The sequence below is a fragment of the Actinomadura sediminis genome, assembly GCF_042675525.1.
Classification (GTDB): domain Bacteria; phylum Actinomycetota; class Actinomycetes; order Streptosporangiales; family Streptosporangiaceae; genus Spirillospora; species Spirillospora sediminis.
Window position 1 is genome coordinate 1 of sequence record NZ_JBHTJA010000034.1, and the last position, 50,379, is coordinate 50,379.

Below are 50,379 nucleotides of genomic sequence, written 5' to 3' on the forward strand. Positions count from 1 at the left end.
GCCGCGCACCGCCCCGCCGCGCACGGCACCCCCGAAACGTCCGGGAACCGCCGGCACCGGTGCCGTCCGGTGCCCGAAACCGGTCCCGGACCCCGGGGCGGTCCCGCCGCGGGACCGGTCGCCGCCCGGTCCCCGGCCGGACGAGCCGGCCGCGGCGGGCTCAGGCCACGGCGAGCGACAATCCGGGCGCGGCGAGGAGCACGAGCCCCAAGACGATCATCCCGGCGCCCAGCAGGCGCCCGAACACGACACCGCCCCGCGCCGTCTTCTCCACCAGCACCACCGCCGACAGCACCCCCATCCACACCAGGCTCATCATCCCCGCGGCCAGCAGGACCGCCATCAGCGCCCAGCAGCAGCCCAGGCAGTAGGCCCCGTGGCGGGCCCCGGCCCGCACCGCGCCCGCCCGGCTCGCCGCGATCCGCGGCCCGAACCGCACGACCACGGCCAGCGGCGACCGGCACTGCCGCAGGCACGCCCCCTTCAACGGCGTGAGCTGGTAGACACCGGCCACCAGCAGAACCGCCGCCCCGGCCCGCGCGACGACGGGGAAGCCCGCCGCCGACGCCGTCGCCTGGAACACCTGGAACAGCCCGTACGCGGCGACCCCGGCCGCCCCCCACACCAGCAGGTACCCGGCGACCAGCGCGTACGAGCGCGACCCGCCGAGGCCGCGCGCCCGCATCATCCGGCCGACGCGCACGATCACCGGCGCCACCGCGGGCAGCATCATCGCCGCCATCATCACCAGCCACATGCCCAGGAACAGCCCGGCGCTCATCGGCATCGGGGCCATGCCGCCGGAGCGGCCGGCGCCGGTCAGCAGCCCCATGCGCATGTCGGGCGCCGCCATGCGATGGACCGCCGCCCACGCCGCCGCGGACAGGGCCAGCAGCACCACGACGAACACCGACTCCGCCACCGCGGGCCGGGCGCCCCGGGCCCGCCCGGCGCGCGGCGCGTGCGGCGCGGCCCTCAATCCGGACCGCTCCAGTCGAACGTGATGTGCTTGCTCGAGGTGTTCCGCCGGTCCAGGTCGAACCCGAAGGCCTCCGCCCGGTAGGACAGGGCCCGTCCCCACGTCACGACCTGGCCCGGCCCGGTCTCGGAACCGGGGAGGCCGGTGCTCTGCGCGCGTTCCCCCGCGCGCGTGGTCGGGCCGCCGAGGGCCTCGACCCTCGCCTCGACCCGGCCGGGGACCTCCGTGCTCCAGCCGGCGAGATCGTCGTCGACCGTGACGGTGACGGGCGCGTACTCCAGGCCCCGCATCTCGGGGTCGAGCATCCGCACGAACTCGGCGGGCCATCCGCCGGCCCGTCCGCCGAAGACCCGCTCCAGCGCTTCACGCTGCGCCTCGTCGGCGCGCTCGTCCATGAAGACGGCGGCGCGAGGCTCGGAGTGGCCGCCTTCCCACACGTTCCCGACGAAAGAGCCGATCATCAGGACGTTGAGGCCGTCCAACGGCACGTCCCCGTAGCGGCCTTCGCGGATATGCCAGGCGAGCACGCCGTCGCAGTCGCCGTAGGTGGGCGCCTGAGCGAAGGTGCACGGGCACGGGATGTCGCACTTGCACGCGTCGAACCAGTCGCCGGTGACATGCCAGCGCGGTATCGCGGCGTTTTCGGTCATGGTTCCCCCCTCGTTCCGTTGCGGGAACCGCTCCGGTTCGTCCGGTTGAGCGATCCTCCGCCACGGGACGGGGCCCCGATCCCTCCCTCAAGTCTCGCAAAGCGCCTGGTCATCCACCAGGGCACGGAAGTAAAACAGCCGGGCGCCCGCGGCGGCGTCAGGCGTCGCGGCGCGCCAGCACCGCCCCGCCCAGCAGCAGCGCCAGTGCCGCCCACCCCGCCAGCACGCCCAGCCCGGCCCACGGCCCGATCGGCAGCCGCTCCAGCGCCCGTGTCGCCTGCACCGACAGGCCCGCCGGCATCGGCGCGAACCGCTCCAGCCGCTCCTGCCAGCGGTCGTCGCCCAGCAGCGGGACGACCACCGGCGCCGCCCACAGCAGCCCCAGCACGCCGGTCACGCCCCCGGCGGTGCCGCGGGCGGCCGCGGCGGCGCCCAGCCCCAGCAGCGCCACCAGCACCAGGTACAGCACCGAGCCCGCCGCCGCCCGCGCCGTCGCGCCGTCCAGCACCGACAGCGGCGGATGCCCGGCGGCCGCCGTGAACCCGTTGCGCGGCAGGACGAACCGGCCCGCCGCCAGCGACCCCGCCACCCCGGCCGCGCCCGCCGCCGCGACGAGGACGGCGACCACCGCCGCCTTCGCCGCCAGCACCAGCCCCCGCCGGGGCACCGCCGACAGCGTCGGCACGATCGTGCGGGTCCCGAACTCCGCGCCGATCGCCGCCGCCCCCAGCACCACGGCCGCGACCTGCCCCACCCGCACGCCCGACAGGCTCAGCCGCGGGACGTCCTCGAAGCACCGCGCCGGGGACGGGCACCGCGCGGCGTCCACCGGCCACATCACCGCCGCGCCCGCCGCGGCCGTCGACGCCGCCAGCGCGAACAGCAGCCACCCGGTGCCGCGCAGCGTCACCAGCTTGGTCCACTCCGCGTGCAGCGCCCGCACCGCCGCCGCGCCCCGCCCGCTCACGCGTCCCGCCGCCGCAGCAGCCACGCCGCGGCGGCGACCTCGGCCGCCGTGTACGCGCACAGCACCCCCAGGCCCGCCCACGGGCCGAGCGCGGTGTCGTAGCGCGGGACGGTCTGCTGCACGGCGAACCCCGCCGCCGGGGTGAGCCGCTCCACCCACCGTGCCGCCGCCACCGGCAGCCCCGGCGCCACGATCTGCGGCACCAGCAGCGCCAGCAGCACCAGCGTGATCGCCGGGGCGCCGCGCCGCACGATCACCGCGACCGCCAGCGACAGCACCGCGACGGCCGCCAGCAGCAGCCCCGTGCCCAGGACCGCCCGCAGCACCGTCCCGTCCAGCGGATCGGGGACCGGCCGCCCGGCGAGGCCGGTGACCAGCAGCGCCCCGGCCGCGGCCGCCAGCCCCGCGGCGAACCCGGCCGCCGCGACCACCACGGCCTTGGCCGCCAGCACCCGGCCCCGCCGCGGGGACGCCGCCAGCGTCACCGCGATCATGCGGCGCCGGTACTCGGCGGTGACGAACAGCACCGCCGCCGCCACGATCGCCGCCTGCCCGACCAGCACCCCGGTCAGCGCCATGCGGACCGTGTCGTCGGCGAACAGGTCGGGGCCGATGTCGCCCGACCCCGTCAGCGTGAACACCCCGCCGTCCCGGGTGGACCCGGCCCCCGCGGGCGCGGCCGGGCCGCCGGGCCCGGCACGGTCCCGCCACGCGCCGTCCGCGGCCCGCCACGCGCCGTCCAGGGCGACGCCGTCGAACGTCGCCGTCGTGTCCGTCGGCTCCCCGGAGACGTCCTCGCCGCCGAACTGCCGCACCACCCGCACCTGGTCGGGGGACGCGACGAACAGGCCCGCCGTCACCGCCTCCGGCAGCCCGTCCAGCCGCACCGCGCCGACCCGCAGCCAGGCGCGCCCGTCCGCCGACGCGTACCCGGTCACGGTCGGCCCCGACCGGGTGAGCTTCAGCCAGCGGGGCGTCGCGCCCGCCGCGCCGCCCGCCCCGCCGCTCTCGTAGCCGGTCTGCAGCCGCACCCCGTGCCCGGGCGTCACCATGATCGCCGCGTAAGGGGTGCGGGGGGCGGTGCTCGCCCGCACCATCAGCCCGGCCTTGGCCCACGCCTGCCCGGCCCGCTGGGAGGTGACGCGGGCGGTGATGCTCCCGTCCCCGGTGAGCGTCCGGTAGGTGTAGTGCCCCTGGTCGGTGACGCCCGCGGGCAGATCCCCGGCCGCCCCGCCGCCCGTGGACCGGGTCCCCGCCGCGGCCAGCAGCGCCACCAGGACGGTCAGCACGACCGAGCCCGCGAGCGCGAACAGCCACCGGGGGACCGACCGCAGCTTCGTCCACTCCGACAGCAGCAGCCGCCCGAACCCGTCCCCGGCCGGGCGGACCGTGCTGCGATACGGCCGGGCGGTCACGACGCCGCCCCCGGTCTCGGCCCGCCCACCGCGCCGCCGGACTCCGTGTCGCCGGCCGGATCGTCACCGGAGCGGGCGCGGAACTGCACGGCGTCCCGGGTCAGCTCCATGTACGCCTCCTCCAGCGACGCCCGGTGCCCGGCCACCCCCGAGAACGGCACCCCGGCGCCCGCCAGCAGCTCCACGACCCACTCGGCGGGCAGGCCCGCCGCCGTCACCGCGTCCCGGTCCCCGGCGGCCACCGTCGCGCCCGCGTTCGCCAGCACCGTCATCGCGTCCCGCCGCGCGGACGTGCGCACCTCGACCCGCCCGCCCGACGCCGCCGCCAGCAGCGCCGCGACGCTCGTGTCGGCGATCAGCCGGCCCCGCCCGATCACCACCAGGTGATCGGCGCCGCCCTCCAGCTCGCTCATCAGATGGCTCGACACCAGCACCGCGCGGCCCTCGGCGGCCAGCCCCCGCAGCAGCCCCCGGATCCACGCCACGCCCTCGGGGTCCAGCCCGTTGACCGGCTCGTCGAACATCAGCGCGGGCGGATCACCGAGCAGCGCCGCCGCGATGCCCAGCCGCTGCCGCATCCCCAGCGAGAACCCCCCGGCGGGGCGCCGCGCGACCTCCGCCAGCCCCGCCAGCTCCAGCACCTCGCCGACCCGCCGCGCCGGTATCCCGTTCGCGCGCGCCAGCCACAGCAGGTGATCCCGCGCCCGGCGCGCCGGATGCACCGCCCCGGCGTCCAGCATGCTGCCCAGCCGGCACAGCGGCGTCCGCAGCGACCGGTAGGGGCGCCCCCCGACCAGCGCCGTCCCGCCGTCCGGCCGGTCCAGGCCGAGGATCATCCGCATCGTGGTGGTCTTGCCCGACCCGTTCGGCCCGACGAAACCGGTGACCCGGCCGGGCTCGACGGTGAACGACAGGCCGTCGACGGCGACGGCCGCCCCGTACCGTTTGCTCAGCCCGCGCACTTCGATGGTCGCATCCATGGCCCGGACGTTACGGGCCGCGCCGGGGCGGTGTCGTCCCGCCGGGGAGCCGTCCCGCGCGTCCCCGGCGGCGGGGAACGCCCGTCCCCCCGCAGGGGGACGCGCCGCTCCGGGGCGCGCGACACAATGGCGTGCGTGACGCGGATCCGGGAGCCGGGATGGCGCGCGGCCGGCGGCTGCCTCGCCGCCGCCGCGGCCACCGAGGCGGTGCTGCGCGCCGGCGGGTCCGGCGAGACCCTGCCGCTGGCGCTCGTGCTCGACGTGTCGGCGACGCTCCCGCTCGTCCTCCTGCGCGGCCCGGACGCGGACGTCCCGGCGGCGCGGGCCGGGCCGGGCGGGGACGCCGGGGACCACGGCCCCGCCGCGGCCGACACGATCCCCGTCGCCGCCGTCGCGGCGCTGCTGCTGCACCGCGGCCCGGCGCTGGCCGCGACCGCCGCGCTGCTGACCGTCTGGGCCGTGCTGGCCCGCCGCCGGATCGGGCGGCGCCGCGCCGAGGCCGCCGCGCGGGACGCGTCCCGCCGCGCCGCCGAGCACACGCTGCTGCAGCACACCGCCCGCGGCGAGCGGGCCCGCATCGCCCGTGAACTGCACGACGTCGTCGCCCACCACATCTCGCTGATCTCGGTCCAGGCGGAGACCGCGCGGCTGGCCGTCGCGGGGATGCCCGCCGAGGGCGCCGAGCGGCTGCTGGCCATCGGCGACACCGCCCGCACGGCGCTGACGGAGATGCGGCGGCTGCTGGGCGTGCTGCGCGAGGACGCGGGCGAGGCCGGCGGGCCGCCCGACCGGCGGCCCCAGCCCGGCCTGCAGCAGCTCCTGGACCTGATCGACCAGACCCGCGACGGGTCGGGCGCCGCCGCCCGCCTGATCGTCAGCGGGCCCGTCGCCGCCCTGGGCCCGGGGGTGGAGCTGACCGCCTACCGGATCGTGCAGGAGGCCCTCACCAACGCGCGGCGGCACGCCCCCGGCGCCGCCGTCGACGTCGAGCTCGCCTACGCGGGGGAGGCGCTGCGGCTGACGGTGCGCGACAACGGACCCGGCCCCGCCCCCCGCCCCGGACCCGCCGGCGGGGGCGCCGCGGGGGCGGGCGGGCACGGGCTGACGGGGATGCGCGAGCGCGTCGCGGCGGTCGGCGGGGAACTGCGCACCGGCCCCGGGCCCCTCGGCGGGTTCGTCGTCCGGGCCGTCCTGCCCGCCGCGTCCCCCGCCGTGGGCGGGGGACGCGGCGGCCCGGCGGGGGCGGCGCCGTGACGATCCGCATCATCGTGGCCGACGACCAGGAGGTCGTCCGCGCGGGCTTCGGGGCGCTGCTGGGCACGCAGCCCGACTTCGCCGTCGTCGCCACCGCCGACGACGGCGCCGCGGCGGTGCGCGCCTGCGGCGAGCACCGGCCGGACGTGGTGCTGATGGACGTGCGGATGCCGGTGATGGACGGGATCGAGGCCGCCCGCCGCGTCGCCGCCGCGCCCGCCGCGCCCCGCGTCCTGATGCTGACGACGTTCGACCTCGACGAGCACGTCTACGACGCGCTGGTGGCGGGCGCCAGCGGGTTCCTGCTCAAGGACGTGACGGCCGAGCGGCTGTTCGACGCGGTCCGCGTCGTGGCGTCCGGGGAGGCGCTGCTGGCCCCGACCGTCACCCGGCGCCTCATCGGCGAGTTCGCGCGGCTGCGGCCCCGCCCGCCGTCCGCCGCGCTGGACGCCCTGACGCCCCGGGAGACCGAGGTGCTGCGGCTGGTCGCCGAAGGGCTGACCAACGCCGAGATCGCCGCGCGGCTCGTGGTGGGGGAGGAGACGGTCAAGACGCACGTCGGCCGCATCCTGCGCAAGCTCGCGCTGCGCGACCGCGTCCAGGCCGTCGTCACCGCCTACGAGACCGGCCTGGTCCTGCCCCGCGCCCGCTGACCCCCGGCGCCGCCCGCGTTCTGCGCCGCCCGCGTTCTGCGCCGCCCGCGTTCTGCGCCGCCCGCGTTCTGCGCCGCGCGGACGGACACGGGAAACGGCGACGGGCCCGCATCGTGCGCGCACGATGCGGGCCCGTCCCGCGAGATCACCCGGTCGCGGCGGTCAGGCGGTCTTCCTCCGCCCGGCCCGCAGGATCTCCAGCCGCTCCGCCAGGACCTCTTCGAGATCCTCGACCGTACGGCGTTCCATGAGCATGTCCCAGTGCGTCCGCGGCGGCTTCCCCTTCTTGGCTTGGGGAAGTTCGCCGTCGACCCGCAGGGCCGTGGCGCCGCAGTTGCGGCATTCCCAGGTCATCGGCACCTCGGCCTCGGCTGCGAGCGTCACGGTGAACCGGTGGCCCTTGGTGCAGGTGTAGTCCACCTCTTGCCGAGGGGCCAGATCGGTGTTGCGATCGTTCTCGTAGCTCGTGGCTCCGAGTCGGGTGCCGCGAAGTGCGCGCTCGGCCATCGTCACGTGCCTCCCAGACGGCTTGCGGTCTTGCCCTCACCAACGCTGAATCTCGTGACAAGATTCCCCGAACCTGCGCCGTTCTAACCATGGCGTTATCCCTGCTGGTCAGGGGTGGCCGTTTTACAGGACTTGCGACAGTATCCGGCGTTCACGTGCAGCCTCCCGAGAAGCCCAGCAGGGGAGAGCGTGAAGCGGTTCGTCGAGACGAACGGATCCATCCAGTACAGCGTGATCAAGAGCAAGCCTCAACACTGGCGGCTCGCCTACTGGGTGGACGCCACCTGTGAAGTCAAGGACTGTGACGCGGCGGGCCTGTATGGCGGCCTCGTGTTCGACCACTGCCATGCCCATGGCTGGATCCGTGCGGTCGTCTGCCCCCGCCACAACATGCGGCTCGGCGTCATCGACGCCCTCGTCCGCGAAGACGGCATGGACTTCTCTCAGACCCGCTACGGCCCCATCCTCACCAACTGTCCCGACTGCAGCACGACTGTGGCCGCATCGCGCCACACGTGAACCTGATCATCAACTCGGGTGTCGAATGAGCATCGCCTCCCGCGCCACCCCCAACGACAGGATCAACATGCGCATCCTCCTCGCCCTGATCGCCACCTGCCTCGGCATCGGCCTCGCCACCGCCTGCGCCGCCCCCCAGGAGGTCTCCACCGAGCCCGGCGCCCCCGCCGCCGCGGACGCCGGCGGCGACAGCCCCGAAGCCCCCGCCCCCGAGTCGCAGGTGACCAAGGTCGGCACCTGGGCCACCGCCGACGACGGCATCGCGTTCCGCGTGTCCAAGCTGAAGAAGAGCACCGTCGGCGCCCTCGCCTCCGGCGGCCGCCCCGGCGACCCCGCCGTCGTCGCCACCATCCAGTTCCGCAACGGCTCCAAGCGGCAGTTCGACGCCACCATGGTCACCGTCACCGCGCGGCTCGGCGCCGACGGCGTCGAGGCCGAGCAGGTGTTCCAGGAGGGCACCGACGGCATGTTCGACGGGACGATCTCGCCCGGCCGGACCGCGACGACCACGTTCATGTTCGCCGCGGAGAAGACCGCCGACCTGAAGGCCGTGAGCATCGAGGTCAACCCCGGCTTCGAGTACGAGAGCTTCCAGTTCGAGGGTGGCCTGTGACGGCGAAGCCCTGCGGCACTCACCTGCGCATCGAGGGCGGCGACGACGCGGTGATGCGGCTCGTGGAGCGCCTGGTGTTGCTGCCCGACCGGGCTCTCGACCGTGTCCAGCTCGTAGCGGTGTCGGACCCGCGCCCGACCGGGGCGGGCGCCCGCCGGACCGTCGACCTGTTCATCGGGGACGCGACGATGCGGGCGTAGACCTGCACATGCGTGGGCCCTGCGCCTAGCCTGAGAGGTGTCGAGTCTCATCAGGAAGGTGCAGGGCCTATGAATGACCGTAGCATCGATCCCACTGACCCGGACCTGACCATTGGCGACCGGATCCGGTACCACCGAGAGCGGCGCGGCATGTCCCGCCAGGCCCTCGGCGAGCTGATCGGCCGCAACGGCCGATGGGTAAAGGCAGTCGAACGCGGCGAGATCCAGGACGTGAAGCTGCCGCGGCTCCTCGACCTCGCCGAGGTGCTACGCCTCCAGGACGTCGCCGACCTCGCTGGCACTCGGCCAGTGCCCATGAGTATGTTCCGCGGGCCCGGCCACCCCGCTCTCGTCCGCGTCCGGGACGCGATCAACTCCGTCGCCATTGGCCGCACGGACTCGCCACCGTCGCTGGACTACTTGGAGTTGCGACTCCGCGCCGCATGGCAGGCACGGCACGCGGCCCCCGACCATCGGACCGTCCTCGGCCGTCGCCTGCCCGACCTGATCCAGGACGCGAAGGCCGCCGTCCGCGGGCACCAGGGAGCCGACCGGCGCCGCGCCCTCGCCCTCCTCGCCGGGACGTACAACCTCACCCAGTTCTACGTGGCCTACCAGCCGTCGGCGGACCTGCTGTGGCGCGTCGTCGAGCGCAGCCTCATGGCCGCCGAGGAGTCCGAGGATCCGCGCGCGATCGGCGGCGCCGTCTGGCTCGCCGCGCAGGCGCACCGCGACGCCGGGGACCTCGACGCCGCGGAAGCCGTGAACCGTGAGGGTCTGGAGCTCATCGCACCGCACGTCGAGGGCGCCGACGACGACCTGCTCGCAATGTGGGGCGCGCTCCACCATGAGGTCGCATACACCGCAGCACGTGCCAAGCAGCCCGGAGTGGCGTGGGGGTGGTGGGACCGCGCGGACGAGATCGCGCAGCGGCTCCCTGCTGACCACTATGACCTCATGACGAGCTTCTCCCGCGCCATCATGCCCGCGCACGCCGTCACCGTCGCCGTCGAACTCCGGCACGGCGGGGAGGCCCGCAGGCAGGCCCGGCGCGCGGCGAAGTCACCGATCCCGTCGCAGCCTCGCCGCGGCCGCCATGAGATCGAGGTGGCGCGCGCGTACCGGCTCGCCGGGGATCAGGAGCAGGCGCTTGCCATGCTGAAAAGGGCGCAAGGCACGGCGCCCGAGACGATTCGGTACAACGGGCACGCCCGCCGCATGTTGGCCGAGCTGGTGACCGAGGGCCCGGCGGGGATGCGCCCGGCGGCCCGGGATCTCGCCGACCGGGTGGGGGTCCTGGTCAGGTAGGGGACAGGAATACTGTCCCTTCCGACGTTCGCGGCTGGTCACGCTATGCGACATGACAGCCGATCAGAGTTGCGACGCGGGCCTGACCGACCGGCTCGGTTTGCTCAAGGCCGCCCTGCACGGCAAGGGCTACGAGGCCGAGATTGACGACGGCGTCCTCACCGTCTACGGGGCTGAGCGCGGCGGATCCATCCCCGCGATCACGATCACCTGCAAGCGCCGCCCCGCCGACGGCGACCGGTGGTGGTACTGGGCCGGGGGTGCACCGGTTGACGAGGCGACGCACGTCACCGACGCCGTCGTGTGGATCATGGGCAGGCTTGCCGGGGCGCCGGCATGAGCGGCCCCGACGAGCACCGGGTGCCCGAGTTCGACGAGGAGCGGGGGCGCAACCTTGGCCAGGCCCTCGCCGCCTACGAGTTGCTGATGCAGGCCGTCGGCACAGAGACGCACCCCACTGAGGACGCCGCCCGCGTCGAGCATCTCAGCGGTGAGCTGATGGCCGCGGTCGTGCGGTGGGAGGAGCGTAGCCGCGCGCGGCAGGCTGCCGCCGCCGAGGTGGAGGTGGCGGCCGATGCTTGAGATCTTCGGTCCCGCGGAGAAGTTGCATGCCGCCGTGCGACGCCGCGTCCCGCAGGTCGCTTGCGCGCTCATCAGGGACCCGGAGACCGGCCTGTCGCGGGTGCGCGTCACCTACCGGGAAGTCGGGCCGCGGGAAGTCGAGTGGGACCGCGCCGCATACCGATGGGTGGCCAGCGGGGTGGCACTTCGGGCCGACCCCGAAGAAGCTGCCGACGAGATCGCCGACGAGCTCGGCGTGACCCGGCCACCAACCCCCTAGACCGGGGGCGGCGGCGCGGTATCCGGTAGCTCCGTCCTGCTGCCTCCTTCCAACCCGCGGCCCCGGGCACGATGCGCGGTAAGTCCCGGGGCCGCGGCCCCAAACCCCCTACCTGATCGTGAGAGGAGGGATACGGTCAGCGACATGCACCGGTTCACCGACGAAGGCCGCCGCGCGCAGCAGATCCCGTGCCTCGCATCTGGAGGGAAGCACGCCCTGGATCCCGTCATGGCGGAGCAGGACACGTTCTACTGCCTCCGCTGCGGCGCCGTCGCCAAGGACAGCGTCTGGTACGACATGGAGGAGGCCCCTGATGGGAAAGACGATCGAGGTGAAGTGCCCGGGCTGTGACGGCACCGGGTACAGCCAGAAGACGAAGGCGAACTGCCGGATGTGCGGCGGGACCGGCAAGATCAAGGGCCCTGCGTAGATCCCCGGGCACGACGAAGAAGCCCCGTCCCCTGCCGAAGCAGAGGACGGGGCTTCCGTGTGCCGGTCGGGCTTCCCCACCCGCCGACGTTGACCAGGCTACCGGCCTACCGGCGCAGGTCGTCCGAGACGCGGGCGTTCGGGACGGCCGCGACGATGCCGAGCGCACCCAGCACCGCCAGCGCCACACCCACCCACTCGCCGGTCGTGACGACGTCGTCGGCCATCGCGGTGCCGAGCGTGCCGCTCCCGGCGACGACCGCCGCCACGAGGGACTTCGCGTAGCTTCCGATCTTCATGGTGGCCTCCTCAGACCTTCTTCAGGTCGTACTTGCCCTGGTTGCGGGCGACCGCCGAGTGGAGCTGCTGGAACGCCCACGCGTCCACCCGCTCCCCACGCGCCGTCGCGTCACGCCGCTCCCGCGCGGCCTTGCTGCCGACCGACACGCGCACGAGACGCAGCGCCTCGGCGGTCGCGTCGCCGTAGTCCCCGTCCGTGCCCCACGGCTCCAGAGCGTCGCCCTGACCGGCCGCGCGGATCATCTCCTGGAGCGCCTGGACGCGCTCGCCCTTGTCGCCCTTCTTGAGCCCGAGCAATGGATCCTCCTCACTCGCCGACCCGTCGGACGACGAGCCGCTGTAGTCCGGGCGCCCGTATCCGGCGATCACCGACGCCGAGCGGATGCGGCGCAGGCACCGGTCGCCGGTGTTGCCCTCGATCGTGGCCAGCCGCCCATCCGGCAGCGCCTTCTCGACGACGCCGACGTGGTCGATCGCGCCGATCGAATCTGAGAAGCCCCAGTCGAAGAACACGATGTCGCCGGGCTTCGCGCGGCGCACGTTGCCGGGGGTTCCCGGGTACCAGCGGCCGATCTTCTGGAAGTCGGCGGCGTGCCAGGGGGTGTATGCGCGGTCCCCGGCCGGGAGGACGGTGTCGGCGTTACCGCTTCGCCGTGCCCAGTAGGTGACCGCCATGTCGCACCACGGCGCCGTCAGGAACGCCGCCCCGTGCCGGGACGCGTAGTCCCTCGTGATGTAGTTCGGGCGGCCCGACAGGCCCAGCGACTTGCGGGCCTCAGCGAGCATGCCCGCAGCGGTGCCCATCAGAGCCTTCCCATTCGCGCCGCCCGTGCCGCCCACTCAGCGAGCATCGGGGGCTCTATGCCCACCTCGTTACCGGCTCGGGGCGGACCGAAGATGATGTTCACCTGCGGTCGAGGGGTCTCGCGCTCCAACTTCTTGCCGGTCCGCTCGACGGTGATCCGGACGCCCATCAGCCCGCCACCCCCTTGTACACGCCGTCCTGCTCGGGCTTGCCGTACAGCTCGCGCAGGACGTCCTCTTCGTCGGGCTCCGTCGGCTGGTGTGCACCCGGGTAGACGTCCACCCGCGCCATCAGCTCTTCCTCGTTCTCGGGTTCGCTCATCGATCTCCACATCCCAGGTCGGCTCGAAGCTGCCGGACCTCCCGCTGAATCTGCGCACCCCGCACCGTCCCCGGCGGCGCCGCCGGCTCATCCAGAGCGGCCATCAGCTCACACCACCGCTGATCCGACTCCCGCTGCGCATGCGCCGTGTACCAGACGTTCACACCCGCCACCAGCACCGCGGCCACCAGCACCATCGCCAGCGACCACCACGCCCGCACCGCGCCCGTCTGCGTCAGCACCCGCGTCCTCATGGCGTCAGGGTGCAGTGGTAGACGATGAAGACGAGGGCGAAGACGGCGGCAGAGGCGGAGGCGGCGACGACGGCGGCCCGGTACCAGGCCCATGCCTCGCCAGAGCCACCGCCCCCGCCAGCCCCGGCATCGACACCAGCGCCATGTAGATGACGAGGAGCTCGACGCTGGGCTTGTCCTTCAGCGCCTCGATGATGAACGCCGTTCCAGGCAGCACCAGGCACGCCAGGTCCCGCACGACCGTCACCCACGCTGGACCACGCCACACCCGATCACTCCCTCTCTCGCCGTGCACGTCATCGCCGCTCCAAGTTCTTCAGCCTCTTGTCCACCCAGGACGGCCACCGCGCGAACGACGGCCGCGGCCCCCCGAGCGCGAGCGTCACCTGCTCGCCGCCGTCACCGTCCAGGTCGATCTCGACCTCGTGCACCCGCAGGGTCGTGTCGACCGCGAGCCGCCCCGACGGGACGATCAGCCGCACCGTGTCACCCACCCAGATGTGATCCGGCCCGGCCCATCCACCGCGCGCGAGCGTCACCGTGTACACCGGCCGGATCACCTGGCTTTCGGCGAGCTGCCACGCCGCGCGCTGATCCAGCGTCGCCTGCAGCGTCAACCCGTCGTCGCCGAACACGGCGTCCCACCGGCCGGCCGGGAAGTTGCCCGGCTCGCCCAGGAACGCGGCCTCCCGCTCAACGGCGGTCGTGCCCTCCGCGCCCGTGTACCTCAAGGCGTTCGCGTACGCACTGGGGTTGACTTCGCGGGAGATGCCCGCGGCGAGGCCGCCCAGGATCAGCACCACACCCCGGTCGGTGCCGCGCTCGGGATGCCACACCTCCAACTGCAGCCCGGACGCCGACGTCGGGGTGATGTCCCAGTCGAACCCGCTGAGCGTCTCCGACAGCTCCTGGATCCGCTCGCCGATCGAGTCCCCGGCCTCGTAGGTGCGGTCCCGGTTGACCCCCGTCGGCGTCGTCCCCGACCACGCCTTGGAGATGCCGAGCGCGCCCGCCTCCTGCTGCTGCGTGGTGTCGATCAGCCCCCAGGCGATCTCCGCCTGATCCGTCGCCGAGTACGTGAGCGTGTCGGTGGAGTACAGGGTCCTGCGCGCGAGGACGGCCCGGTAGTCCAGGCATGTCACCTCGACGCGGTGCTCGTTCTCGTTGATGGAGTCGCGGGTCTGCCCGACGCGCATCCGGTCCAGCTCTTCCGTGACGCCGTCCGCCCGCGTGAACAGCAGGTGCACGTCCGTGCTCAACTCCTCGATCGCGTCGGCCTGCGCATGCCGCCCATCGATGCTGAAACTGAGGTCGGAGTTGTCGTTGAGCCGCGCCGTGTAGCGGCGGCTCGAAGCCTCCGTCAGCGCCAGCTCGTGCCCACCCTCCGCAGGGCCGAGGACGAGCTGCCAGCGGGTCCGCGGCCGCGGCGGCAACCCGATCCCCGTGTCCGCCGTCCCGCGCGCCGACAGCGTCAACAGCCCAGAGAACGCGGCGGCGCCGCCCGACACCGCGGGGGAGCCTGCCCCCGTCAGCGTCGCCGCCCCGGCGAACTCCGCGGATCCGGCCACGCCCGGGGAGCCCGACGCGCCGAGCGCCAGCGCCCCCGACAGGGTTGCCGACCCCGCGTGCGCCTCCGAGAGCGGCCGCAGCGTGATCGTCCACGTGATGACGTTGTCGGTGGAGATGCCGTTCGACCATGCCGGCGGCGCGAACGTCGTGCCCGCCGCGCGCGCCACGGCGAGGCCGTCGTCAGCGATCGCCGCCGACGTCGACCCGCCGCCACCGACCGGCGTCGGGTTCGCCCGCTCGGTGTACCCGCTCGGTGGCGTGTAGTTCGGACTGGAGTCGGTCGCCCGCTCCTGGATGATGGCGAGCGCGGCCGTGTTCGCGTTGACCGTCGTCACGCTCGGGTTCGCGTGCGTCGTCCCGGTGACCGTCTCCGCCCGCGAATCCCACGCGTCGATCGGGAGCGACTGGTGCACCCCGCGGTAGACGACGATGATCGCGGTCTGCTTGTTGATCGTGGACTGCGTCAGCGACAGCGAGCCGGTCTCATTGATCCCGTCGCACACCCGGTAGTAGACGCGGGACTCCTGCGTCCCGCCCGACACCTCCGACCCCAGCAGCGCGAGCGGCGCCGGGTTCGTCCACGTCGCCGAATCGTCGCCGTTCCACGCCAGCACCGCCAGGTCGCCGGACTGGATCCCGGCAGGCCAGCTGATGTTGAGCGTGCCGGTCGACGCCGTCGCCGACGACGCGCCGACGAACGTGATCGCCACGGTCAGATGGTGGCGTCGAGGTCGCCGGCGCCGATCGTGTACGTCCCCGCGGTCGCGAACGCCTGCGACGCGGTGAGTGCACCGCCGCCCCGGAACGTGGACCCGTCCCAGCCGCCGACGTGCGTGACCGTCGTCCCGGCCGGGACGTTGAACACCAGGTCGGCCGAGTTCGACTTCACGCCGGACGCGGCCGCGCCCCACGTGACGGACTGTCGGGCGTAACTCCCGCCGACCACCTCGGACGTGCCGGCGCTGCCCGGGTCGGCGGTGTGCAGGCTGATCGTGGAGATCGGGACCGTGCCGCCGGATTCGTCGATCAGGTCGAGCATCGCGTTCTTGACCGCGCTCGTGAAAGCCATCAGCTCGCCGCCTCGTAGGTGATGGTGAACCCGAGCTCGTCGCTCGCGCCGAACGCCATCGGGCTGGTAGGTGTGACGACCGTCCCGTTCATCGACAGTCGCACCCGATCCTGGACGTTGACGTCGATGAAGCAGCCGCCGTCCTGGTAGTCGTTCGAGCTGTCGTACAGGTAGCCCGACCCGGTGCGGCGCCCCACCGTCTGCGTCCGCGCCAGCACCGGCAAGCTGATCTCGTAGAAGCCGCTGCCGACGCTCACGCCCGACGTCCCGAACCGAATCCACGCGGTGCACGTCACCATGCGCCCGTACCGGATGTACCGGCCCTGCGCCGTCGAGCCTGTCCCGAGCGTCGGGTTGCTCGACGTCGCCGTCAGCGTCGGCGTGTACGTCGACCACTCGCTGCCGCCGCCATCCCGGCGCGGGATCTCGAACCACGACGACCCGTCGGTGATCTCCATGCACCCCAGGTCGGTGCGGTACACCCGCTCACCCGACAGCGGAATCGCGGGCCGGTCATCCGCCCCCGTCGACTGCCGCAGCCACGACGGCGCCGTCAACCCCGAGATCCGCGTGTCGGTGATGTCGGCATCCGTCACCGAGATCTGCCCGGCCGCGACCGTCACCAGCGCCAGGCTGATCGCCGACGGCGGCAGCGTCGGAGTTCCCGAGCCCGTGTCCTCCTGCAACTCCACCGCGAACTCGTAGGTGTCCGCCGCGAGCGTCCCGTCGTACAGCTTGTCCTTGACGTACAGCATGATCCGGTGCGTTCGGGACCCGGACGCGGGCGCCGCCGGCACGGTCACGTTCACCGTCGCGTCGCTGACGCACATGTACGTGCCCTGCAAGCTGACGTCGTTGCCGGTGACGACCGCGGTCCCGCCGGACACGTCCACGGACATGTTCGCGCCCGCGCCGCGCTGCGACACGATGAACGAGTTGTTGACCGGGCCTTCGCTCGACCACAGGCCGGTGAGCATCAACCGCAGCGCCCGGCCGTCGTACTCGAACTCGGTGTCGCCCATCGCGGCCTGCATGAACAGCGGCCGGTACAGCGTCATGCGCTTCTCCTCATAGCCATGCGGGCCGGTAGGTGATGATGGCCGCGGCGCCCGGCTCGGACGGAGCGGGCGCGTATCTGATCTGGTTCAGGCCGGGCTGCAACTGCCACCACGACGTAGAGGTGAAGTCGATCAAGTGCAGGCGGGTTGTCGCTGCGTTCGACAGCAGGTTCGCCGTCCGCTCCCGCGTGTCGATCTCCACGTACTCGCCGGACGCCAACGTCAGGCCGGACGTGAACGTGATCTCCTCGCCGGTGGTCTCGTTGACCAGGCTCGGCGCGGTGCACGGCCCGTACAGCTTCGCCGTGAAATGACTGGGCACCGCACCCAGATTCGTGAGCAGCGACGCGCCGGTCTCCTGCGTCGCCGTCAGCGTCAACGGCAGCGTCACCGGCAGCGAGAACCCGTCGCCGGACGTGTCGACATCTGCGACGACGGTCTCCTCGGCGGCGACATCGGCCTCCCAGATCCCGTCCGGCGCGACCCACCCCACCGAGATCTTCCGGGCGTCGATCCGCGCCAGGTCGAGTTCCAGCGGCTTGTCGAACTGGCTGACACGCAGCCGGATGCGGCGTGCCTGCGACCAGCCGTCGTCCTCCACCACCAGGAACGGCCGCACCCGCGGATGCAGGTAGCGAGCCAGTTCGTCCTCGACACCACGCGGGTCCTGGGTGACGAGCAGCTCGATGCTGACGGCGCGGGACCCGAACAGCATCGTTTCGTCGCGGACGCCGTCGTCTTCGGTGCGGTTCTCGGAGACCTCCCGCACCTCGGGCATCGGTGCGCTGAGTCCCTGCAGGAAAATCCCGTCCGACTGGCGGGGGAGCAGGACCATCTCCCGGGCGCCGTCCTGAAGCGACACTCTCGTCAGCATCAGAGGCTCGCCGCTCTGACGGTGAACCCGAGCCGGTCGGCCAGCAGATCCACGTCAGCGCGCTCCCTCACGACGACCTCCTCAATGTTCACCAGCGGGCCGCTGCGGCCGCCGTACGCCGCGGCGGCCTCCAGGCTGGGGAAGACCGGTTCGGGGCGGCCCAGGTTGTTGATCGCGAGGGTCGCGCCGGGCTGCAGCATGCCGCCGCTGTCGTAGGTGGCGACCCGGGCGCCGCGCAGCGCACGCAGCAGCGGATCCCGGTCGTCAGCCGGGTCGAGGTTGCGCTGCCGGTAGACGCCCAGGACGCCGCCGCGCGCCATCGGCCGCAGGATCGCCGACTGCCCGCCCCTGCGGGAGCGCTTCACGCGGGGGCCTTCGTTGCCGCCGATCGTCTCGTAGACGCCGCCGCCAAGGTTCTTGGCGATCACGTTGATGTGGCCGGTGCCGCGGTAGGCGCCCAGGTCTCCGGGGCGGCCCTCGGAGCGGCCCACATGCCGCATGCCCGCTACATAGGACGCGACCGCAGCCGACGGATACCCCTTGTACCGCTTGGTCGCCCGCGCCTGCTTGATCGCCTCCGACACGAAGATCGCGCACCACGGCGCCCCGGGCATGCCCCACATTCTCGTGAGCCAGTTGTTGTTCTCGCCGCGGTCGTCGCCCCGCCCGATCATGGAAGCGGCGGCCTTGACCACGCCGTGCGCGTCGCCGCCGAACGCCTTCTTGAACGTGTTGATGATCTGCGACGCCGCACCCCACGCGCGGGACAGCATCTGGGGAACCACCTTCGACATGGCGGTGCCCCACTTGTCCTTCGCCAGATGCCCCGACCCGGGGACCATGCGGGCGGCGAGCCGGTCCCACACGCCCTTCGGGTCGGCGAGCAGGTCGACGCCGCTCTTGGCGATGCCCGACACCTTCCCGGCGACCTTCTTCACCGCACCCAGCACCGAGCCCAGCACCCCGCCGCGCTCGAGCATCTGCAGGTGCCCGCCGGCGGCCGCCCACAGGGCTTGAGCCCTGCCGCGGTACTTCGGGTCCGTCGGGATCACGAACTCCGGGTAGGCTTGCCGTCCCTCGCCGACGATCGCCATCGGGCCGTTCGTCATCATCGGTTTGGCGGGCATCGGGTCGGCGAGGGTGCCGCCCCGCGCCAGCCCCCGCACGCGGCCGAGCTGCAGCCCGCCGGGCAGCTTCAACCACCCCATCACCGCGTTCCACAGGCGGCGGATGCCGCCGTTGTAGCCCTCGTTGATGATCCAGTTGATGGGCGCCTTCACCGCGCCCGGCAGCCGCCGCCAAACTGCGCGGACCGCGGCGACCCCGCGGTCGAACGCGCCGGCGATGGCGCGCATCCCGCGCCGTGTCACGTCGCCGAGCAGGTCCATCACGTTGCCCGTGAACGTCTTCGCCCAGTCCCAGTGTGACCGCCAGGACAGGCGCAGGGGCGGCAGGCCGTCGGTCAGGCGGCGGTGCAGGCGCCGCATCCCGCCGGCCAGGGCGCCGCCCGCGTCGGTCAGCCCGCGGGTGAGGGCGCCGGGCAGCCACGCGACGAAGCCGCGCACGTCGCCGCCGATGTTCTTGAACCCGTCCTTGAAGGCGCCCTTCACCTTCGGCCAGAAGTGGACGGTCACCGCGCCGAGCGCAGCGCCGGTGAACCCGCCGAAGATCTGCCCGATCATCCCGCCGAAGAACGTCGACCACGACAGGAACGAGTTGCCGTCCTCCTTGGTGGACTCGAACCCCTGCCCGACCCCGGAGATCTTCGTCGAGGCTTCGGTGGCCTTTTCACCCAGCCCGCCGAACGCGCCCGCCACGGTGTCGACGGCGCCCTTCAGGGTGTCGGTGAAGAACGCCGCCACCTCCGTCAGCAGCTGCTCCATGGCGGGCCACAGCTTCTGCCAGGTCTGGTAGGCGTCGCGGAACAGGTCGGCGAGCCCGCTCAGCGCAGGCTTGATCCACTCGCGCCACGCGGTCGACACCGCCCGGCTCACGGCCGACCAGGCGCCGTCGACGATCCGGCGGAACGTCTCCGACCGCTTGTAGGCCAGGACGAGCCCGGCGACGAGCAGGCCGAGAGCGGTGACGATCAGCCCGATCGGGTTCATCCTCATGACCAGGTTCAGGACCCGCATCACCGGGGTGAGGATCCGGATCGCGGTCGTCAACGCGACGAACCCGCCGACGAGCAGGGTGAGCACCTCGGGTGGCAGCGCGGCCAGGATCCCGGTGAAGCCCTTGACGATCTCCAGGGAGATGCCCGATAGCGGCGCGAACGCCGTCGCCAGGTTCACCACGATCTGCACGAGGTTGCCGAACGTCGTGGACAGGGCGGGCAGGTTCTGTCGGACGTAGTCGATGAAGGTCTTGAACCCCTCGCTGCTCTTCAGCGACTGGCCCCATGCGGCGAACCGTTCCGTGAGGCCCTCGATGCCGCGGGCCATCCCGGGGGCGTGCGGCAGGAACGCCTCGAAGATCCCCCCGATGCCCTTGGCGACGTTGCCCGCCGACCGCAGCAGCGCCGGCAGCGACTTCTTGGCGATCTCGTTGACGCGTTTCGCCCAGTCCTTGAACCCGCCATGCTTCACGCCGCGCTCGATCGGGACCAGGAAGTCCCAGAGCGCGTCCGCGCCGGTCTTCACTAGGGGGGTCAACGCGGGCAGTGCCCGCCGGAGAATGTGGATGCCCTTGGAGAAGACGGGCATCGTGTCGTCGCTCAGGCTGTCGGACCACGCCTTGAAGTCCTTACGCAGCCCGATGAACGCCTTCGCCGTCTCCCGCGTCGCTGGCGGCAGCGCCGCGAGCTGCTTGTTGTAGGCGGCGGTGGCCTCGGCCGCCTCCTTGGACCCCGCCCCGTACTGGACGGCGGCCTCCCGCGCCTTCGTCCACGCGTCGGACACGTTCCCGACACCGGCCAACTGCGACTTGGCGGCGAGCCCGAACGCGCCCAGTGCCACCGTCGCGGCACCGAACGCCGCCGTCATCGCGCCCGCACCCGCGACCACCGCCGCGCCCGCCGCGCCCGCGGCCGGCGCGACCGTCAGCAGCGCCGACGCCAGCGTCGCGGTCCGGCCGGTCAGCGCCGCGAACGTCTTGGAGGTCCGGGCACTGGACACCTCGGCGCGGCCGAGGCGGTCGGACAGCCGGTCGGCATCGTCGGCCGCGGCACGGAACGCCTGCGACGTCTGGTTGTTGCCGATCAAGTTCAGCATCACCGAGCGCGCCACGACACCACCCCCGCATCCACTGATGAAGTTGTCAGGTCGAGGGACGTGGGCGCTTCAGCGGCTTGGGTTTGGAGCCCTTGCCGCCGCCGCGCTGCCAGTTCGCGCCCGAGGTCAGGTCGACCAGGTGCGCCAGCAGATGCGTGTCGTCGGTCCATTCGGCGGCCGGCCCGAGGATGGCCCGCGCCGTCGCCGAGTCCCGCGGCAGGTGCCGCACGAACTCGATCAGCTCGCGGTGCGTGAGCCGCGCCGAGTCGCTATCCCACAGGTCCCGTAGCCGGTAGCCCGGCCACTGGCTGCGGAGGTCGAAGTCGACGGCCCCACCGTGCTCCCTCAGGAGCCGGTAGAGCCCCCGGATTCCCCCGGCTCCGTGCCGCAGAACTTGTCGTACTCCTGCGACAGGCGGGTCAGTTGGGAGCTCTTCAGCCCCAGCTTGCGGAACCGATCCCACTGCTCGTCGCCCATCGCGGCGCGCAGGCTCGCAAGGGTCGCCGCGGCCTCACCGCCGGACTCCATCGCCTCCAGCAGGACGATCTGGTCGAGCGTCTCGCGGTGGGCCATCTCCCACCGCTTGCCGCCGAAGTGGAACCGGAACGGCCGCAGCTCGCCCTCGACCTTCACGGCGTCGAGGTTGAAGTCGAACGGCTGGTCGTCGGACGGCCGTGCCTTGCTCGTGGTCATCCCTGCTCGATCCTGTCTGCTATGTAGTCCATGACCCGCTCCGCCGCCCGCTCCGCGGCCCTCCCGGCGCCACGGGTCGCACGGTCGAAGTACGGGTGGGGTCGCTGCTGCACCCACGTGGTGCGCTTGTCCGGCCTGTCGAATACCGGGTGCCGCCACCGGTGGAACGGCGGCTGCCCGTCCATGTAGCCGGGCAGGTTGTTCTCTCCGGGCGGCATCCGCCGCGGGTTCACCCACACGATCACGCCCGGTCGGCGCGTCGTGCGCACCTTGTACTCGGTTGCTGCGGCCATCTTCGACCGCAGCGACCGGCGGCCCATCCGCGCCGACTGACCCCTCGACGGGATGGAGCGGATCGACGCACGCACCGCCAGCACCAGCGGCCGGGCTACGTCAGCGAGTTCACTGCGCAACTCGTCGTTGATGCCGCGGCCATCCTCCAGGGCGCGGATGTCGCGGGCGAGTCGGGCCAGCTCCCGCCGACCCGACACGGTCACGAAGTTCCGGCCGGGCATCAGGCCGGGATCGCGACGTTCTCGCTGGGCTCGCTGGTGATGTTGTAGTTGATCGTCAGCGACGCGGGGTCGTCGTCCACCGACCTGTTCTTGCCGACCGAGCCGACGCGGACGGGGAACACGTCCATCGTCCGGCCGGCGACGTCGCCGCCGTCCATCCACACGACGAACCCGTTGGTGCCGCGCGGCATGAGGTCGCGGGCGTCGGTGCCGCCGATGTCGGCGTACATGGTGATGGACGAGTCGTCGGCCGACGTGGACCCCGGGATCGAGGCGGTGAACGTTCGGCCGAGGTCGGGCGTCTCCACCGACTCGGACGCGACCAGCCAGCCCTCGATCTCCTGGACCTCGTTGGACAGGTCGGTGCCCGCGTCCAGCTCCACGCGCGTCGGCGCGTCGATGTCGGCGATGGTCGGCACCCAGTAGCACTTGGTGACGCCCTTGTTGATGTACCGCGTGGACGCGTTGATGCTCGACGCCGTCACGACTCCTCCTCAGGGTTCTTGCGCCGACGCGGCGACTTCTTGGGCTCGGTGGTGGGTTGCTCTTCGACGCTGGCGGACTCGGCCTTCAGCGCGGTCATGACTGCGTCGCTTTCGGGGGCGGCGCTCTGCTCGGCCGGCGGCGGGACGACCTCCCACCCGGCGACGGCGTGATGACCGACCGCGGACGCCGGGACGTCGACCTCGCGGCCGATGCCGGGGTGCCGCATCCGGACCGTGTCGGCGTCGCCGTCCCCGACGATCGCGATCGTCGCGACCTCAGTGGCGAGGTCACCGTCGGCCACGACGCGGCGGCCTTGCTCGTCCCGCGTGTAGGTGGTGACGGTGACGCCGTCAGGGACGATCTCGACGCGGAGGGTGTCGTCCGGATCGCCGCCGAGCGTCCGCACGAACGCGTGCAGTTCGCTGCGGGAGATCGTGGCGCGCATCAGGCACCCTCCTGTTCGTCGTCGACCACTTCGACCTCCGTGGTCACCGTTGCGACTCCCCTCGCGCCGTCGGGCGAGTAGCGCGCACCGTGGCATTCGCACAGGAGGTAGGAGGTGACAGTGACCGACTTGCCATCGAGGGCCACGGACTGAACCTCGTTGGGGTCGAAGCCGAGGTCGCGCGCGAACTGCGTGATGAGCGCCCGTGGGACTCGTCCGGCGTGAGCGAGCTTGGACATCAGGCCGACGCCCCGATCACCGCGATGTCGTAGGTGACGCTCGACCCGGCACCGGAGTTGGCGACCGCCAGCAGGTCACCGGTGCCCGCCGTCACCGCCATCGCGGTCGCGTCCGTCACCGCCGTCAGCAGCACCTGCCCCGGCCGCAGCGTCACCGTTCCCGTCGCGTTCAGCAGCCCCGCCCACGCGTTGCTGGCGGCCGCACCGAGCACGACGTTGTTGCTGTTCGCCGAACTCGCGGCGACGTACAGGACCTTCACCCGGGCGAGCGTCACCGTCGCGCCGAGCACGTCCGTCAGGCTGCCCGCCAGGTCCAGATCCTCCGACGCGGACGCGGCGAGCGTCCGCTGGTCCGTCCAGATCACGTCCGCCTGCCCCGCGCCCGTCCCGGACGTCAGATCGATCTGCCGGGAGAACCGCGGCCGCGACGACGGCGCCCCGAAGTCCGCCGAGCCGGTCAGCGTCGCCAGCAGCTCCAAAGAGACACGGCTGGTCAAAGCCATGATGAATGCCTTCCTTATCGACGTGCGAACGCGTCGACGTGCACCGTGAAGGTCACCGTCGCCACCGCGCCCTGGTCGGTCTGCTCAGGGATCAGCGACTCGGCGCTGACCCGGGTCGACATCACGGCGCCGCCCAGCGTCGGATCGGCGCCCAGTCGGGCCGCGACCGCGTCCAGCAGCTCGTACGCCCGGTCCCGGACCGGCTTCGGGTCGGTCGCACCCGACCACGACGACGCCAGGCACGCGATGTCATAGGACTCGCGGTCCGGCTCCCGCGCCAGCTGCTCGCGAGTCCGGGTCGACTCCACGGCAGGCTCACCGGGCACGCCAGAGAAACCGACGCAGATCACGTCCGGGTTCGTGGTGAGCGGCGGCCCGTCGACCACCTGCACGTCTGGCAGCGTCGTCCGCAGACCGCCCACGAGCGCGTCCAGTGCCGCCGGGACCGTCGATGCCGCCATGTCACGCCACCCCCGCCACCGGCTCGCCCAGCAACTCCAGCGCCCGGTACGGGATCGCGTAGCCGGTCCCGCCCGGATTCAGCGCCACGGCCTCCGACTCGCCCAGAAGCGGCCGCGACCCGCCCGAACCCCGCTGCGTGTCCCACATGTGCTTGACGATGATCAGCGCCGCGCGGGACACGTTCGCCGGAACGCTCGTACGGCCCGCCAGGTAGGTGACCTCCACGCCGCCGACACCACCGCGCCAGCAGGACCCGGCACCCGCCAGCACCCGCCGCAGCACCCCCGACGGCGCGTCCAGCGCATACCCGGACGCGGCCACCGTCTCGCCGTCCTCGACCACCGCCGACACCGACAGCACCGGGGCATGCGACAGGACCAGGTCAGGGCGGCCACCGTCGAACGTCTCGACATGCTCGCGGCGCGCGACCGCGCCCACGTACCGCTCCACCACCGCCGTCGCCGCAAGCACGAAGTCCCGCAGTTCCGCGTCGTCCGTGGTGGACGTCGCCGGGATGTTCAGATGCTTCTTCGCGTCCGACAGGCTGACGATCTGACCCGGGTCGGCGGCCAGCACGTCGAACATGTCGGTGCTCGCCGTGGCGTTGACGCCGGTCGCGACCCACCGCACCACATGCCGGCCCGCCGCCGTCGTCGCGTACCCGTACTCGTACACGCCCGTCGTCGTCGAGGTGACCGGGCCCTCAACGACGGTGGCGCCGTCGGGGAGCGTCACCGTCACCGACACCGACCCCGCATCGGCGAGGTTGCCCGTGGAGTCCCGCACGGTGAGCGTCAGCGGCACCACCGCGCCGAGGTCGTACACCTCAGCTCCGCTTGCGGGACTGCGTGCGCCGCTGCTGCGGCTTCCGCTCGCCGGCGTCGGCGTCGTCGCGCTTCTCCGGCTCCGGCGCGGTCGCCGTCTCCACCGGCCGCTCCGCCACCGGCTCCGCGACACCTGACGCGCACAGGTCCGCGCCCTCGGCGTCCGACAGTTCGACGACCTCGCCCGGGTGTGGCCATGGGCGCCCATTGCGGGTACCGCTGACCGCCACCTTCATTCGGACCTTCACGTCATCCCCCTCAGTGGCTGACCGGCTTGGTGCGCGGGCGGCCGAGGATGAACGCCGCGGAGATCGCCGCGCCCGTCGTCGCGCCCGTCGTGACCATCACCGCCCGCAGATACCGCTGCGACGGCCGCACGCCCGTCATGAACACGGTGTCGTCGTCGGCGCTCTCCACCGTCGGCAGGTCGCCCTGCAGCCGGTCCGCAGCCACCGCCGCCCAGCCCGTCGACCCGTCCGCCGACTCCTCCACCGTCACCGCGTGGGACCCATCGGTCACCGCCCCGGACGTCACCAGCAGCACCGCGTCCTGCATCCCACCGGACACCACCGTGTCCACCGAGGTCCCGTTCACCGTGCCGTCCGTCCGCACCAGCGGCGAGATCGACTTCGTCACGCTGATCTCGTCATACGTCGACATCACGTCTCCTTCCTGGCCGGCGGGCGGGGGCGCCTGACCGACAGCCCCCGCCCGTCGTGCTCAGCTCGCGCTGTGCTGGAACACCTTCACGGCCCCGGTCAGGTCGACCAGGGCGGCGTCCGCCCGCATCAGCGCGCGGAAGGTGACAAGGTCGCTGTTGAACGCGAACTCGTCGGACCGCTCGAACCGGACCCCGCCCGCGAGGCGGACGAAGTACTGGCTCATGTCGCCGAAGATGACGGACTTGGCGTTCGCGGCCGGGGCCGCGACGTTCGGGTCCGTCAGGACCGGCTTGCCGAGGATCGTGTCCGGAGTGCCCGCCACGACCGACGGCTGCCAGATGTACTGGCCGTCGGTCGTCTTCAGCTTCCGGGCGGCGCCCGCGGTGGTGTCGTCCATGATCCACCGGCACGCCTGGCTCATCCGGTACGGGCTGATGACGGAGTGGAACAGGTCGATCAGCAGGTCCGCGCCCTCACCGGCCGTCGACTGCGACCCGAACGACGTCGCCGTGCCCGTCGGACCCGTGACGCCCACGGTCGCGTCGGTGACGACGCCCCGCGGCTGCGACGAGCCGGTGCCGGTGATGGCGTGCGCACCGAACGCGTTCCCCAGCGCCCGGCCCGCCTGCATGGCGAGGTAGCCCTCGAGGTCGACGCCGGTGTCGTTCAGCAGCTCCCGCGACACCTGGATGAGGGTGCCGTACTTGAAAGCGCCCAGGGTGACCTGCCCGAACGCCGGGTCGGACTCGCCGATCGCCGCGGCCTCGGTCACGATCGCCGCGGTCGAGTGCGCCGTGGTCTTGGGGACCTGGATCGACTCGCCGGACGCGGTGTTCAGGATGGTGGCGCCGGACTGCAGGATCGAGCTCGTCTCGATCAGGTGCGCGACCAGCCGGTCGTAGAACGACGTGGGGACGGTGTTGCCGCCCGCCGCGGCGGTCAGCTTCGACAGGTCCCGGAAGTCGACGCGGCCGGTCGGCTGCACGACGTACTCGCGGGGGCCCTCGCCGCGCAGGAACGCCCGGAGTTCGGAGTCGTCGCTCCCGCGCTGCTGCGCGCCCTGCTCGGCGGGCTTGCCCGCGATCCGCTCGAACGCCTCGTCGGCCTGCTTGGCGCGCTCCTCGACGTCGAGGGCGGACTTGATGCGGGTGTCGAGCTTCTCCAGCTCGCCGTTCAGGCCGTCCCAGGTGCCCTGCTCCTCGGCGGAGAAGTTCCGGTTCTCGTCGGCCGCACGGTCGGCGATCCCCTTCATCTCCTCCCAGACGTTGGCCCGGCGCTCCCGCAGCCTCTTCACCATCTCGCTCACGGCGAGACCTCCTTCTCGTGCTCGTGCTCGTATCGGCTGCGAGGTGCTGGATGGCTACCCCGACCCGCTGTCACCCGGCGGGCTCGACGACACTGCTCGTCCCCGGGCCTGCGCTACCGCAGGGCAGGACGACCCCCGGTGGCTGATGCCTGCCGGAGGCTCCTGGAATCCACCCGGGCTACGCCCAGGGGTCGGACTTGCGGGCCAGCAGCGCCGCTGCGGCCGCGGGCCCGAACGTGCGCTTCACCGGCTTCACCGGCTTGCCCCGGTTGTCGGTCCGCACGAAGAACTTCCGCAGCTCGTCGGCCTCGGCCATGCTGCGGACCTCCTCCACCTCGGCGCCCACATGCTCGGCCAGCGACCGCAGCCCCGCGGACGTGTCGGTGTAGGCCGGGACGTTCACCGGCGCCACGTCGATGAGCTGCACGCTGTGCAGCCGCCGGGTCGGGAACCCCTGGTCGTTGACGCCCCACTCGTCGCCCTCCGGCATCACCCGGAACGCGAAGCTCGACTTGCGGACATCACCGCGCTGCACCAGCTCCACGATGTCCGAGCGCGACGCCGGCGGCTCCACGTCGTAGGTCAGCCCGGTCTCGTCCACGCTGAGGTTCAGCGTCCCGCCGCCCGTGCTGCCCAGGAGCATGTTGTCGTCGTGGTTGTAGCGGGCGATCACGTCCGGCCAGCCGTCGCCGCGGCTCTTGTTGAACGCGCTGCGCTCCACCACCTCGACGAACCCGCCCAGGTTCTGCGAGTACCTGTTGAAGATCGACGCGTAGCCGCCGATCCTGCGGCGCTCGCCGTCGGCGCGCACCTCCACCGGCACCGCGGTGAACCGGCGCTCCAGCTCGTACGTCACTGTCCTGTCCTTCCGGTAACACGTAGCGGCACCACAGCGCCCTCACCCTCGCCTCGCTCAACCGCACGCGGCGCCTGCGCAGCCCTCAGCGGCTCATAGTCGGCGCCCTGGCCGTCCGGCAGCGGCGCCATGTCCTCCAGCGCCCGGATCTCGTCCCGGTTCATCACGCCGATCTCGCGCGCCGTCTTGTAGTTCGCCCACCGCGTCTGCGAGTCCGCGCGGATCAGCGCGTCCGCGTTGAAGCGGACGTACTGACTCGGGGGCAGCAGCAGGTTCAGCGCACCCTCGAGCTTGGTCAGCCACGGCAGCAGGCACGTCTGCAAGAACTGGATCTGCTGCATCTCGGTGTTCGCGTACGTCATCGACGCGCCGGACTCGCCGCCGATCATCTCCGGCGGAATCCCGTAGATCGACGCGATCTGCGTCGCACCGAGCCGCATCGTCTCGATGAACCGCGCCTCGTTCGGGCTGACCGAGATCGGCGTGTACTCCCAGTCGTTGCCGAACACGATCGGCTGCCGCGACCTGATCGCCGCCGTCAACCTGGCCTTGATGATGTTCGCGTCGGCCTGGTCGACCTTCTTCTCCGAGTTCCGGAACGTCCCCGGCGGCGTACCGCCCGCGTCGAACCACTGCTCGGAGAACTGCTGCGCCGACAGGCCCACGTTCACGCTCGCGGCGTACGCCGCCAGCGGCGACAGGCCCCACACCCGGCCAGGCAGCGTGAACCACGGGATGTGCACGATGTCCTCGGTCGGCACGACCCGGCCCTGGTAGTACCAGATCGGGTTCGTGAACGAGCCGGGCCCGAACATCTGATCGTCCTGGACGTGCACCTGATCCGGGTTCAGCCACTCGACCATCGTCGGGAACTCGAACTCGTCCCGCGCCGTCACCAACCCGACTGCGTTTCCGCGGTACACCATGCTCGCGACCGCCCGGAACACCCAGTCGTACAGCGTCCCCTGCACCGAAGGGCGCCAGAACAACTCCGGCACCCACTCCAGCTTGACCCGGGCACCGCCGCGCCGCTGATACGTCTGCAGCGGCAGCGCCGCCACCGACGACGCCAGCAGACGCCCCGCCGCATACACCGGCGCCAGCCTGAGCGCACGATCCACATCCACGCGGGACGTGCCGGCCGGACCGCCCTGATCCCACGGCACCGACGTGATGGCGCGCTCCTCGGCACGCCGCTTCCACGGCCACCTCACCAGACGCTCTCCAATACGTCGTACTCCACCGTCGCCGAACTCACATGCGCCCACCTGGCGAGCGTCACCGCCACCAGCGGCGAGATGTCCACCGACACGCCCCGCCGGTCCCACGCCCACGCATCACCCAGCGGACGCCGTGCAGCACCCGCCAGCGCCGACGACAGGCCCGGATGCGGCACATGCCGCACCGCCGGGCACCAGTCCTCATCCGCCTCAGCCGGACGCACCACCGCGTCGTACAAGGCCCCGCACGCCGCCGCCGCATCACGCGCCCGCGGCGTCAGCAACTCAATCCCCGCGGCCTCGAAGTCCGCCACCAGCGACCCGGCGGGCGAGCCCGCGTCCAGCGCCACCGCACACGGCGACCACCGCTCGATCAGCGTCTTCACCCGCTCCACCACCCAGCGCGTACCGGGCCGATGGTCGACCACCTCGAGATGCAGCAGACCGTCCGCACGCCGCCCCGCGACCGCGATCGACGCCGCCGACCGGTCCGGCGTCACGTCCACCGCGAACGCCACCGGATCCAGCGCCTCCGAGCCGGCGTCGGCCGTCGCATCCCACGCCGCCTCCGAGATGACGTCCCACCCGCCCGACTCCGACGGGTAGTTCCCCACGGACAACAGCTCCCGCGCGAACCCCCGCGGGCTCATCGACGCGTGCATCTTCGCGACGCCCTCGACCGTCACCCGGCCCGAGCCGAGCGCCGGGTTGCAAGCCGCCCACGTCATCGGGTCCGCCGGATCGTCGTGCGCGCTGCAGCCCGAGCCGCACAGGTCCGTGCACAACTCCGCCGACCACTCAAAGAACGCCAACCGCCCCGGCTCGTCGCCCAGGGCACGGCGCCGCACCCGCGTGATCTGCTCACACGGCGCCAAATCCTTGTCCGGCGCGCTGCCGCCGTACCAGAGCTGCGCATTCGGGCGGGCCAGCAGCGTCGGCATCATCGCGTCCACCGACGCGTCCGGGAGGTTCTGGCACTCGTCCCAGATCGTGCAGTCCGCGCTGAAGCCGCGGCCGGAGTTCGTCGAACGGGCCACGAACCGCAGACGCTGCCCGCGCGGGCACTGCGGGCTCGGCAGCAGCTCGATACCCTCCTCGCCCTTGCTCCGCGCCACGCTCTTCACGCGTTTCCGCAGGTCAGGAGTACCTTCGATGAGCGCCAGCACCCGCCTGAAGATCTCGCCCGCGGTCTTGAACTCGTGCGCGCTGTAGAGGATCAGCTCCTCGCCGAACAGGAACAGCCCGGCCAGCATCCGCGCCTCGAAGATCGCCGACTTGCCGTTCTGGCGTGCGACGATCAGCCCGGCCTCGAACGCCGACCAGCGGCCATCCGGCTCCACCCCGAGCGACCGCTCCAGCACCAGCGACTGCCACGGGTCCAGCCGCAGCCCCGCACGGAACGCCAGATCCACCGCGAGCCTGCCCGCCGACCGGCCGGCGGCCGGGTACACGCAGATCCGCGGCTCCCGCGCCCCCATGACCAGTCGATCCTCGGCGACCGCGGTCACTGCACGGCCCTCAACCCGTTGTACTCGTCCTGCAGCGCCGCGACACCGTCGTCGGCCTCCTCCGGCGGGGCGAGTTTCCGCAGGTCAGCGAGCAGCGTCCGGAGTTGCGCGTGGAGCATCGCGGCCGCGGCGGGACGGAGGCCTTCCGTGTTCGCCAGCCGGTCGGCGATGTCCAGCGCCGCAGCGCCCTCGGCCGAGCCCTCCAGGCCCCACTTCGCGAGCTGGGCACGCACCGCCCGCTCGAGCGCAGGGGTGTCGTCGGCGGAGGCGTGATCATCGATCATGGTCGCCTCCCTAAATGGACCCAAGCTGGCTTCGACCTTTTAGCGAGACGGTCACCATCACGGACCGTGACGCATCACGGAGCGTGATATGTCACGGAGAGTGACGCCACTAAATAGGTCAACTCAAACTCGGCCCCTATTACTCTCCGTGACGGAGAGAGAAAAGGGCGCCCGTGGTTGGGTCACCCGAGGTCAGATCTTCAAAAACTCGGGACATCTTCGCAGGTCAGCGGCATTTGTGCAGGTCAGAGCGTTGCGCCTTGGGGTTCACGTATCGTGACGCCCGTTGATCACGACTCTCCGGCGGTCACTCTCTGCGATTCACGCTCTGTAGTGTCGATCCCGAGTTGATCAACGAGACTCAATCGATGTCACGATGCGTGATGCGCGGCGGGGTGGGCGGCGCACCGCTCCGTCACCAGGCCCGCGACCCCTGCGCCCTCGGCACATGCTCGCGTGCGCCCTTCACCTCGTTGCACGCCTGCCCGCACGTCTCGCAGCGGGACAGGGCGCCGTGGGCTGGGCGGAGGTTGCTGGGGTCCTCGGGGTCCCGGCCGGTGGCGAGCAGATGCACGCGGGGGATGACGTGGTCGACGCTGCCGGCGCCGGGGTGTCCGCAGATCCAGCAGATGCCGCCGTGGTCGGTGAGGACGCGTTCGCGTACGCGGCGCCAGGTTCGGCCTTTGCGTCCGGCGTGGGCGCCCACGGTCACCTCCCGGTCAGCAGGCGGTGGCGCCGCCTCGCCCGTAGCAGATGTCGGGGCCTTCGACGCCGGGGGGTGGCGCGGGGTCGTCGTCGTTGGCGGTGTTGCAGGCGAAGAGCACCAGGAGGAGGACGAGGATGCCGATGATGACCTTGAGGGTCTCGGTGTCTTCCCCGCGCTTGTCCTCGTCGTCGTCGCTCATGCGCGGCATGTTCCCCGGTTCGGCGGGGGTGGGGGAGTGGGTTGGGGGTGTTGGCCGGGTGTGGTCGGGGTGGCGGGCGGGGCCCTCGCAGTCCCCGCCCGCTGTACCCCCGGTCCACCTGGCGGTGGTCTACATGCGAAAGGCCCGACCGGTGGCCGGGCCCTTTCGGAAGTCCATGACTGCTGAGGAGACACCTCAGCTAGTTACACGATTAGACCTGAGTTTGGAGACGCCCGCAAGTTCTGCCGCGCGGGAAGTGCTTCCGGTCGCCGAGGATGTCCTTGATCTGCTCGATCTCGGCGGCGTCCCAGAACAGTTCCCGGCCGCGCCGCTCGGGCTCGCAGATGCGTCCCTCGTTGGCCCACAGGCGGAGCTTGCTGTAGGGCACACCGTAAATCTTGGTGGCGTCCTTGGTGGAGATCATGTCGCGGTCGTCCACGTCCTTCTCCTCGCCGTACGCGGCCTTGAGCTGGTCGATCCACTCGGTAAGCGGCGACTCCAGGCGGAACCATTCCCCGTGAACGCGGAGGTCAGCGAACTGCTTGTGGCGCTGCCGCTCGACCTTGTCGTTGCCGGGCTCGGTGGCCATGACCTCCTGCGGGTTGATGGCCTCTCGCCGAGATTTGAGGTTGGTGGTCCACCCGATCTTCACTAGGTCGCCGAGGCGCATGTAGTAGACGAGGGGGCTCTGCGCGCGCTCGTCCCGCTTCTTGCGGACGCGGTCGATGATCTCCGCGCGGGCGATGCTCTCTCGGATACAGGCCCGTGCGACGTCGATCGTGATCTCGGCGCCGTACTCCTTCAGCTTCCGAAGTCGGAGAAGGCCGCCCGCCACGCCGGGGGTGTCGGGGTCGAACTCTTCGAGGATCTGGTTGACGATCGGGTGCCGTGACCCGGATCTGCCGGGGCGGTAGTTCAGGAGAGGGTCCACCTGCCCGCCGGTGAGACGGGCTCGTGCCCTACCATTCGCCATGTCGACCTGCTCTCTCAGGTTGGCCGCGCCCCGGGGGTGTTACCAGCACCCGCCGGGGTCTCTTGTACCTGATCATTCTCCCACGTCAGCACCCAAAGCGGGGTGGGTATCGGTGACCCTGAGGTCGCCGCCCGCATGGTCGCGGATGGCGCGGCACAGGTCCTCGTACGGAACCCCGAGTGCTTGCGCCACAGCTAGGGCCTTGGGGTTTCGGCGGGGTTCGTCTTTCAGGAGGCCGGTGTGGCGTGCGTGTGCGACCCAGCGCCCTGCCGTGGCTCGGGAGACCTTGAAGTGTGCGGCTACGGCTTTCGTTGGCCCGTGTCCGGTGCGTGCGGCTGCCCGGTAGACGCGGGCCACCTCTGCCGCACGGTCGGCGTCCATGGCGCCGCTCGGCGTGCCGTAGTGGGCGGCGGCCTGCTCGGTGCTGAGACGCTGCGTCACGTCGCCCACTCCTTTCGCCAGCCGTCGCGGTGCCGGTAGCCCTGTGCGAGCAGCCGCAGGGTGACGCATGAGCCGTCCAGGTGCGACCATGCTTCGCCGGTGCCGCAGTAGAGCGGGCTGAGGCCGCCGGGCGTCGGTGTGGGCGCGTGCTCCTCGATGATCCGCCGCTTGGCCTCGACCTCGGCCAGCACGCGGGCGGGCTGGAATCGGGTCAGATAGTCCTGCGCCGTGTCGATCTCGGGGGTGTCATAGGTCTGATAGTCCGGCCAAGACGGCATGCCATTCTCGGCCCCCAGAGCGACCATGGCCGACCGCGCTGCCTGCTCGTCCTCATTCAGCCTCTGCCGGAGGAACTCCACCAGGTCGCTCATGACACCTCGCCCGACTCGGCGATCTCGTAGGCGCGGGCGAGTTTGATCGGTCTCAATCGCTCGATCTCGCGCTCACCGCCCGGCAGGTCGTCCACGGTGAACCACTCGCCGTAGACGTCTTGCTCCAGCTCGCGGATGTAGGCGTAGGAGAGGCTCCCGTCCGCAGGCTTCCACGTCATGCCACCATCCTGCCTTTCTGCTGCTGCTCGCGCCTGCTCATTGCGTCGCGGGCAGCGAGTACGTGGTGGACCACAGCCGGTACGTCCACTCGCCCCACCCGCCCGCACCGCTCGAGCGGGCGTGCGCGACGGCGTGCACGACCTCCAGCACCGGCCCCGGCGCAGGCCGCCCGTACACCGTCCTGGCGAGCCCGGCGTTGTGGTTGAACGCGAACCCCGAGTGCGCGCCGGTGACGGTCTCCTCCAGCCGCCACGAACCCGTATTGCTCCACAAGTCGCTCGCCGAGATCGACACGATGGACGTGTCCGTCTGCACCGGCACCCCGTACGGCTGCTTGTTCGTGACGCCCGTGTCGTACACGCCCCAGAACCGGTCCAGGGCCGGGTCGTACACGAGGGACGCGTTGTGCAGCCAGTCCGGCAGGCCCTCAGCGGGCAGGTACCGCCGCTCCCCGATCACGGGGGCGCCCATGTCGGCGAGGTTCACGTCCCGCCACACGAACCCTCCCCAGCCTTGGTAGAAGAGCATCAGCCTGCCCGCGCCGTCGATCGAGGTGACGGCGGGCTGCCCGATGCAGTACGCGCGCGGCTCGCACGTCCCGAACTCCATCCCGTACCCGATGAGCGGCTGCGGGTAGATCCGCCACCCGGACGGCCCCGCCCCGATCGTGTCGGCGAACGCGACACCGAGCTGGTTGGGGTAGATGTGCTCCTCCGGGCACGGCCGCACCTGGACGCCGCAGCCGTAGGCGGTGAAGAACATCGCCCACGGGTACGTCTTGCCGCCCCACGTGAAGGACCCGCGGATCAGCTCCGGGTCGCAGGTGTGGTAGTTCGCCCACACCAGGTCGCTGGTGGGGCCGAACGCGATGCGGGGCTTCCCGTAGTCCCAGGACCCGTCCGGCTGCCGGGCGCCGATCGACAGCATGACGTGGTCGCCGAACCGGCCGGACACCGCGTTGCCGCAGTAGAACACGTGCCGGGTGTCGCCCTGCTCGACGACGGACGGGGCGTAGCTGTAGTAGTCCCCGGCCGGCGGGTCGATGCCGAGCGGCTGGCTTGCGGGCAACGAGGACAGCTTGGCGAGCTGGACGCGCTGCTTGTGTGTGCCGCCGGCGGTGAGGGTGAGGGCGAGCAGGGTGGCGGCGGCGAGTGCGGCGCCGATGGTTCGCGTGATGCGGGTCATCCCGCCTCCTTGAGGTAGTCGCGGCCGAACCGCCGCCACGATTCGGGGCCCGCCTCGAAGTCGCATTCGCCGCAGTAGATGGCGGACGGCCGCGGGTCGTCCTCGGCCCGGCAGGTGGCGTACAGGGTGCCGCCGCACGGGCCGTCCTCGAGGACCTCGCGGCACGGCCCGATCTTGATCCGCTTGGCTCCGCTGGGCTGGAGGATGGCGCGGGCCCGGCCTGCGAGCGCCTTCATGACGGGCGGGCATTCCTCGGCGGCGGGCAGGGATGCGGCGATCCAGTCGATCTGCCGCCACAGCCAGACGCCGATCTGCCGGAGGTCGTTGTCGGGGAGTTTGAAGCCGCGCTGGTCGGCGACGTAGACGGTCCACCACACGAGGTCGTGGCGGATCTGGTCGCGGAGTTCGGCGACGGCGGGGTTGATGGGTGAGCGGGTTTCGGCGATGACGAGCGGATCACGGTCGCCGTCTTGGGCGGCCCTGGGGCCGTTGCTGACGGTGGTGACGACGGCGGGGGCGGACAGGTGGCCGCCGAGGTCGGCGTGGAGGCGGGGGAGGGCCTTGATGTGGCCGCGGAGCCCGTAGTAGCAGCCCGCGCACAACCTCAATGCCGGGAGGGCGGGGTGGTCGTCCTTGTGCGGCTGGACGCAGATGTCGGTCATCAGCAGAAGTCCCCGTCGCTGAAGTCGTAGCCGTTGGCAAGGAAGTTGTAGGTGCCGTAGTCGCCGCGCGGTCGGCGTTCCTGCGCGGCCTCGGTGCGGGCGATGAGGTCCTCGCGGGTCACGTGGTCGCCGTACTCGTCGTAGATGTCGCCGAGCGTCAGCAGCCGCAGCCAGGAGGCGCGGTCGACCACGGGGAAGTCGACGCCGACGGGCTGGTATTCGCGGTAGGCGCGGTGGAGGAACCGCCATCCACCCGCGTTCTGGCCGAGGTGGATCTCCTGCTTGCGGCCGCAGTGTTCGCAGGCGTTGGGGCAGGCGGGGATGCGGAGGTAGTAGTTGGTGCTCATCGGGCGATCTCCAGGGCGGTGTGGGCGATGGCGTAGAGGAGGGCGACGACGAGGTAGGTGGCGAGGAGGGCGCGCCAGAACGTCTCGAACCTCACGGCGCCGCCTCCGACTGGTCGAGGACTTCGAGGCCGCGCTTGGCGTAGTCGGCGGCGACGCCGTAGGGGCTGCACCAGGTGCGCATGTCCTCGAAGAACGCCCGCACCCGCTGCACGGCGGCCTCGGCCTCGTGTCGCTCCCGCTCGGCCTGCTCGGCGCGCTGGACGGCGCGGGCACGTTCACGTTCGGACGCGTTGGAGGTGTCGTGCGCGATGCGCAGGATGTCCTCGGTCTGCCCGAGTTTGGTGATGAGGTCGCGGAGTTCGATGGCGTAGCCCTCGGCGATGCCCTTGTACCTCTGCTCGGCACGCTCGATGGCGGCCTCGACGATGGGCAGCACCGCGTCCGCGATGGCGTAGCGGGCGAGGCGGTCGGTCTCGGTCGAGGAGCCGCCGTGGTCGAGCGCGTCAGCGAGCCGGTCGCGGAGCGTGGGCACGTCCTGCTGGGGTTCCGGCGGGCGGCCGACGAGCCCGGCCCACTGCCTGCCGTGCGCGTCCTGGTGGACGGGGCCGTCGTGCCCTGCCGCGAGGACGCAGGGACCGATGTGGATGCCTGCGACGGGGCCGAGGGTGGATGCGCCGCACGCGTCTGAGATCGCCTGTGCGGGCTCGGAGCGGCTCGGGGTGATCTCGGGGTTGGGGTTGGGGCTCACGCGTCCTCCAGGGGCGTATCGGGGTCCTGCGGCGGGGTCTGCTGCGGCGGGCGGTGCTGACACCCGCACGCCCGGATCTCGCGGTCGTGGTCGCGGCACACCTCCGGCGGGTGGCCCTCGTTCAGTTCGTGGGCGGTGACGTAGTCGGCCATCTCGGCGCACGGCTTGCAGATCACCGGGCCTCCTCGGGGCCGGGGCAGTGCCACGGGTACGGAATCTCCGCCGACGGCACCAACGCGCACGCCGGGCAGTCCTCCGCGTTCCCGCCCACATGCACCGGCGGTGGACCCTGCAAAACGCGCCACCGCTTCGCGTCCTCCACATTCCGCGCGAGGTTCTCCGCGAGCGCCTCAACGTCCTCGGTAGTGAGCTTGACCAGGTAGCCCTTCCGCCACCGTCGCCCGACCCCGAAGATCAGCCAGTGGTCGTCACCGGCGCGGCCGACCGTCGGGTTCACGGCAGTGAGGTTCGGCCACTGCGACCGGTCGACCCAGCGGGCGAGCAGCGCGGGCAGGTAGCGGTGGATCACCGGGCCTCCTTCGTGGCGGCGACGCGGCGGTTCAGGTCCCGATAGGCCCGGCCACGCGTCCAGCCGGTGCCGCATCGGGTCAGGCCGTCCGGCCAGTCGCGGGGCTCGGCGAGGTAGCCGTTGAGGTAGCTCGTCACCGCGCGCCACTTCCGCTCGCGTGCGCGGCCGATGGGGTAGCGCAGGTCGCGCCGGAAACGGGCGAGGCGCTGCCGGAGGGGTTCGGCGCCGTGAACGAGGCGCTGGAGGTCGGCGAGCAGGCCGACGGGGTAGATGTCGATCTCACCGGTCACGTGGTGCTTCACAGGCTCTCCTTCGGCTCGTCGGTGAACATGCGGACGGCGGCCTCCCATGGGTCGTGCAGGTCGGTCAGCCGCGCGAGGCGGGTGAGGATCACGTCTTCCTCGCGCCGGAGCCACGGGTGGTGGCGGCGCATGACGGCGTGCTCGTGGTCGTCCGCGACGGGGAGCGTCACCTCCGGCGCGGGCCGCTGGTAGAGCCGGACGGGTGGCGCGGTGACGCCGGCGTAGGGGTCGCGGCGGCCGATCAGCGGCCACGGGATCGGGCTCACGACGCGTTCCAGCGGGTGATGCGGGACGCGGCGTCCTCCAGCGTCCGGGCGCGGGCGAGGCGCACCTTGTCGTACTCGGACGGCTTGCGCTCGACGACCCGCCGGTGGGCATCGGCGTCCGCTCGCAACTCTTCGGCGACCTGCTCGCGCACCGCCCGGATCACGGCCTCGATACGCTCCTCGACGGCCGCGACAATGTGGTGGGCGGCGGTGTTCGGCTTGGAGAGGAGCCCGCCGGTGACCTCGCCGTACGCCTTGGAGACCTCCTCCATGACGACCCGGTAGTCGTACAGTTCCCGCATGACCTGGTCGCGGTTGAGGGTGCCGTCGGGGTTCTCGACGATCTCGCGCCAGAAGTCGTTGTAGGTCTCGACGTAGTCGGTCATCGGGGGTCCTCCTGCCGGTTGCGGATGCGGTCGGCGACCTCGCGCCATTCGCGGGTGGGTGGGGCGCCGGGGCCTTGGGCGGTGATGGGTTCGGGGCGGGGGATGGGCCGCCATCCGTGCTCGCGCAACAGGTCCACGAGGTGGGCGGCGACGAGCCGGGGGTCGATGTGCGGGGCGAGGCGGCCGTTCAGGTGCCGGGCGATCAGGTCGGCCGCGGCCTCATCGGGGCTCACGCGGGTTCCTTCCGCTCGGACGAGTGCGGCTGGGACGTCATGTGGAACCAGCCGTTCGGGCAGCGGTACACGCGGATGGGGTGGCGGCCTTCGGCGAGGTTCTGGATGCGGCGGAGCGCGGCATCGGCGGCTTCCTGGGTGGCGAAGCGGACCTTGCCGCAGCAGCGGGCGCCCAGGGGGCGAGTGGAGGTCATGCGGGTGTCCCTTCTCGGTAGATGGCTGCGGCGGCGACGACGAGCTGGCGGTAGTCGTCGATGCCGGGGTCGCGGGCGCGGGCCCGCTCGATGAGCGCTGAGCCGAGGTCGGGGAGTGTCGACAGGATCCGGCTCGCTTCGGCGTAGTCGCTCGACTGAACCTCTTGATCGTTTTGCTCGTCTCGCGCGCCCGTACGCGCGTCTCCCTTAGCCCCCTGCGACGGAACCCGGGATGAGGGATCAGTAGTAGAGGGATAGGTACTAGAGGGATTAGGGGCGGACGTACGTCCGCCCTTTGGGCCCGAAAGCCCGGACGTAGGTCCGCCCTTTGAGGCAAAGCCCGGACGTGTGTCCGCCCTTTGGCCGTCCGCAGGCGGGTTATCCACAGCCTCCTTGGGCGGGTTATCCACAGGGCTCGCGTCGTCGTCCACAGGCCCGTCTTCGGGCAGGCTCATCGCCGCGGGCAGCTCCGGGAGCCGGAACTTCATCGCGCGGCCTTTCGCCGCGTACACCGGCCGCCCGTCCTTCCCGACGGCGATCGGCACCCGGCACTCCAGCCCGCGCGCGGCGAGCCGCTGCAGCGTCTTCGACAGGCCCGCGTCGCCCTGCTTGGTGACGGCCTTGATGCGCTCGTACAGGGTGCGGTCGTCGATGCGGTGCCGCCACATCTCCCGCGTCTTCTCGTGGGCGCGTTCGGCGATCACCATGAGGACGGTGGCCTCGGCCATGGTGAGGTCAGCGGCCGGCGGCGTCTGCAGCCAGTCGATGACCTCACCCACGAGCCTGCCGCTCACGTCAGTTGTCCTCCTCGTCGAGCAGTAGGCGGGCGAGGGCGTGCAGGTCCTCGAGGGTCATGTGCTTGCGGAGGGATGCGGCGGTGCGTTCGGGGGAGGAGACGACGACGCGGGGGCGGCGCCAGCCCTTCGCGCGGGCGGCGGCGTTCGCGGTCAGGTCGCCGTTGACGACCTGCTCGGCAAGGGCCGGGTCGTCACGCTTCAGTCGGGCAACGATGTGCTCAACCCGGTCAGGCTTAATGTTTGTGTCACAATGTTTTTCGGTCGGTCGGCCAACCGGCAATGCTTCGGGGATCTCCTCGGCAATCAGGCGTTCGACCTCGGCCCGCATCGCGTCCATGCGGTCGCGGACGTCGGCCTTCTTGTCCTCGTCCGGGTGGCACAGCTTCAGCAGCGCCCGCAACTGCCGCACCGAATAGCCCAGACCGTATGGGCGGCGCGCCTCCACGAACGCCGTGAAAGAGGTGAACCGCGGCGCTCCATCCGGGCCGGACGGCACCTTTCGCCACGTCTCGTCCTCGACGATCGACGCGAGCCCATCCAGCGCGCTGCCAGGAGACCCGCCGTCTCGCCGGAGAATGTGCTCCACCCGGTGGATGCGGCGCTGCTCCGGCGTCAGGTCGCCAGCCGACACGATCCGGTCAGTCACGACGCACCGCACAGGCGCCGCGCCGCCGCGAGGCGCTGCTCGGCGTCCTCGACCGTCCGCACCTGCGCGGCCTTCCTGGAGGCAGCGTTGACGCGGCTCGTCACCTTGCCGATGTACATGCTGTATTCGGGGTGACCCGCCCTGATGCCGCGTGTGGCCAGGTAGTCGCGGACGACCTCGGCGGTCTCGGCGTTGATGCGCTCGATCTGCTGCTTGTCGGTGAGCACTTCACGCGGCGGCTCCGGCCGTGGAGCGGCGGCCGGCTCGTCGAACGCCTGGGACGCCGCGTTCGCTGTCGGATTCGGGTTCGTCAGCCGCATGCCGAGGTCCGCGACCATCGCGGCGAACATCGTCGTGTCGATGGACGAGCCGTGCTTGGCCTTGATCGCCTCGTACAGCATCAGTTCGTCGTGGTCGAGCTCGATGTCCGGGCTGACGCGCCGCTCCCGGTCGAGTTCCGTCTTCTCGATGACGGTCAGCTCGTCAATGAAGGACGGCCCCTCGCCCGGCCCAGCAGTGTCCCCGTCGCGCTCCTTGCGGCGCCGCACGCCCTCCTCGGACTGCTCCTTCAGCATCGCCAGGAACGCCTGCATGCGCGGGTCGTCGGGTGCGATCACCCGGCACGACTGCTCACGGGACGGTTCGGCGTCCCATGTCCGCAAGCCCCGCCCGATGAGCTGCATCAGGTGACCCGGGTCGCGGTAGTGGGTGAGCACCCCGACGACGGTGATCTTCGGGCAGTCGTAACCGATGAACGCCATCCGGACGGTGACGAGGATGTCGGCGGGCTTGTCCTTAAAGTCCTGCAGCGCCTTCTGCGCGGCCGCCCCGTCGGACGACACCGCGATGTACACCCGAAGCTCCGGGTGGACGGCCGCGAGGTAGTCGCGGACCGCTTCGGCGTCACGGCGTTCCATGCAGGAGATCAGTCCCCGGTAGTCGGGGTTGAGGATCTGCTTCTCCTTCACGGCCTGCACGACGCGGTCGGTGAGCGGCTGCCAGGTTGACGGCAGTCGCATGATGGGCTTGAGGGACGCCTCCCGCTTGGATAGCCGGTACCTCGTCGAGAACTCCCCGGCGACGTCGGTCTCGGTGACCCACCCGTCGTGCATCTGCATCTCGAAGCGTCGCAGGTAGCCCTCTTCGATGCCGTCCTCGTACGTGGCCTCGACCTGGCGGATCAGGAGCTGCTTGCCGTCGGTGTCGAGGTCGCCGTAGTCGGCGAGGATGAGCTTGCGGCCGTCGGCGCGGTACGGAGTGCCGGTCAGCAAGAGCGTGTGGGCGGCGTAGGCGTGCATCTCTTTGACGACCCGTCCGGCTTCCGTTCCGCCGCCGCGGTCGTCGTCGCGGGCGCCGCAGAACTGGGCTTCGTCGGCGACGAGCAGGAACCGCCCTTCGTGCTCGCGCGCCCAGTCCAGGTAGTCGATCTCGGCGCGGACGAGCGAGGCGTAGCAGGACACGAACCCGGTCCCCGTCTCGCCTGGTCGTGTGAACGGTGGGTTGGCGTCCATGTGCCGGATCTTGCCGAGGCGGGCACGGGCGTCGAACAAGCCATGAAGCCCGTGCAGTTCCTTGGTCTTGCGGTCCTGGTGCATCCAGGACGTCTCGCACTGCTGCGCCAGCGTCACGCGCGGCACGAACACCGCGACGTAGTCGATGAGGCCCTCGCGGATGAGCTGGGTGGCCGTAGCCTGGTAGGCGAGGGTTTTGCCGGTGCCGGGCGTGCCGAGCGCCACCGTGGTCTTGCGGCCGGTGGCGAAGCCGTCGAGGACGGCCTCGATGACGTCGGCCTGGAACGGGCGAGGGCGGAATGTGTCGTTGTAGGCCACGGTCGTTCCCTTGAGGAGGTTGCAGGGCGGGCAGAGGGCTTGGCCGTTGCTGGTGAGGGTCGGGCCGCCGAGCGCGTGCGGGGCGACGTGGTCGGCGTGCCATCCGACGTCAAGTGGCGTGTCGCATCGAGCGCACCGGCCGCCGCTCCGGCGGAACAGTGCGCGCCGCTGACGGATGCCGAACCGGCGACGTTCGGTCACTGCTTCTCCTTGTCGGGTCGGGTGGTCCAGAGGGCGGCGAGGGTGCCGATGAGGCGCTGCATGAGCTCCTCGACGGTGGGGCCTTCGCCGGGGTCGGGGCGGGCGCGTTCGGCCTCCAGCGCCCGCACCCGCGCGTCCAGTTCGTCGGTCACGGCACCTCCAGGGGCGCCTGCGCGAGGCGCTTGGCGGCGGCCTCGGCGTACGGTTCGTGCGCTTCGATGCCGATGGCGCGGCGGCCGGTGAGGCGCGCGGCCTCCAACGTGCTGCCGCTGCCGGCGAACGGGTCGACGACGAGACCGCCGGGCGGACACGCGTACTCGATGAGCGGGGTTAGGATGCCCAGTGGCTTCTCGGTGGGATGGATAGCGCGACCGTGCATCGACCGGACGGTGATGACCGATCGCATCAGCCGCGTGCCGTCGTCCTCCCACGTGCCGGGCCTGATTGCTCTCCGGTGCGGAGCGTGCCCCATCTTGACGACGCGGCCTTCGCTCTTGCGATGACTCACCTCGCGGGGAGTGTCGTGATGGACGCCGCGCCAGTCGCCTCGGTACCAATGCAAGGCGAACTCGTGGACACGCATGAACCGGTCGGCAGTAAATCCCGACCCGGCGTGCTTCTCCCAGATGACGTCCTGGGAGAGCTTCCAGCCAGCGAACTCCGACCGCCGGTCGAGGAACATGCGCATGCTGCCGAAGCACCACATGGATCGCGTGACGGTGGCGGCGATAGCCGGCCACCCGTCGGGCCACCGGTCCCACGCGAGGCTGGTCTCGGCGTACGGTGGGTCGGCGATCACGAGGGCGGCCTGGACGGCGAGGGCGGGCAGTACCTCCCGCATGTCACCGTGGTAGAGGGTGACGTGGTCGTCTTCCCAGTAGGGCTTCATGCGGCGCCCTCCTCGCCCTCGAGCGGGATGAGGGCGAGCCGGTAGCCGAGCGCAGCCGCCCACGCCTCCGCGACGTCGAGGCGGACGGCGCGGGTGCCCGACTCGCGGTTCGCGACGGCGCCCTGGGCGCAGCCCATGCGGGCGGCGACGTCGGCCTGCGTCAGGTGCTGCTCGCGGCGGGCGGCGACGAGCTGCCGGACGATGCCGTTCACCGCGCCTCCCGCTGCTTGCGGCGGGCGTGGAGCGTGCGGAGGGCGGCTTCGGCCTCGACGCGGGACATGGTCGCCAGGACGGCGCGGGCGGCGTCGGCCCCTTCGGCAGCGGCGCGCAGCAGGTCTTCCGCGGTGTCGTGGCCGAGCGCGGGGATGGTGCCGCGCGGCCGGACGGGTGCGGGGAGGCCGAGCATGTCGGCCAGGTCGGGGGCGTGCCGGTGGGCGTAGCGGGCGGCGCTGTCGGTCTGCCACTCGGGGAGCGGGTCTTCGGCGCCGTGGAGGCGGTGCAGGGCGGTGACTTCGGCGCCCTTGTCGACGGTGACGCGGCCGCGGCGGGCCCGGTCGGTGAGGTGCTGCGCGTCGACCTCGACGCGGACCTTGCGGCGGCTCACGCGGTCTCCTTCCGGGTGGCCTCGTACCGGTTGGCGGTGCTGAACGAGATCCGCAGCCGGGCGGCGGCCGCGGGGATGGTGAGGCCGGCTTCGCGCAGGCGGGCGAACCGGGCGCGGAGTTCGGCGGCGTCGGCGGCCGTGCGGTAGGGGCGTTCGGGGGGCTCCACGGGCATGGGTGGCCCGTCGGCGGGGCGTCCGGCGGCGACCCAGCGGCGCCAGCACGTTTCGCGGTAGCCGTGGCCTTTGTGGTGGCCGGGGCGTCCGCAGCAGCGGCAGCGGATGCGGGCGGTCACGCGGTCACCTCCGGCCACGCCACGGCGTCGAGCGCGGCGCGGTGGGTCTTGGGCACCTCGACCACGGGGCAGCCGAGGTGGTCCATGCCCATCGCACGCAGGAATGCGGCGTCCACGGCGTTGTCGTCGCGGACGTCCTCGCCGGTGCGCTTCAGCCACGCGACTCGCATGTCGGGTTTGGTGGCGTTGCCCTTGCCGGTGGCGTACCGCTTCAGCGTCGTCGGGGGCACGACCGCGTACGGGGTGCCGCGGGTGTGGACGAGGTCGACGATCGCCCACCACAGGCCGGCGGCCTCGTGGTGCCCGGCGCCGAGCTGCCGGGAGTAGGCGGGGCCTTCGATGACGACGAGGTCGGCGGATTGGGTGCAGGTGTAGAGCTGGGCGCGGATGTCGCGGATGCGGGGGACGCCGGTCAGGCCCTTCCAAGGCGTGTAGGTGTGGAGCTTGCCGGACCAGTGGGCGACGCCGGTGGCGGTGAGGGACGGGTCGATGCCGACCACGCGGGGCTCGGTCATGTGGTCTCCAAGTCGAACAGGGCGGGCTGGACCGCCGGGGGCGCCGGGGCCGCGGGGGCGTCCGGCGTGGGCAGCGCGGTCTGTACCGGCTCGGCCGGGCGGCGGCGGCCGCCGGTGGCGGTCAGCCACGTCGGGCAGGTGCGGGGGTGGGCGTTCCAGCAGGGCCCGCGCATGCAGGTGCGGTGCTCGCAGTAGGAGCGCTGCAGGATCTGCAAGGGGTGGCCGCGGGTGCCGCACTCAACGCAGCGGACGGTCTTGCGGTCGGCCTCGGTGTGACCGGCGGGCGCCCGGTCGGTGACGGTCACGCGGCCCGCTCCGCACGGCGGCGCTCGCGAGCGCGGACGAGTCCGGCGACCGACCGGTCCTTAGAGCCCTGCCGCCGGTCGGTGCCCCACGGCCGGGACGGAGCCTCGCCTTCATGCCAGAGCGTGAAGAACGCCCGGCGGGCCCGGACCAGCAGCATCGTGTACGCCTTGTACGTCAGGCCCAGGGCGTCGGCGGCGGCGTGGTAGTCGCCGTGGGTTGCGAGGGCGAGCAGGGCGCGCCGGTGGTTGTCGTTGAGGTGTGGCCAGATCTGCCACAGGGCGGTGCGGTCGATGATGGCGGGCCCGAAGTCGGGGGTGACGCCGAGCCCGGTCCAGTAGGCGACGAAGCGGCCCATGGCGCGGCCGTCCTGCTTGTTGTAGTCGTAGCCCTGGTGGTGCCAGTCGTCGTAGCGGGTGCGGCTGATGGCGTCTTCGGCGGCCCGGATGAGGTCGACGGGTTCGGGTCGGGTCTCGGCGGTGCAGAGGTGTTCGGCGATGGCTGACCAGGCGAGGTCGCGGCGGTCCTGGAGGGGGATGCTGGTCATCCAGTGCCGCCAGATGGCGGCGTGGGCGAGGCGGTCGAGGTCGGCGAGGTTGTAGCCGTGGCGGATTTCGTGGACGTCGGTGGCGGTCACATCGCCTCCTCTCGGTCGCGTCGGGGTCCGGTGCCGGGGAGGCCGACCTCGTCCAGGTCGGGGTCGTAGTCGCGGCCGTCGGTGGGGTCGGGCGGGAGGGCGTCGATGCGCGGGTCCCGCTCGTCATGGGTGGCGCGGGTCTGCTCGTCGCGCTCGGTGACGCAGACCGCGAACGCGAGGAGGGCGACGGCGCCGCCGACGCTGATGACGGTGGACAGGGTGGCGCTCACCGGTCGCCCCCGAGGACGGCGGTGGCCGGGAACTCGTCCCAGGTCCGGCCGTCCAACTCGCGCCCGGCGGTCTTCTTGCTGACAAGGCGGACGGTGATCGCTTCGCCGCGCGCCATCGGCGGTTCGACGGGACGGCCGTTGTGGAGCGGGCGGAAGGTGCCGTCGGTGTCCAGGAACGCGGCCTGCGCGCCGTTGGTGTGCAGGAGCATCGATTCCGGGACCCACGCCCCGTGCTGCTTGAAGAAGAACGGGATCCCGGCGGTGGTGCACTGGTCGCGGAGGGTGCGGGCCCAGTCGGGGTGCATGGGGCGGGCGCCGGGCCCGGACTCGCCGCCGACGATGACCCAGTCCGGGGCGATGCGGTCGGGACACGGCCCGCTGCAGAACCCGCCGGGGAAGTCGTGGGTCGGGCAGTGTGTGAGGCCGTGGTGCAGGTTGATCGGTCCAAGGAGGGGCTCGGCGCTGATGAACCGGATGGCGGCCGGGGTCTGCATGAGCGCGGGTACGCGCAGGTTGGCGCGCTTCTGGTCCTCGGCTGACACGCCGAGCCACACATTCGGCAGCGGCCACGGCGCGAGGTGCGCGAGGTTGTCGCGGAAGCTCGGCCGGTTCAGCAGCGACCGCATCCGCCCGTGCCGCTTCGTGAGCACCTGGAAGGTGTGCTGCGAAGCGCGGGCCATCACGGAGAAGACCTCGGCGATGAACTCGTCCGGCACGCCCTCGTGGAACAGGTCGCTCATGCTGTTGACGAACACACGGCGCGGCTTCCGCCAGCGGAGCGGCTGTTCGAGTCGCTCGGGGCGGAGCGTCAGGTCGAACCCGGCCTCGAAGTGGTGGCCGGGCGTGCCACGCCACCGCTCGGCGAACGTCTCGGCGTAGCAGTTGTCGCAGCCCGGCGACACCTTGGTGCAGCCGGTTACCGGGTTCCAGGTGGCGCCGGTCCACTCGATCTTGGTGGTGCTGGTCATGTGGGTCTCCTGGGGGTGGGGGCCGCCGCGGGTGGCGGCGGCCCCGCAGGTGGTCGTCAGGCGCCGGGCTCGCCGTCGAGGGCGCGTTCGATGCGGCAGCCGGGGCAGTCGGGCAGGTGCTCGCCCTCGGGGGAGTTGAACTCGTGCATCTCGGCGGCGAGCCACCGTGCCTGCCGGGCCTGCTCGGCGAGGCGGTCCCGCTCGGCCTCGGCCTGCTTCAGCTCTCCAGCGGCCTGGTCAAGGGCCGTGCGCTCGCGGGCCAACTCCCGCATGGCGGCGTCTCGCAGTTCGGCGATCCGGTCCCGTTCGGCGTCGGCCGCCTTGAGTGCGGCCTCGTGGGTTTCGGCGCGCCCACGCCAGTAGCCCTCACGGGCGGTGGCGATGCGGGCTCGCTGCCGGGCGTTGCGCCACGCGGTCAGGTGCATGCCGAGCTGCGAGCGGAGCCGCTTCACCTCGGCCAGCAGCGCGAGGACTGTCTCCTCGGACAGGAGACCGGTCCCGAGGTCGAGCTCCTCCCGGATCTCGGCGAGCTGCTCGTCGGACAGCGGCCCCGACGAGACGACGCTCTCGACCCCGCCCGCCGGGGTGGCGGTGGGCTCCGGCTTCCACCCGGCGGAGATCAGCGCGTCGAGGGCCTCGCGGGCGTCGTCCCACTCGGTGCGGCGCTGCTGGAGCTCGTCGAGGATCGCGTCCACGCTCCCGAGGGCCGTCAGCCGGTCGATCTCGCTCATCGGGCACCCCCGCCCTGCACGGTGCGGCGGGCGACGTTCAGCGACACCAGCTCGCGCTGGTCGTCCTCGACGATCGCGCCCGCCAGGTCAAGCACGTCCCGCATCTCCGGGCACGGCTCGTCCCGCAGCACGTCCCCCCAGGGGATCAGCGCGCCGCACGAGCACCGGCGGTTCGGGTCCGGGTAGACGGGCACCTGGTGCCGCTCACACATGCCGCGCAGCAGCGTCACCAGCGCGTCCGTCTCAGCGGTGTACGGGCGCCGCCGTTCCAGCGCGCGGACGGCCGTGTGCACGAGGTCGTGCGGACCGCCCTCGACGGGCCTGATCTCGCTCATCGGATGCCCGCCCACTTCAGGTCCTCGTCCGTGCACTCGACGACCTCGACCGACGCGTCAGGGTCCTCCGCCCGCTCCTGCTCGGCCTTCCGCTGCGCCTCATTCCACGGCAGCGGCGCCTCCGGCAGGACGGGCGTGTCGTCGATGACGACGTAGTAGAAGGGGCCGGTCTCGTCCCCGTAGTCGATCGTGGTCAGCTCCACGTCGCCGCTGCTGATGCGCTCGATCACTGCCGGTCTCCGTTCTGCTCGCTGGTGGGGGTGATGGCCTTGTGGACACCGGCCTTGCGGGAGATGGCGGGCGGCTCGTCGGCCACGAGGCGGCCCGTGATCGCCTTGAACGCGCCGGACACGTCCACGCGCTTGGGCGGCTTGGCGTGCCGGGGGCCGTCCACCTCCGGGGCGGCCACGTCCGTCGCGGTGACGAGCGGGTGCCCGGCCTTCAGCCAGTCGGCGCCCGTCGAGTCGATGACGTTGAACATGTCGTCGTTGGGGACGGGCACGAGCGCGGTCTCGTCGCGCGGCGGCGGCGGGGGACCGGCCGGTGGCTGCTCGACGGGGGCGGGCGGCGCGGCGAGGATCCGCTCGACGTCGGGGATGGTGGTGCGCTCGTAGTAGTCGGCGGTGCGCGCGGCCTTCTCGCCGATCTGGGCGTGGTGGGCGTGCTCGGCCTTGAGGGCGTCGTACTCCTGCCGGACGGCGAGCATCTCGGGGCGTAGCGTTTCGAGGCGGCGCCGGACGGCGGCGAGCCGCTCGGTGAGGTTGTGCTCCTGCTCCATGAGGTCGGTTTCCTCGACCGTCATGTCGGAGAGGCGCCGTGCGGGCTCGACGGCCTTCTGTTCGATCCCGGCGGCGGTGGAGAACGCGGCGCGGGCCTGGTCGCGGAGTTCGCCGACGAGGGTCTTGACGTGGGCGAGGATCGCAGCGGTCATCGGGCACCCCCGTTGATTGCGCGAGCGACGGCGAGGGCGGCGCGCACCGAGTCGGGCTCGTCCACGTACTCGAAGGGGTCGAAGATCTCGCCAGGCACCGTGCGGGCCAGGTACGCCTCCGCACCTCCCAGGTCGCAGCCCGCGCCCTCCAGCCACGCGGCGATCGGCTCGGCGATCTGCGGGCTGGCCAGCGCGATCCACGCGGCGTCGGCCTCCGCCGACCCGACGGTGATGTCGACGCTGCGGAAGTCCTTGGCGTCCTCGACGTCGTTGATGCGGTCGTTTTCGCTGGTGACCTCGGCGAGGAGGGCGTCGTAGGAGAACCGGCCGGGGCTGTGCTGCTCGATGCCGATGCCGATCTCGACGCCGTTGCCGACCTGCCAGGGACCGGGCGTGGCGCCCTTGGCGGTGTCGCGGATCTTCTGCGCGGCGGCGCGCAGCTCGTCGGCGGGACTCATGCCGCACCGCCCACGGGCTCGACGGGCAGCTCGCGCAGCGCCTTGAAGTAGAGGATCCCCTCGCTGCCGGAGTCCAGGTCCCAGTAGTGCGCGAGGGCGTACTCGCCGCCACCGGCCGCGACCGGCGGGCGGGACACGCGCCAGCGGACGGGCCGGTCGTGGTCCGGGTCGTGGGTGATGACGTCGCCCGCGTGCAAGTCGCGGGCTCGTCGCGAGATGATGGTCATGGCGTCGACTCCTCTGCAGTCGGTTGCCGTTGGCGGCGTCCCGGGGGTCCAGCCCGGGGCGCCGTTCTCTTCGGTGAGGCACTCGGCCTCGGCGGCGAGCACATCCCGCAGGAAGCGCTCCTGGTCGGTTGTGGGCTCCCACACGGGGTGCAGGCGCCCGGAGCAGGTCCAGCGGCGGCACGCCGGCAGGCGCCGCGCACCGATCTGGGTGCACTGGGTGGGGGTGAGGCGCCGCCACGTCCTGCCGCACCCGTCGCACACGCGGGGGGTGCAGGCGACGGTGCGGAGCAGGAGGTAGTCACCGACGACAAGCAGCGCGGAGACGAGGCGGTACATCACCGGGACCACCCGCAGCTCCCGCACGCACGCAGCCATCCGGCGTTCCACGCGAAGCAGTAGATGCACCGCCACCTGAGCCTCACGACGCACCGCCGTCCCGGGTGAGGGCGAGATAGGGACACGTGCCGGGCGCGAGGTCCTTGCAGGTCCGAACCGGAAGCAGCGCCGCGAGGCGGGGCCAGCGCGCGAAGCGCACTCCGCAGGCGCAGCACTCGTAGGCGGCGCGCCACGTCGGCGGCTTGTCGCTGTCCACGATGGCGTGGCACTCGGGGCAGCGGTGCGGCTTGTCGCTGTTCCAGCGACGCACGCGGGCCATCACGCACCCGCCTCGTGCTCGGCGGCCTGCTCGGCGGCGTCGGCGTCCGCGTCGCCGTACTCCATCGCGGGCGCGACGATCTCGCCGTCCACCACGTCGTCCGGCTCCGGCACGCGGTGGGCCGGCCCCGGCGCGGCCTCCTGCTGCGGCGGCTCCGACGCACGCGGCCCGGTCACGTCCGCCGCCGTCACCCGCTGCTGCTGCTCCGCCGGCCGCTGCTCGTCCTGCGTCGGCAGCCCCGTCACGTCGAACGCCCTGCGCAGCGCGTGCGACTCGGCGGCCTTCAACGCCATCTCCTGCGCGTACTGCACGTTCCCGCCGCCGCGCGCCTGGTAGCGGCCCGGGTAGGTGAACGGGAACCTCATGTCCTTCCGGTACACGCTGACCCGGGCGGTCCACTCCGAGCCGTCCTCCGACAGCGTCGGCTCCTGCTCGACGACGATCCCGTCGAGCTGCCCGGACGTGTGCGCGACGTGCAGCAGCCCGTCCCGGGTGATGTACACCCCGCCCTTCGGGATGACGATCACGTGCTTCAGCAGCGGGTCCAGGTCGTAGTGCCGGGCGACCGCAACGACCGCGCGGGACTTCGGGTCCCGCGGGTTGAGCCCCAGGTAGGTGAAGATCTGCT

Annotated in this window: 80 protein-coding genes (1 of these 80 only partly in view); 10 read left to right on the forward strand and 70 right to left on the reverse strand. The window is 72.0% G+C overall.

Annotation, left to right across the window (positions count from 1 at the left end; all coding sequences use genetic code 11):
- Positions 1–160: 160 nt before the first annotated feature.
- The 5 genes from ACFQ11_RS18020 to ACFQ11_RS18040 form a co-directional block, all read right to left on the reverse strand.
- Positions 161–979 carry a DUF2182 domain-containing protein gene (locus ACFQ11_RS18020; protein WP_378299948.1) on the reverse strand — a complete coding sequence of 273 codons (819 nt, stop codon included), beginning with the start codon at positions 977–979 and terminating at the stop codon, positions 161–163.
- Positions 976–1,629 (reverse strand): DUF1326 domain-containing protein, encoded by a 654-nt coding sequence (locus ACFQ11_RS18025; protein WP_378299950.1) that lies wholly within the window; start codon positions 1,627–1,629, stop codon positions 976–978. Before ACFQ11_RS18025 ends, ACFQ11_RS18020 begins: the two co-directional genes overlap by 4 nt.
- A gap of 157 nt (positions 1,630–1,786) precedes the next feature.
- Entirely contained in the window at positions 1,787–2,596 is an 810-nt protein-coding gene (locus ACFQ11_RS18030; RefSeq protein WP_378299952.1) for an ABC transporter permease, read from the reverse strand.
- Positions 2,593–4,011, reverse strand: a complete 1,419-nt coding sequence (locus ACFQ11_RS18035; RefSeq protein ID WP_378299954.1) for an ABC transporter permease subunit — start codon at positions 4,009–4,011, stop codon at positions 2,593–2,595. The genes ACFQ11_RS18030 and ACFQ11_RS18035 overlap by 4 nt, the downstream gene beginning before the upstream one ends.
- The gene (locus ACFQ11_RS18040; protein ID WP_378299957.1) at positions 4,008–4,991 is read right to left on the reverse strand and encodes an ABC transporter ATP-binding protein; all 984 of its coding nucleotides are present in this window, start codon (positions 4,989–4,991) and stop codon (positions 4,008–4,010) included. The genes ACFQ11_RS18035 and ACFQ11_RS18040 overlap by 4 nt, the downstream gene beginning before the upstream one ends.
- 135 nt (positions 4,992–5,126) lie before the next feature.
- On the opposite strand from ACFQ11_RS18040, the gene ACFQ11_RS18045 reads away from it, so the two are divergent.
- Positions 5,127–6,245, forward strand: a complete 1,119-nt coding sequence (locus ACFQ11_RS18045; protein WP_378299959.1) for a sensor histidine kinase — start codon at positions 5,127–5,129, stop codon at positions 6,243–6,245.
- Positions 6,242–6,898 (forward strand): response regulator, encoded by a 657-nt coding sequence (locus ACFQ11_RS18050; RefSeq protein WP_378299961.1) that lies wholly within the window; start codon positions 6,242–6,244, stop codon positions 6,896–6,898. The genes ACFQ11_RS18045 and ACFQ11_RS18050 overlap by 4 nt, the downstream gene beginning before the upstream one ends.
- Positions 6,899–7,060: 162 nt before the next feature.
- Here ACFQ11_RS18050 and ACFQ11_RS18055 read toward each other — a convergent pair whose 3' ends face one another.
- Positions 7,061–7,405, reverse strand: a complete 345-nt coding sequence (locus ACFQ11_RS18055) for an RNA polymerase-binding protein RbpA (protein WP_026401712.1) — start codon at positions 7,403–7,405, stop codon at positions 7,061–7,063.
- 189 nt (positions 7,406–7,594) lie between these two features.
- Here ACFQ11_RS18055 and ACFQ11_RS18060 point away from each other — a divergent pair, with 189 nt between their 5' ends.
- The 8 genes from ACFQ11_RS18060 (at position 7,595) to ACFQ11_RS18095 (ending at position 11,237) form a co-directional block, all read left to right on the forward strand.
- Positions 7,595–7,924 (forward strand): endonuclease domain-containing protein, encoded by a 330-nt coding sequence (locus ACFQ11_RS18060; protein WP_378299963.1) that lies wholly within the window; start codon positions 7,595–7,597, stop codon positions 7,922–7,924.
- 25 nt (positions 7,925–7,949) lie between these two features.
- Positions 7,950–8,537 (forward strand): hypothetical protein, encoded by a 588-nt coding sequence (locus ACFQ11_RS18065; RefSeq protein ID WP_378299965.1) that lies wholly within the window; start codon positions 7,950–7,952, stop codon positions 8,535–8,537.
- Positions 8,534–8,737 (forward strand): hypothetical protein, encoded by a 204-nt coding sequence (locus ACFQ11_RS18070; protein ID WP_378299967.1) that lies wholly within the window; start codon positions 8,534–8,536, stop codon positions 8,735–8,737. Before ACFQ11_RS18065 ends, ACFQ11_RS18070 begins: the two co-directional genes overlap by 4 nt.
- A 69-nt stretch (positions 8,738–8,806) precedes the next feature.
- Complete coding sequence (locus ACFQ11_RS18075; protein WP_378299969.1) at positions 8,807–10,045, forward strand: helix-turn-helix domain-containing protein; 1,239 nt, start codon at positions 8,807–8,809, stop codon at positions 10,043–10,045.
- Positions 10,046–10,097: 52 nt separating this feature from the next.
- Positions 10,098–10,385: a hypothetical protein gene (locus tag ACFQ11_RS18080; RefSeq protein ID WP_378299971.1), complete on the forward strand. Its 288-nt coding sequence runs from the start codon at positions 10,098–10,100 to the stop codon at positions 10,383–10,385.
- Positions 10,382–10,627, forward strand: a complete 246-nt coding sequence (locus ACFQ11_RS18085; protein ID WP_378299973.1) for a hypothetical protein — start codon at positions 10,382–10,384, stop codon at positions 10,625–10,627. The genes ACFQ11_RS18080 and ACFQ11_RS18085 overlap by 4 nt, the downstream gene beginning before the upstream one ends.
- The gene (locus ACFQ11_RS18090) at positions 10,620–10,886 is read left to right on the forward strand and encodes a hypothetical protein (RefSeq protein WP_378299975.1); all 267 of its coding nucleotides are present in this window, start codon (positions 10,620–10,622) and stop codon (positions 10,884–10,886) included. The genes ACFQ11_RS18085 and ACFQ11_RS18090 overlap by 8 nt, the downstream gene beginning before the upstream one ends.
- A gap of 144 nt (positions 10,887–11,030) precedes the next feature.
- On the forward strand, positions 11,031–11,237 hold the full coding sequence (locus ACFQ11_RS18095; protein WP_378299977.1) for a hypothetical protein: 207 nt from the start codon (positions 11,031–11,033) through the stop codon (positions 11,235–11,237).
- Positions 11,238–11,422: 185 nt separating this feature from the next.
- Here the strand turns inward: ACFQ11_RS18095 and ACFQ11_RS18100 are convergent, their stop codons facing one another.
- The 64 genes from ACFQ11_RS18100 to ACFQ11_RS18415 form a co-directional block, all read right to left on the reverse strand.
- Positions 11,423–11,614, reverse strand: coding sequence for a hypothetical protein (locus ACFQ11_RS18100; RefSeq protein WP_378299979.1), 192 nt, complete (start codon positions 11,612–11,614; stop codon positions 11,423–11,425).
- Between the two features lie 10 nt (positions 11,615–11,624).
- Positions 11,625–12,419: a CHAP domain-containing protein gene (locus tag ACFQ11_RS18105; RefSeq protein ID WP_378299981.1), complete on the reverse strand. Its 795-nt coding sequence runs from the start codon at positions 12,417–12,419 to the stop codon at positions 11,625–11,627.
- A gap of 169 nt (positions 12,420–12,588) precedes the next feature.
- Positions 12,589–12,741, reverse strand: a complete 153-nt coding sequence (locus ACFQ11_RS18110; protein WP_378299983.1) for a hypothetical protein — start codon at positions 12,739–12,741, stop codon at positions 12,589–12,591.
- Positions 12,738–12,983: a hypothetical protein gene (locus ACFQ11_RS18115; protein ID WP_378299985.1), complete on the reverse strand. Its 246-nt coding sequence runs from the start codon at positions 12,981–12,983 to the stop codon at positions 12,738–12,740. The genes ACFQ11_RS18110 and ACFQ11_RS18115 overlap by 4 nt, the downstream gene beginning before the upstream one ends.
- Positions 12,984–12,999: 16 nt before the next feature.
- Complete coding sequence (locus tag ACFQ11_RS18120) at positions 13,000–13,263, reverse strand: hypothetical protein (RefSeq protein WP_378299987.1); 264 nt, start codon at positions 13,261–13,263, stop codon at positions 13,000–13,002.
- A gap of 28 nt (positions 13,264–13,291) precedes the next feature.
- Complete coding sequence (locus ACFQ11_RS18125; RefSeq protein WP_378299989.1) at positions 13,292–15,274, reverse strand: hypothetical protein; 1,983 nt, start codon at positions 15,272–15,274, stop codon at positions 13,292–13,294.
- A 2-nt stretch (positions 15,275–15,276) separates the two neighbouring features.
- Positions 15,277–15,633, reverse strand: a complete 357-nt coding sequence (locus ACFQ11_RS18130; protein ID WP_378299991.1) for a phage tail fiber protein — start codon at positions 15,631–15,633, stop codon at positions 15,277–15,279.
- Positions 15,633–16,691, reverse strand: coding sequence for a hypothetical protein (locus ACFQ11_RS18135; RefSeq protein WP_378299993.1), 1,059 nt, complete (start codon positions 16,689–16,691; stop codon positions 15,633–15,635). Before ACFQ11_RS18135 ends, ACFQ11_RS18130 begins: the two co-directional genes overlap by 1 nt.
- Before the next feature lie 10 nt (positions 16,692–16,701).
- The gene (locus ACFQ11_RS18140; RefSeq protein WP_378299995.1) at positions 16,702–17,553 is read right to left on the reverse strand and encodes a phage distal tail protein; all 852 of its coding nucleotides are present in this window, start codon (positions 17,551–17,553) and stop codon (positions 16,702–16,704) included.
- A gap of 11 nt (positions 17,554–17,564) precedes the next feature.
- On the reverse strand, positions 17,565–20,792 hold the full coding sequence (locus ACFQ11_RS18145) for a phage tail protein (protein WP_378299996.1): 3,228 nt from the start codon (positions 20,790–20,792) through the stop codon (positions 17,565–17,567).
- 31 nt (positions 20,793–20,823) lie between these two features.
- Positions 20,824–21,006 (reverse strand): hypothetical protein, encoded by a 183-nt coding sequence (locus ACFQ11_RS18150; protein ID WP_378299998.1) that lies wholly within the window; start codon positions 21,004–21,006, stop codon positions 20,824–20,826.
- 116 nt (positions 21,007–21,122) lie between these two features.
- The gene (locus ACFQ11_RS18155) at positions 21,123–21,470 is read right to left on the reverse strand and encodes a hypothetical protein (protein ID WP_378300000.1); all 348 of its coding nucleotides are present in this window, start codon (positions 21,468–21,470) and stop codon (positions 21,123–21,125) included.
- Entirely contained in the window at positions 21,467–21,985 is a 519-nt protein-coding gene (locus ACFQ11_RS18160) for a hypothetical protein (protein ID WP_378300002.1), read from the reverse strand. The genes ACFQ11_RS18155 and ACFQ11_RS18160 overlap by 4 nt, the downstream gene beginning before the upstream one ends.
- On the reverse strand, positions 21,985–22,470 hold the full coding sequence (locus tag ACFQ11_RS18165; RefSeq protein WP_378300004.1) for a phage tail tube protein: 486 nt from the start codon (positions 22,468–22,470) through the stop codon (positions 21,985–21,987). The genes ACFQ11_RS18160 and ACFQ11_RS18165 overlap by 1 nt, the downstream gene beginning before the upstream one ends.
- Positions 22,467–22,916, reverse strand: a complete 450-nt coding sequence (locus tag ACFQ11_RS18170; protein WP_378300006.1) for a hypothetical protein — start codon at positions 22,914–22,916, stop codon at positions 22,467–22,469. Before ACFQ11_RS18170 ends, ACFQ11_RS18165 begins: the two co-directional genes overlap by 4 nt.
- The gene (locus ACFQ11_RS18175) at positions 22,916–23,155 is read right to left on the reverse strand and encodes a hypothetical protein (protein ID WP_378300008.1); all 240 of its coding nucleotides are present in this window, start codon (positions 23,153–23,155) and stop codon (positions 22,916–22,918) included. The genes ACFQ11_RS18170 and ACFQ11_RS18175 overlap by 1 nt, the downstream gene beginning before the upstream one ends.
- Complete coding sequence (locus tag ACFQ11_RS18180) at positions 23,155–23,658, reverse strand: hypothetical protein (RefSeq protein ID WP_378300010.1); 504 nt, start codon at positions 23,656–23,658, stop codon at positions 23,155–23,157. Before ACFQ11_RS18180 ends, ACFQ11_RS18175 begins: the two co-directional genes overlap by 1 nt.
- A gap of 14 nt (positions 23,659–23,672) precedes the next feature.
- Complete coding sequence (locus tag ACFQ11_RS18185; protein WP_378300012.1) at positions 23,673–24,119, reverse strand: hypothetical protein; 447 nt, start codon at positions 24,117–24,119, stop codon at positions 23,673–23,675.
- 1 nt (position 24,120) lies between these two features.
- A complete protein-coding gene (locus tag ACFQ11_RS18190) occupies positions 24,121–24,945 on the reverse strand; it encodes a head-tail connector protein (RefSeq protein WP_378300014.1) in 825 nt (274 codons plus the stop codon).
- A 1-nt stretch (position 24,946) separates the two neighbouring features.
- Entirely contained in the window at positions 24,947–25,192 is a 246-nt protein-coding gene (locus tag ACFQ11_RS18195) for a hypothetical protein (RefSeq protein ID WP_378300016.1), read from the reverse strand.
- Positions 25,193–25,202: 10 nt separating this feature from the next.
- Positions 25,203–25,604 (reverse strand): hypothetical protein, encoded by a 402-nt coding sequence (locus ACFQ11_RS18200; RefSeq protein WP_378300018.1) that lies wholly within the window; start codon positions 25,602–25,604, stop codon positions 25,203–25,205.
- 60 nt (positions 25,605–25,664) lie between these two features.
- Positions 25,665–26,903 carry a phage major capsid protein gene (locus ACFQ11_RS18205; protein ID WP_378300146.1) on the reverse strand — a complete coding sequence of 413 codons (1,239 nt, stop codon included), beginning with the start codon at positions 26,901–26,903 and terminating at the stop codon, positions 25,665–25,667.
- Between the two features lie 187 nt (positions 26,904–27,090).
- Entirely contained in the window at positions 27,091–27,768 is a 678-nt protein-coding gene (locus tag ACFQ11_RS18210) for an HK97 family phage prohead protease (protein WP_378300020.1), read from the reverse strand.
- Positions 27,765–29,096: a phage portal protein gene (locus tag ACFQ11_RS18215; protein WP_378300148.1), complete on the reverse strand. Its 1,332-nt coding sequence runs from the start codon at positions 29,094–29,096 to the stop codon at positions 27,765–27,767. Before ACFQ11_RS18215 ends, ACFQ11_RS18210 begins: the two co-directional genes overlap by 4 nt.
- A complete protein-coding gene (locus tag ACFQ11_RS18220) occupies positions 28,979–30,496 on the reverse strand; it encodes a hypothetical protein (protein WP_378300022.1) in 1,518 nt (505 codons plus the stop codon). The genes ACFQ11_RS18215 and ACFQ11_RS18220 overlap by 118 nt, the downstream gene beginning before the upstream one ends.
- The gene (locus ACFQ11_RS18225) at positions 30,493–30,780 is read right to left on the reverse strand and encodes a hypothetical protein (RefSeq protein ID WP_378300024.1); all 288 of its coding nucleotides are present in this window, start codon (positions 30,778–30,780) and stop codon (positions 30,493–30,495) included. The genes ACFQ11_RS18220 and ACFQ11_RS18225 overlap by 4 nt, the downstream gene beginning before the upstream one ends.
- A 415-nt stretch (positions 30,781–31,195) precedes the next feature.
- On the reverse strand, positions 31,196–31,486 hold the full coding sequence (locus ACFQ11_RS18230) for an HNH endonuclease (protein WP_378300026.1): 291 nt from the start codon (positions 31,484–31,486) through the stop codon (positions 31,196–31,198).
- A gap of 13 nt (positions 31,487–31,499) precedes the next feature.
- Entirely contained in the window at positions 31,500–31,685 is a 186-nt protein-coding gene (locus tag ACFQ11_RS18235) for a hypothetical protein (RefSeq protein ID WP_378300028.1), read from the reverse strand.
- A 211-nt stretch (positions 31,686–31,896) separates the two neighbouring features.
- Positions 31,897–32,616, reverse strand: a complete 720-nt coding sequence (locus ACFQ11_RS18240; RefSeq protein WP_378300030.1) for a GIY-YIG nuclease family protein — start codon at positions 32,614–32,616, stop codon at positions 31,897–31,899.
- A 114-nt stretch (positions 32,617–32,730) separates the two neighbouring features.
- Positions 32,731–33,099, reverse strand: coding sequence for a helix-turn-helix domain-containing protein (locus ACFQ11_RS18245; RefSeq protein ID WP_378300032.1), 369 nt, complete (start codon positions 33,097–33,099; stop codon positions 32,731–32,733).
- Entirely contained in the window at positions 33,096–33,470 is a 375-nt protein-coding gene (locus tag ACFQ11_RS18250; protein ID WP_378300034.1) for a DUF6221 family protein, read from the reverse strand. The genes ACFQ11_RS18245 and ACFQ11_RS18250 overlap by 4 nt, the downstream gene beginning before the upstream one ends.
- Positions 33,467–33,649, reverse strand: coding sequence for a hypothetical protein (locus ACFQ11_RS18255; RefSeq protein WP_378300036.1), 183 nt, complete (start codon positions 33,647–33,649; stop codon positions 33,467–33,469). Before ACFQ11_RS18255 ends, ACFQ11_RS18250 begins: the two co-directional genes overlap by 4 nt.
- Before the next feature lie 37 nt (positions 33,650–33,686).
- A complete protein-coding gene (locus ACFQ11_RS18260; RefSeq protein ID WP_378300038.1) occupies positions 33,687–34,835 on the reverse strand; it encodes a hypothetical protein in 1,149 nt (382 codons plus the stop codon).
- Entirely contained in the window at positions 34,832–35,497 is a 666-nt protein-coding gene (locus tag ACFQ11_RS18265; RefSeq protein ID WP_378300040.1) for a hypothetical protein, read from the reverse strand. The genes ACFQ11_RS18260 and ACFQ11_RS18265 overlap by 4 nt, the downstream gene beginning before the upstream one ends.
- Positions 35,497–35,844: a hypothetical protein gene (locus tag ACFQ11_RS18270; RefSeq protein ID WP_378300042.1), complete on the reverse strand. Its 348-nt coding sequence runs from the start codon at positions 35,842–35,844 to the stop codon at positions 35,497–35,499. Before ACFQ11_RS18270 ends, ACFQ11_RS18265 begins: the two co-directional genes overlap by 1 nt.
- Positions 35,845–35,935: 91 nt before the next feature.
- A complete protein-coding gene (locus ACFQ11_RS18275) occupies positions 35,936–36,592 on the reverse strand; it encodes a hypothetical protein (RefSeq protein ID WP_378300044.1) in 657 nt (218 codons plus the stop codon).
- Positions 36,589–36,768, reverse strand: coding sequence for a hypothetical protein (locus ACFQ11_RS18280; RefSeq protein WP_378300046.1), 180 nt, complete (start codon positions 36,766–36,768; stop codon positions 36,589–36,591). The genes ACFQ11_RS18275 and ACFQ11_RS18280 overlap by 4 nt, the downstream gene beginning before the upstream one ends.
- Positions 36,765–37,121, reverse strand: a complete 357-nt coding sequence (locus ACFQ11_RS18285; RefSeq protein WP_378300048.1) for a hypothetical protein — start codon at positions 37,119–37,121, stop codon at positions 36,765–36,767. Before ACFQ11_RS18285 ends, ACFQ11_RS18280 begins: the two co-directional genes overlap by 4 nt.
- Positions 37,118–37,423: a hypothetical protein gene (locus ACFQ11_RS18290; protein WP_378300050.1), complete on the reverse strand. Its 306-nt coding sequence runs from the start codon at positions 37,421–37,423 to the stop codon at positions 37,118–37,120. The genes ACFQ11_RS18285 and ACFQ11_RS18290 overlap by 4 nt, the downstream gene beginning before the upstream one ends.
- Positions 37,420–37,689 (reverse strand): hypothetical protein, encoded by a 270-nt coding sequence (locus ACFQ11_RS18295; RefSeq protein ID WP_378300052.1) that lies wholly within the window; start codon positions 37,687–37,689, stop codon positions 37,420–37,422. Before ACFQ11_RS18295 ends, ACFQ11_RS18290 begins: the two co-directional genes overlap by 4 nt.
- Positions 37,686–38,075 (reverse strand): hypothetical protein, encoded by a 390-nt coding sequence (locus tag ACFQ11_RS18300; protein ID WP_378300054.1) that lies wholly within the window; start codon positions 38,073–38,075, stop codon positions 37,686–37,688. Before ACFQ11_RS18300 ends, ACFQ11_RS18295 begins: the two co-directional genes overlap by 4 nt.
- The gene (locus tag ACFQ11_RS18305; protein WP_378300056.1) at positions 38,072–38,308 is read right to left on the reverse strand and encodes a hypothetical protein; all 237 of its coding nucleotides are present in this window, start codon (positions 38,306–38,308) and stop codon (positions 38,072–38,074) included. Before ACFQ11_RS18305 ends, ACFQ11_RS18300 begins: the two co-directional genes overlap by 4 nt.
- Positions 38,305–38,502, reverse strand: coding sequence for an RNA-binding protein (locus ACFQ11_RS18310; protein WP_378300058.1), 198 nt, complete (start codon positions 38,500–38,502; stop codon positions 38,305–38,307). The genes ACFQ11_RS18305 and ACFQ11_RS18310 overlap by 4 nt, the downstream gene beginning before the upstream one ends.
- Positions 38,499–39,296: a hypothetical protein gene (locus ACFQ11_RS18315; RefSeq protein WP_378300060.1), complete on the reverse strand. Its 798-nt coding sequence runs from the start codon at positions 39,294–39,296 to the stop codon at positions 38,499–38,501. The genes ACFQ11_RS18310 and ACFQ11_RS18315 overlap by 4 nt, the downstream gene beginning before the upstream one ends.
- 1 nt (position 39,297) lies before the next feature.
- Positions 39,298–39,945, reverse strand: a complete 648-nt coding sequence (locus ACFQ11_RS18320) for a hypothetical protein (protein ID WP_378300062.1) — start codon at positions 39,943–39,945, stop codon at positions 39,298–39,300.
- On the reverse strand, positions 39,942–41,975 hold the full coding sequence (locus ACFQ11_RS18325) for a DEAD/DEAH box helicase family protein (protein ID WP_378300064.1): 2,034 nt from the start codon (positions 41,973–41,975) through the stop codon (positions 39,942–39,944). Before ACFQ11_RS18325 ends, ACFQ11_RS18320 begins: the two co-directional genes overlap by 4 nt.
- Positions 41,972–42,127: a hypothetical protein gene (locus ACFQ11_RS18330; RefSeq protein WP_378300066.1), complete on the reverse strand. Its 156-nt coding sequence runs from the start codon at positions 42,125–42,127 to the stop codon at positions 41,972–41,974. The genes ACFQ11_RS18325 and ACFQ11_RS18330 overlap by 4 nt, the downstream gene beginning before the upstream one ends.
- Complete coding sequence (locus tag ACFQ11_RS18335; protein ID WP_378300068.1) at positions 42,124–42,864, reverse strand: DNA-methyltransferase; 741 nt, start codon at positions 42,862–42,864, stop codon at positions 42,124–42,126. The genes ACFQ11_RS18330 and ACFQ11_RS18335 overlap by 4 nt, the downstream gene beginning before the upstream one ends.
- Positions 42,861–43,076: a helix-turn-helix domain-containing protein gene (locus tag ACFQ11_RS18340; protein WP_378300070.1), complete on the reverse strand. Its 216-nt coding sequence runs from the start codon at positions 43,074–43,076 to the stop codon at positions 42,861–42,863. Before ACFQ11_RS18340 ends, ACFQ11_RS18335 begins: the two co-directional genes overlap by 4 nt.
- Complete coding sequence (locus ACFQ11_RS18345) at positions 43,073–43,468, reverse strand: hypothetical protein (RefSeq protein WP_378300072.1); 396 nt, start codon at positions 43,466–43,468, stop codon at positions 43,073–43,075. The genes ACFQ11_RS18340 and ACFQ11_RS18345 overlap by 4 nt, the downstream gene beginning before the upstream one ends.
- Positions 43,465–43,761: a helix-turn-helix domain-containing protein gene (locus tag ACFQ11_RS18350; RefSeq protein ID WP_378300074.1), complete on the reverse strand. Its 297-nt coding sequence runs from the start codon at positions 43,759–43,761 to the stop codon at positions 43,465–43,467. Before ACFQ11_RS18350 ends, ACFQ11_RS18345 begins: the two co-directional genes overlap by 4 nt.
- Positions 43,758–44,276 (reverse strand): hypothetical protein, encoded by a 519-nt coding sequence (locus ACFQ11_RS18355; protein WP_378300076.1) that lies wholly within the window; start codon positions 44,274–44,276, stop codon positions 43,758–43,760. The genes ACFQ11_RS18350 and ACFQ11_RS18355 overlap by 4 nt, the downstream gene beginning before the upstream one ends.
- Entirely contained in the window at positions 44,273–44,581 is a 309-nt protein-coding gene (locus ACFQ11_RS18360) for a hypothetical protein (protein WP_378300078.1), read from the reverse strand. The genes ACFQ11_RS18355 and ACFQ11_RS18360 overlap by 4 nt, the downstream gene beginning before the upstream one ends.
- Positions 44,578–45,216 carry a hypothetical protein gene (locus ACFQ11_RS18365; RefSeq protein ID WP_378300080.1) on the reverse strand — a complete coding sequence of 213 codons (639 nt, stop codon included), beginning with the start codon at positions 45,214–45,216 and terminating at the stop codon, positions 44,578–44,580. Before ACFQ11_RS18365 ends, ACFQ11_RS18360 begins: the two co-directional genes overlap by 4 nt.
- The gene (locus ACFQ11_RS18370) at positions 45,213–45,446 is read right to left on the reverse strand and encodes a hypothetical protein (RefSeq protein WP_378300082.1); all 234 of its coding nucleotides are present in this window, start codon (positions 45,444–45,446) and stop codon (positions 45,213–45,215) included. Before ACFQ11_RS18370 ends, ACFQ11_RS18365 begins: the two co-directional genes overlap by 4 nt.
- On the reverse strand, positions 45,443–46,414 hold the full coding sequence (locus ACFQ11_RS18375) for a DUF5131 family protein (protein WP_378300084.1): 972 nt from the start codon (positions 46,412–46,414) through the stop codon (positions 45,443–45,445). Before ACFQ11_RS18375 ends, ACFQ11_RS18370 begins: the two co-directional genes overlap by 4 nt.
- Before the next feature lie 56 nt (positions 46,415–46,470).
- Entirely contained in the window at positions 46,471–47,145 is a 675-nt protein-coding gene (locus tag ACFQ11_RS18380) for a hypothetical protein (RefSeq protein WP_378300086.1), read from the reverse strand.
- Entirely contained in the window at positions 47,142–47,480 is a 339-nt protein-coding gene (locus ACFQ11_RS18385; protein ID WP_378300088.1) for a hypothetical protein, read from the reverse strand. The genes ACFQ11_RS18380 and ACFQ11_RS18385 overlap by 4 nt, the downstream gene beginning before the upstream one ends.
- A complete protein-coding gene (locus ACFQ11_RS18390) occupies positions 47,477–47,710 on the reverse strand; it encodes a hypothetical protein (protein WP_378300090.1) in 234 nt (77 codons plus the stop codon). Before ACFQ11_RS18390 ends, ACFQ11_RS18385 begins: the two co-directional genes overlap by 4 nt.
- On the reverse strand, positions 47,707–48,411 hold the full coding sequence (locus ACFQ11_RS18395; protein WP_378300092.1) for a hypothetical protein: 705 nt from the start codon (positions 48,409–48,411) through the stop codon (positions 47,707–47,709). The genes ACFQ11_RS18390 and ACFQ11_RS18395 overlap by 4 nt, the downstream gene beginning before the upstream one ends.
- Entirely contained in the window at positions 48,408–48,869 is a 462-nt protein-coding gene (locus tag ACFQ11_RS18400; protein WP_378300094.1) for a hypothetical protein, read from the reverse strand. The genes ACFQ11_RS18395 and ACFQ11_RS18400 overlap by 4 nt, the downstream gene beginning before the upstream one ends.
- The gene (locus ACFQ11_RS18405; protein WP_378300096.1) at positions 48,866–49,471 is read right to left on the reverse strand and encodes a hypothetical protein; all 606 of its coding nucleotides are present in this window, start codon (positions 49,469–49,471) and stop codon (positions 48,866–48,868) included. The genes ACFQ11_RS18400 and ACFQ11_RS18405 overlap by 4 nt, the downstream gene beginning before the upstream one ends.
- Before the next feature lie 43 nt (positions 49,472–49,514).
- Complete coding sequence (locus ACFQ11_RS18410) at positions 49,515–49,751, reverse strand: hypothetical protein (protein ID WP_378300098.1); 237 nt, start codon at positions 49,749–49,751, stop codon at positions 49,515–49,517.
- Positions 49,751–50,379: the 3' portion of a recombinase RecT gene (locus ACFQ11_RS18415; RefSeq protein WP_378300100.1), read on the reverse strand. Its footprint extends 58 nt past the window's final position; the window shows 629 of its 687 coding nt (coding positions 59–687); its start codon lies beyond the right edge, outside the window; its stop codon occupies positions 49,751–49,753. Before ACFQ11_RS18415 ends, ACFQ11_RS18410 begins: the two co-directional genes overlap by 1 nt.

Bases quoted from the DNA above. Each gene is read 5' to 3' on its own strand.
- ACFQ11_RS18025 (WP_378299950.1), bottom strand. From the start codon at position 1,629: ATGACCGAAAACGCCGCGATACCGCGCTGGCATGTCACCGGCGACTGG.
- ACFQ11_RS18040 (WP_378299957.1), bottom strand. From the start codon at position 4,991: ATGGATGCGACCATCGAAGTGCGCGGGCTGAGCAAACGGTACGGGGCG.
- ACFQ11_RS18055 (WP_026401712.1), bottom strand. From the start codon at position 7,405: ATGGCCGAGCGCGCACTTCGCGGCACCCGACTCGGAGCCACGAGCTAC.
- ACFQ11_RS18065 (WP_378299965.1), top strand. From the start codon at position 7,950: ATGAGCATCGCCTCCCGCGCCACCCCCAACGACAGGATCAACATGCGC.
- ACFQ11_RS18075 (WP_378299969.1), top strand. From the start codon at position 8,807: ATGAATGACCGTAGCATCGATCCCACTGACCCGGACCTGACCATTGGC.
- ACFQ11_RS18080 (WP_378299971.1), top strand. From the start codon at position 10,098: ATGACAGCCGATCAGAGTTGCGACGCGGGCCTGACCGACCGGCTCGGT.
- ACFQ11_RS18085 (WP_378299973.1), top strand. From the start codon at position 10,382: ATGAGCGGCCCCGACGAGCACCGGGTGCCCGAGTTCGACGAGGAGCGG.
- ACFQ11_RS18090 (WP_378299975.1), top strand. From the start codon at position 10,620: ATGCTTGAGATCTTCGGTCCCGCGGAGAAGTTGCATGCCGCCGTGCGA.
- ACFQ11_RS18095 (WP_378299977.1), top strand. From the start codon at position 11,031: ATGCACCGGTTCACCGACGAAGGCCGCCGCGCGCAGCAGATCCCGTGC.
- ACFQ11_RS18100 (WP_378299979.1), bottom strand. From the start codon at position 11,614: ATGAAGATCGGAAGCTACGCGAAGTCCCTCGTGGCGGCGGTCGTCGCC.
- ACFQ11_RS18105 (WP_378299981.1), bottom strand. From the start codon at position 12,419: ATGGGCACCGCTGCGGGCATGCTCGCTGAGGCCCGCAAGTCGCTGGGC.
- ACFQ11_RS18110 (WP_378299983.1), bottom strand. From the start codon at position 12,741: ATGAGCGAACCCGAGAACGAGGAAGAGCTGATGGCGCGGGTGGACGTC.
- ACFQ11_RS18130 (WP_378299991.1), bottom strand. From the start codon at position 15,633: ATGGCTTTCACGAGCGCGGTCAAGAACGCGATGCTCGACCTGATCGAC.
- ACFQ11_RS18135 (WP_378299993.1), bottom strand. From the start codon at position 16,691: ATGACGCTGTACCGGCCGCTGTTCATGCAGGCCGCGATGGGCGACACC.
- ACFQ11_RS18155 (WP_378300000.1), bottom strand. From the start codon at position 21,470: ATGACCACGAGCAAGGCACGGCCGTCCGACGACCAGCCGTTCGACTTC.
- ACFQ11_RS18160 (WP_378300002.1), bottom strand. From the start codon at position 21,985: ATGCCCGGCCGGAACTTCGTGACCGTGTCGGGTCGGCGGGAGCTGGCC.
- ACFQ11_RS18170 (WP_378300006.1), bottom strand. From the start codon at position 22,916: ATGCGCGCCACGATCTCCCGCAGCGAACTGCACGCGTTCGTGCGGACG.
- ACFQ11_RS18175 (WP_378300008.1), bottom strand. From the start codon at position 23,155: ATGTCCAAGCTCGCTCACGCCGGACGAGTCCCACGGGCGCTCATCACG.
- ACFQ11_RS18180 (WP_378300010.1), bottom strand. From the start codon at position 23,658: ATGGCTTTGACCAGCCGTGTCTCTTTGGAGCTGCTGGCGACGCTGACC.
- ACFQ11_RS18185 (WP_378300012.1), bottom strand. From the start codon at position 24,119: ATGGCGGCATCGACGGTCCCGGCGGCACTGGACGCGCTCGTGGGCGGT.
- ACFQ11_RS18200 (WP_378300018.1), bottom strand. From the start codon at position 25,604: ATGTCGACGTATGACGAGATCAGCGTGACGAAGTCGATCTCGCCGCTG.
- ACFQ11_RS18205 (WP_378300146.1), bottom strand. From the start codon at position 26,903: ATGGTGAAGAGGCTGCGGGAGCGCCGGGCCAACGTCTGGGAGGAGATG.
- ACFQ11_RS18225 (WP_378300024.1), bottom strand. From the start codon at position 30,780: ATGATCGATGATCACGCCTCCGCCGACGACACCCCTGCGCTCGAGCGG.
- ACFQ11_RS18235 (WP_378300028.1), bottom strand. From the start codon at position 31,685: ATGAGCGACGACGACGAGGACAAGCGCGGGGAAGACACCGAGACCCTC.
- ACFQ11_RS18250 (WP_378300034.1), bottom strand. From the start codon at position 33,470: ATGAGCGACCTGGTGGAGTTCCTCCGGCAGAGGCTGAATGAGGACGAG.
- ACFQ11_RS18255 (WP_378300036.1), bottom strand. From the start codon at position 33,649: ATGACGTGGAAGCCTGCGGACGGGAGCCTCTCCTACGCCTACATCCGC.
- ACFQ11_RS18260 (WP_378300038.1), bottom strand. From the start codon at position 34,835: ATGACCCGCATCACGCGAACCATCGGCGCCGCACTCGCCGCCGCCACC.
- ACFQ11_RS18265 (WP_378300040.1), bottom strand. From the start codon at position 35,497: ATGACCGACATCTGCGTCCAGCCGCACAAGGACGACCACCCCGCCCTC.
- ACFQ11_RS18270 (WP_378300042.1), bottom strand. From the start codon at position 35,844: ATGAGCACCAACTACTACCTCCGCATCCCCGCCTGCCCCAACGCCTGC.
- ACFQ11_RS18300 (WP_378300054.1), bottom strand. From the start codon at position 38,075: ATGACCGACTACGTCGAGACCTACAACGACTTCTGGCGCGAGATCGTC.
- ACFQ11_RS18310 (WP_378300058.1), bottom strand. From the start codon at position 38,502: ATGACCTCCACTCGCCCCCTGGGCGCCCGCTGCTGCGGCAAGGTCCGC.
- ACFQ11_RS18335 (WP_378300068.1), bottom strand. From the start codon at position 42,864: ATGAAGCCCTACTGGGAAGACGACCACGTCACCCTCTACCACGGTGAC.
- ACFQ11_RS18355 (WP_378300076.1), bottom strand. From the start codon at position 44,276: ATGACCGAGCCCCGCGTGGTCGGCATCGACCCGTCCCTCACCGCCACC.
- ACFQ11_RS18375 (WP_378300084.1), bottom strand. From the start codon at position 46,414: ATGACCAGCACCACCAAGATCGAGTGGACCGGCGCCACCTGGAACCCG.
- ACFQ11_RS18380 (WP_378300086.1), bottom strand. From the start codon at position 47,145: ATGAGCGAGATCGACCGGCTGACGGCCCTCGGGAGCGTGGACGCGATC.
- ACFQ11_RS18385 (WP_378300088.1), bottom strand. From the start codon at position 47,480: ATGAGCGAGATCAGGCCCGTCGAGGGCGGTCCGCACGACCTCGTGCAC.
- ACFQ11_RS18395 (WP_378300092.1), bottom strand. From the start codon at position 48,411: ATGACCGCTGCGATCCTCGCCCACGTCAAGACCCTCGTCGGCGAACTC.
- ACFQ11_RS18400 (WP_378300094.1), bottom strand. From the start codon at position 48,869: ATGAGTCCCGCCGACGAGCTGCGCGCCGCCGCGCAGAAGATCCGCGAC.
- ACFQ11_RS18405 (WP_378300096.1), bottom strand. From the start codon at position 49,471: ATGGCTGCGTGCGTGCGGGAGCTGCGGGTGGTCCCGGTGATGTACCGC.
- ACFQ11_RS18410 (WP_378300098.1), bottom strand. From the start codon at position 49,751: ATGGCCCGCGTGCGTCGCTGGAACAGCGACAAGCCGCACCGCTGCCCC.